Annotated in this window: 41 protein-coding genes (1 of these 41 cut by a window edge); 18 read left to right on the top strand and 23 right to left on the bottom strand. The window is 75.5% G+C overall.

What is annotated here, in order from left to right; genetic code table 11:
* Positions 1-518 precede the first annotated feature (518 nt).
* Both ACH4SE_RS03640 and ACH4SE_RS03635 read left to right on the top strand, forming a co-directional pair.
* Entirely contained in the window at positions 519-2744 is a 2226-nt protein-coding gene (locus ACH4SE_RS03640; RefSeq protein WP_398541598.1) for an MMPL family transporter, read from the top strand.
* Between the two features lie 8 nt (positions 2745-2752).
* Positions 2753-3691 carry an acyl-ACP desaturase gene (locus ACH4SE_RS03635; protein WP_398541597.1) on the top strand — a complete coding sequence of 313 codons (939 nt, stop codon included), beginning with the start codon at positions 2753-2755 and terminating at the stop codon, positions 3689-3691.
* A gap of 30 nt (positions 3692-3721) precedes the next feature.
* On the opposite strand, the gene ACH4SE_RS03630 is transcribed toward ACH4SE_RS03635, so the two are convergent.
* A complete protein-coding gene (locus tag ACH4SE_RS03630; RefSeq protein ID WP_398541596.1) occupies positions 3722-5272 on the bottom strand; it encodes an isocitrate lyase/phosphoenolpyruvate mutase family protein in 1551 nt (516 codons plus the stop codon).
* A gap of 895 nt (positions 5273-6167) precedes the next feature.
* On the opposite strand from ACH4SE_RS03630, the gene ACH4SE_RS03625 reads away from it, so the two are divergent.
* On the top strand, positions 6168-6776 hold the full coding sequence (locus ACH4SE_RS03625) for a DUF998 domain-containing protein (RefSeq protein WP_398541595.1): 609 nt from the start codon (positions 6168-6170) through the stop codon (positions 6774-6776).
* A gap of 200 nt (positions 6777-6976) precedes the next feature.
* On the opposite strand, the gene ACH4SE_RS03620 is transcribed toward ACH4SE_RS03625, so the two are convergent.
* From ACH4SE_RS03620 to ACH4SE_RS03605, 4 genes are all read right to left on the bottom strand, one after another.
* Positions 6977-7591: a hypothetical protein gene (locus tag ACH4SE_RS03620; RefSeq protein ID WP_398541594.1), complete on the bottom strand. Its 615-nt coding sequence runs from the start codon at positions 7589-7591 to the stop codon at positions 6977-6979.
* Entirely contained in the window at positions 7588-8157 is a 570-nt protein-coding gene (locus ACH4SE_RS03615; RefSeq protein WP_398541593.1) for an RNA polymerase sigma factor, read from the bottom strand. Before ACH4SE_RS03615 ends, ACH4SE_RS03620 begins: the two co-directional genes overlap by 4 nt.
* Before the next feature lie 201 nt (positions 8158-8358).
* On the bottom strand, positions 8359-8583 hold the full coding sequence (locus ACH4SE_RS03610) for a DUF4287 domain-containing protein (protein ID WP_398541592.1): 225 nt from the start codon (positions 8581-8583) through the stop codon (positions 8359-8361).
* Between the two features lie 86 nt (positions 8584-8669).
* Entirely contained in the window at positions 8670-10142 is a 1473-nt protein-coding gene (locus ACH4SE_RS03605; protein WP_398541591.1) for a hypothetical protein, read from the bottom strand.
* Positions 10143-10454: 312 nt separating this feature from the next.
* Between ACH4SE_RS03605 and ACH4SE_RS03600 the strand changes: the two genes are divergently transcribed.
* Both ACH4SE_RS03600 and ACH4SE_RS03595 read left to right on the top strand, forming a co-directional pair.
* The gene (locus ACH4SE_RS03600; RefSeq protein WP_398541590.1) at positions 10455-11483 is read left to right on the top strand and encodes an ATP-binding cassette domain-containing protein; all 1029 of its coding nucleotides are present in this window, start codon (positions 10455-10457) and stop codon (positions 11481-11483) included.
* Complete coding sequence (locus tag ACH4SE_RS03595) at positions 11480-12274, top strand: ABC transporter permease (RefSeq protein ID WP_398541589.1); 795 nt, start codon at positions 11480-11482, stop codon at positions 12272-12274. The genes ACH4SE_RS03600 and ACH4SE_RS03595 overlap by 4 nt, the downstream gene beginning before the upstream one ends.
* Here ACH4SE_RS03595 and ACH4SE_RS03590 read toward each other — a convergent pair.
* The 5 genes from ACH4SE_RS03590 to ACH4SE_RS03570 all read right to left on the bottom strand — a co-directional run bounded on the left by ACH4SE_RS03590 (position 12246) and on the right by ACH4SE_RS03570 (position 19161).
* Positions 12246-15401, bottom strand: a complete 3156-nt coding sequence (locus ACH4SE_RS03590; RefSeq protein WP_398541588.1) for an ATP-binding protein — start codon at positions 15399-15401, stop codon at positions 12246-12248. The genes ACH4SE_RS03595 and ACH4SE_RS03590 overlap by 29 nt on opposite strands.
* A 166-nt stretch (positions 15402-15567) precedes the next feature.
* A complete protein-coding gene (locus ACH4SE_RS03585; protein ID WP_398541587.1) occupies positions 15568-16005 on the bottom strand; it encodes a hypothetical protein in 438 nt (145 codons plus the stop codon).
* 47 nt (positions 16006-16052) lie between these two features.
* Entirely contained in the window at positions 16053-16487 is a 435-nt protein-coding gene (locus ACH4SE_RS03580) for a glutaredoxin domain-containing protein (protein ID WP_398541586.1), read from the bottom strand.
* Between the two features lie 157 nt (positions 16488-16644).
* On the bottom strand, positions 16645-17139 hold the full coding sequence (locus ACH4SE_RS03575) for a hypothetical protein (RefSeq protein WP_398541585.1): 495 nt from the start codon (positions 17137-17139) through the stop codon (positions 16645-16647).
* Between the two features lie 246 nt (positions 17140-17385).
* Positions 17386-19161: a cellulose binding domain-containing protein gene (locus ACH4SE_RS03570; RefSeq protein ID WP_398541584.1), complete on the bottom strand. Its 1776-nt coding sequence runs from the start codon at positions 19159-19161 to the stop codon at positions 17386-17388.
* Between the two features lie 488 nt (positions 19162-19649).
* On the opposite strand from ACH4SE_RS03570, the gene ACH4SE_RS03565 reads away from it, so the two are divergent.
* A complete protein-coding gene (locus ACH4SE_RS03565) occupies positions 19650-20264 on the top strand; it encodes a DUF4396 domain-containing protein (RefSeq protein WP_398541583.1) in 615 nt (204 codons plus the stop codon).
* Positions 20265-20289: 25 nt separating this feature from the next.
* Here ACH4SE_RS03565 and ACH4SE_RS03560 read toward each other — a convergent pair whose 3' ends face one another.
* The 3 genes from ACH4SE_RS03560 to ACH4SE_RS03550 all read right to left on the bottom strand — a co-directional run bounded on the left by ACH4SE_RS03560 (position 20290) and on the right by ACH4SE_RS03550 (position 25070).
* Positions 20290-21225: a DUF4232 domain-containing protein gene (locus ACH4SE_RS03560; RefSeq protein ID WP_398541582.1), complete on the bottom strand. Its 936-nt coding sequence runs from the start codon at positions 21223-21225 to the stop codon at positions 20290-20292.
* A 207-nt stretch (positions 21226-21432) separates the two neighbouring features.
* The gene (locus tag ACH4SE_RS03555) at positions 21433-21822 is read right to left on the bottom strand and encodes a nuclear transport factor 2 family protein (protein WP_398541581.1); all 390 of its coding nucleotides are present in this window, start codon (positions 21820-21822) and stop codon (positions 21433-21435) included.
* Positions 21823-21920: 98 nt separating this feature from the next.
* Positions 21921-25070: a glycoside hydrolase family 2 TIM barrel-domain containing protein gene (locus tag ACH4SE_RS03550; RefSeq protein WP_398541580.1), complete on the bottom strand. Its 3150-nt coding sequence runs from the start codon at positions 25068-25070 to the stop codon at positions 21921-21923.
* A gap of 277 nt (positions 25071-25347) precedes the next feature.
* On the opposite strand from ACH4SE_RS03550, the gene ACH4SE_RS03545 reads away from it, so the two are divergent.
* Complete coding sequence (locus ACH4SE_RS03545; RefSeq protein ID WP_398541579.1) at positions 25348-26376, top strand: alcohol dehydrogenase; 1029 nt, start codon at positions 25348-25350, stop codon at positions 26374-26376.
* Positions 26377-26479: 103 nt separating this feature from the next.
* Here the strand turns inward: ACH4SE_RS03545 and ACH4SE_RS03540 are convergent, their stop codons facing one another.
* Positions 26480-26887, bottom strand: coding sequence for a hypothetical protein (locus ACH4SE_RS03540; protein WP_398541578.1), 408 nt, complete (start codon positions 26885-26887; stop codon positions 26480-26482).
* Positions 26888-27135: 248 nt separating this feature from the next.
* Between ACH4SE_RS03540 and ACH4SE_RS03535 the strand changes: the two genes are divergently transcribed.
* Entirely contained in the window at positions 27136-27600 is a 465-nt protein-coding gene (locus ACH4SE_RS03535; protein ID WP_398541577.1) for a VOC family protein, read from the top strand.
* A gap of 15 nt (positions 27601-27615) precedes the next feature.
* Here ACH4SE_RS03535 and ACH4SE_RS03530 read toward each other — a convergent pair whose 3' ends face one another.
* The gene (locus ACH4SE_RS03530; RefSeq protein ID WP_398541576.1) at positions 27616-28290 is read right to left on the bottom strand and encodes a hypothetical protein; all 675 of its coding nucleotides are present in this window, start codon (positions 28288-28290) and stop codon (positions 27616-27618) included.
* 256 nt (positions 28291-28546) lie between these two features.
* Between ACH4SE_RS03530 and ACH4SE_RS03525 the strand changes: the two genes are divergently transcribed.
* Both ACH4SE_RS03525 and ACH4SE_RS03520 read left to right on the top strand, forming a co-directional pair.
* A complete protein-coding gene (locus tag ACH4SE_RS03525; RefSeq protein ID WP_398541575.1) occupies positions 28547-30670 on the top strand; it encodes a restriction endonuclease in 2124 nt (707 codons plus the stop codon).
* A gap of 161 nt (positions 30671-30831) precedes the next feature.
* Entirely contained in the window at positions 30832-34308 is a 3477-nt protein-coding gene (locus ACH4SE_RS03520) for a phosphodiester glycosidase family protein (protein WP_398541574.1), read from the top strand.
* A gap of 96 nt (positions 34309-34404) precedes the next feature.
* Here ACH4SE_RS03520 and ACH4SE_RS03515 read toward each other — a convergent pair whose 3' ends face one another.
* Positions 34405-34818, bottom strand: coding sequence for an ASCH domain-containing protein (locus ACH4SE_RS03515; RefSeq protein WP_398541573.1), 414 nt, complete (start codon positions 34816-34818; stop codon positions 34405-34407).
* Positions 34819-34983: 165 nt separating this feature from the next.
* Between ACH4SE_RS03515 and ACH4SE_RS03510 the strand changes: the two genes are divergently transcribed.
* From ACH4SE_RS03510 to hemC, 3 genes are all read left to right on the top strand, one after another.
* Positions 34984-35958, top strand: coding sequence for an alpha/beta fold hydrolase (locus ACH4SE_RS03510; RefSeq protein WP_398541572.1), 975 nt, complete (start codon positions 34984-34986; stop codon positions 35956-35958).
* Between the two features lie 16 nt (positions 35959-35974).
* Entirely contained in the window at positions 35975-36529 is a 555-nt protein-coding gene (locus tag ACH4SE_RS03505) for a DUF1707 domain-containing protein (protein WP_398541571.1), read from the top strand.
* Positions 36530-36643: 114 nt separating this feature from the next.
* A complete protein-coding gene (hemC, locus tag ACH4SE_RS03500; RefSeq protein WP_398541633.1) occupies positions 36644-37585 on the top strand; it encodes a hydroxymethylbilane synthase in 942 nt (313 codons plus the stop codon).
* A 226-nt stretch (positions 37586-37811) separates the two neighbouring features.
* Here hemC and ACH4SE_RS03495 read toward each other — a convergent pair whose 3' ends face one another.
* On the bottom strand, positions 37812-38216 hold the full coding sequence (locus tag ACH4SE_RS03495) for a hypothetical protein (RefSeq protein WP_398541570.1): 405 nt from the start codon (positions 38214-38216) through the stop codon (positions 37812-37814).
* A 266-nt stretch (positions 38217-38482) separates the two neighbouring features.
* Between ACH4SE_RS03495 and ACH4SE_RS03490 the strand changes: the two genes are divergently transcribed.
* From ACH4SE_RS03490 to ACH4SE_RS03480, 3 genes are all read left to right on the top strand, one after another.
* Positions 38483-39739: a helix-turn-helix domain-containing protein gene (locus ACH4SE_RS03490; RefSeq protein ID WP_398541569.1), complete on the top strand. Its 1257-nt coding sequence runs from the start codon at positions 38483-38485 to the stop codon at positions 39737-39739.
* A 179-nt stretch (positions 39740-39918) separates the two neighbouring features.
* Positions 39919-40350: an ATP-binding protein gene (locus ACH4SE_RS03485; protein ID WP_398541568.1), complete on the top strand. Its 432-nt coding sequence runs from the start codon at positions 39919-39921 to the stop codon at positions 40348-40350.
* A 171-nt stretch (positions 40351-40521) separates the two neighbouring features.
* A complete protein-coding gene (locus tag ACH4SE_RS03480; protein WP_398541567.1) occupies positions 40522-40653 on the top strand; it encodes a hypothetical protein in 132 nt (43 codons plus the stop codon).
* On the opposite strand, the gene ACH4SE_RS03475 is transcribed toward ACH4SE_RS03480, so the two are convergent.
* From ACH4SE_RS03475 to ACH4SE_RS03465, 3 genes are all read right to left on the bottom strand, one after another.
* A complete protein-coding gene (locus tag ACH4SE_RS03475; protein WP_398541566.1) occupies positions 40640-41488 on the bottom strand; it encodes a maleylpyruvate isomerase family mycothiol-dependent enzyme in 849 nt (282 codons plus the stop codon). The genes ACH4SE_RS03480 and ACH4SE_RS03475 overlap by 14 nt on opposite strands.
* Before the next feature lie 282 nt (positions 41489-41770).
* Positions 41771-42769, bottom strand: coding sequence for a zinc-dependent alcohol dehydrogenase family protein (locus ACH4SE_RS03470; RefSeq protein WP_398541565.1), 999 nt, complete (start codon positions 42767-42769; stop codon positions 41771-41773).
* Positions 42770-42879: 110 nt separating this feature from the next.
* Positions 42880-43992, bottom strand: coding sequence for an ATP-grasp domain-containing protein (locus ACH4SE_RS03465; RefSeq protein WP_398541564.1), 1113 nt, complete (start codon positions 43990-43992; stop codon positions 42880-42882).
* A 346-nt stretch (positions 43993-44338) separates the two neighbouring features.
* Here ACH4SE_RS03465 and ACH4SE_RS03460 point away from each other — a divergent pair, with 346 nt between their 5' ends.
* Complete coding sequence (locus tag ACH4SE_RS03460) at positions 44339-44770, top strand: peptidoglycan-binding protein (RefSeq protein ID WP_398541563.1); 432 nt, start codon at positions 44339-44341, stop codon at positions 44768-44770.
* A gap of 67 nt (positions 44771-44837) precedes the next feature.
* Here the strand turns inward: ACH4SE_RS03460 and ACH4SE_RS03455 are convergent, their stop codons facing one another.
* The 3 genes from ACH4SE_RS03455 to ACH4SE_RS03445 form a co-directional block, all read right to left on the bottom strand.
* The gene (locus tag ACH4SE_RS03455; protein ID WP_398541632.1) at positions 44838-45839 is read right to left on the bottom strand and encodes a LacI family DNA-binding transcriptional regulator; all 1002 of its coding nucleotides are present in this window, start codon (positions 45837-45839) and stop codon (positions 44838-44840) included.
* Positions 45840-45986: 147 nt separating this feature from the next.
* Positions 45987-46991 carry a PmoA family protein gene (locus tag ACH4SE_RS03450; RefSeq protein WP_398541562.1) on the bottom strand — a complete coding sequence of 335 codons (1005 nt, stop codon included), beginning with the start codon at positions 46989-46991 and terminating at the stop codon, positions 45987-45989.
* Positions 46988-48202: a Gfo/Idh/MocA family protein gene (locus ACH4SE_RS03445; RefSeq protein WP_398541561.1), complete on the bottom strand. Its 1215-nt coding sequence runs from the start codon at positions 48200-48202 to the stop codon at positions 46988-46990. The genes ACH4SE_RS03450 and ACH4SE_RS03445 overlap by 4 nt, the downstream gene beginning before the upstream one ends.
* A 217-nt stretch (positions 48203-48419) precedes the next feature.
* On the opposite strand from ACH4SE_RS03445, the gene ACH4SE_RS03440 reads away from it, so the two are divergent.
* On the top strand, positions 48420-48553 hold the start of the coding sequence (locus tag ACH4SE_RS03440) for a cupin domain-containing protein (protein ID WP_398541560.1). 598 nt of this gene lie beyond the right edge of the window; only the first 134 of its 732 coding nucleotides appear in the window; the start codon lies at positions 48420-48422; its stop codon lies off the right edge, out of view.

Raw genomic sequence — 48553 nt, 5'->3', positions numbered from 1 at the left:
ACGGCGGCGCACCCCCACGAGAAGGCCGTCAGCCGACGTCGAATCTGCACGGGTGGTGGGGGTGGGAACACCCCGCGCCGCCAGGCGCGGGCACCACGGCGGCGGGACAGCCGCGAGCCCACCCCGGGCGGGCACCGCCCGAGCGCGGCGCCGCCAGGCGCAGCACCCCCGGCGGCGGGACAGCCGCAAGCCCACCCCGGGCGGGCACCGCCCGAAGCGTCCCCCGCGGCGGGACAGCCGCCAGCCCCACCCCAAGCGGGCACAACCCGAAGTGCGTTCCCCGCGGCGGGACAGCCGCGAGCCCATCCCGGGCGGGCACCGGCCGAGGCGTGCCCCGCGGCGGGGCGGCCGCACGCCCCACCGCAGGGGGCACCGCCGGAGAAGGCCTCGCGGGCACCGCGTTGGCGGCCGGTCGGGTGACCGCGGGCGCCGACTCCGGTGGCGCCGCGACAAAGTGGGGGCCGCGCCGGTAGGAAGCGTCAAGTGCGTACGTTTCGCCACCTGATGGGTGGTTTCCGATGACCGAGGTCCACGCGGCGCCGGGCCGCGCAAGGCCCGACACCCCCCGCCGGACCCGGCGTGCTTCGCGCGGCCCGTGGTTCACGGTCGTCCTCGCCGCGCTGTTCGCGGCGATCGCCGCGGCCGGCTCGTACGGTCTGGGGGACCGCCTGTCGCTCGGGGGGTATGTCGCGGACAACGCCGAGGCGGGCGCGGCCGACGCGTGGCTGGACGCCCATTTCGGCGCGGGTGAGCCGCAGTTGGTGCTGTTGGCGCGGGTGGGGGGAGGGACGGTGGACGCGCCGGCGGCTGCCGCGGAGGTGCGGCGGATCGCCGCGGGGCTGGCGGCGGCGGGGGATGTGACGGCCGTGCGCGCGTACTGGAACTCCCCGGGGGAGGGGCTGCGTTCGCCGGACGGCAAGCTGGCGCTGATCACCGTGCGGCTGCGGGGGGACGACACGCGGGCGACGTACGCCTCGGAGCGGCTGGTGAGGGAGTTCGCCGGCCGGCACGGGCCGCTGACGCTGGATGCGGCGGGGCCGGGGCCGACGCGGACGGAGATCGTGGCGCAGACGCGGCGCGACGTGGAGCGCGCGGAGTTCCTGGGCGGGCCGCTCACGCTGCTGATCCTGGTGGCCGCGCTGGGCTCGCTGGTGGCGGGTCTGCTGCCGGTCGCGGTGGGGGGTGCGGCGGTGGCGGGGGCGCTGCTCGTGCTGCGCGTCTATGCCGCGTTCGCGCCGGTGTCGATCCTGACGATGAACCTCACGACGTCGCTCGGCTTCGGGCTGGCGGTGGACTACTGCCTGCTGATCGTGAGCCGTTACCGGGAGGAGTGCGTGCCGGGACGGGCGCGCGAGGAGGCGGTCGCGGCGGCGGTGCGGACGGCGGGGCGGGCGGTGGTGTTCTCCGCGCTGACGGTCGCGTCGTGCGCGGCGGCGCTGCTGCTCGTGCCGCTCTACTTCCTGTCGTCGATGGCGGTGGCGATCATCGCGGTGACGCTGCTGGCGGCGCTGTGCGCGGTCGTGCTGCTGCCCGCGCTGCTGCTGGTGACGGGGGGAGTCCTGGACCGCTTCGACCCCTTCGCGCCGCTGCGGCGCCGGCTCGGCAGCCCGTGGCACCGGGTCGCGCACGCGGTGATGCGGCGGCCACTGCTGTGGCTCGCGGTGGTGGGGGTGCTGCTCGGGGCGCTGGCGGCACCCGCGTTCGGGGCGCGGATGACGATCAGCGACGAGCGGGTGCTGGCCCCGGATTCGCCCGTGCAGAACGCGTCGCAGCGTGCGGACGCGGCTTTCGGCGCGCACGTGCTGCGGCCGATCCGCCTCGTCCTGCCGGGGGAGGCGGGCCGCGGGGCCGCGCGTTATCTCGCGGACGTCTCCGAACTGCCGGGTGTCGTGAGCGTGACGGGCCCCACGGGTGTGCTCGTGCACGGGCGGGTGGTGGACGGCGACGCCGCGGCCGTCCGCCGCCACACCGGACCGGGCGGCGCGTACGCGGAGGTGGTCACGGCGGGCGCGTACGACTCGGAGCAGGTGCAGGAGCTGGTCGGGACACTGCGGGCGGAGAGACCCGATCCGCGGGTCATGGTGGGCGGTCTCGCGGCGAGCGTGGCGGACACGAAGGAGGCGATCACCTCCCGGCTGCCGTGGGTGCTGGCGGCCGTCGCGCTGTGCCTGGCGTTCTTCCTCTTCGTGTTCACGGGCAGCGTGCTGGTGCCGCTGAAGGCACTGGCGATGTCCGCGCTGAGCCTGGCCGCGACGCTCGGCTTCCTGGTGTGGGTCTTCCAGGACGGTCATCTGCGGTCCGTGCTGGGCGGCTTCACGGTGGACGGGCGGCTGGAGATCTCCACGCCGGTGCTCGCGGGCGTCATCGTCTTCGTGCTGACCGTCGACTACGAGGTCTTCCTGCTGTCGCGCGTGCAGGAGGAGTACCGCGCGTCCGGCGACATGTGCGCGGCGGTGGCGCACGGATTGAGCCGCACCGGCGGCCTGCTGACGACCGCGGCGCTGGTGCTGTCCGCGCTGATGGCGATGATGGCCGCCTCCCGCGTCGAGGTGACCAAGCTCTTCGGCGTGGGCGTCGCCTTCGCTCTGGTGCTCGACGCGGTGGTGATCCGCGCGCTGCTCGTGCCGGCCGTCATGAAACTCGCCGGGCGCCTCAACTGGTGGGCGCCGCACGCCCTTTCCCGTGCGCACGCGCGCCTGGACGCCCGTGCGCGCGCCGCTGTCCCCCCGTATCTCACGAAGTGAGGCGTTCCATGCCGTCCGACATCGCGTCGCCGCACGTCGAGGTGCTCCGCGCGCTCGAACCGGTGGTCGAGGCCAACCTCAACCGCCATCTGGCCCTGGCCAAGGAGTGGTTCCCGCACGCGTACGTTCCCTGGTCCGAGGGCTCCGACTACGACGGGCCGCTCGGCGGCCGCCCCTGGCGGCCCGCTGATTCCGTGCTGCCGGGCGCGGCGCGCACCGCGCTGGTCGTCAACCTGCTCACGGAGGACAACCTCCCCAGCTACCACCGGCAGATCGCCACACTCTTCGGCCGCGACGGCGCATGGGGGACGTGGGTGGGCCGGTGGACGGCCGAGGAGGGGCGCCACGGCACCGCAATCCGGGACTACCTGCTCACCACCCGCGGCGTGGACCCCTGTGCGCTGGAACGTTCCCGCATGATCCACATGGCGCAGGGCTTCAGCTCCCCGCACGAGGACGACCCCGTGCACGCCGTCGCCTACGTGGCCCTCCAGGAGCTGGCCACCCGCATCTCGCACCGCAACACCGGCCGCATCAGCGGCGATCCGCGCTGCGAGGCCCTCCTCACGCGCATCGCCGCGGACGAGAACCTGCACATGGTCTTCTACCGCAACCTGCTCGGCGCACTGCTAGAGATCGCCCCCGCGGCGGCCGTGTGCGGACTGCGCGACGTCGTCACGGACTTCCGGATGCCCGGCCACGGCATCGAGAACTTCGCCCGGCAGGCCCGCGAGCTGGCGTACGCGGGGGTGTACGACCTGCGCATCCACCACGACGAGGTGCTGCTGCCGCTGCTGCGGTACACCGGTGTCCTGCACCTGACCGGCCTCACCGGCGAGGCCGCCCGCGCGCAGCAGGACCTCGGCGACCACCTGGCCCGGCTCGACGCCTCCGCCGCCCGCTTCGAGACCCGCCGCGCGGCCGTCCTGTCCGCGGCCCGCTCCTGAGGCGCCGCACCGCCCCCACGGCAATCGGCGTCACCCGCGGTCCGGCGCGGGAGCCGCCAGCGCCTGCACCTCGGCGTAGGAGAGGGCGCCGGCGGGCGGGAGGGAGTCGCGGACGGCGGTCGCCGCGGCCAGGACCGAGGCGAGGGCGGTGCGGTAGAGGAGGGAGCCGAGGCTGATCCTGCGCACGCCGAGGGCGGTCAGCTCGGGAAGGGCCGGACCGGTCGGCGTGTAGAGGACGTTGAGCGGCACGGTGAGGGTCCCCGTCAGAGCAGCGATCCCGGCGGGGTCCGCCAGTCCGGGGACGAACACGCCGTCCGCGCCCGCCTGTTCGTACTCCGCGAGGCGCGCGGCGGTCTCCTCCCGCCGGTGCCCGAGCCAGTGGGTGTCCGTACGGGCGTTCACGAACAGCTCCGGCGCCGCGGCCTTGACCGCGGAAACCTTCGCGGCGTGCAGCCCGACGGGGGCGAGAGTGCCGTCCGGGCGGCCGTCCTCAAGATTGACACCCGCGGCACCCGCCTCGTACAGCCGTACGGCCAGCTCGGCCACCTCCTGCGGGGAGTCGCTGAAGCCGCCCTCGACGTCCACGCTGAAAAGGAAGCCGCCCCGTCCGAGGCGACGCGCCAGCGCGAGGGTCTCCCCGGCCGTCGCCGCCGCCCCGTCCGGCAGGCCCGCGGCGGCCGCGACCCCCAGGCTCGTCGTACCGACCGCCGGGAAACCGTGCTTCACCAGCAGGGCCGCGGACGCGTGGTCCCAGGCATTGGGCAGGAGCAGCGGCGCCGCCCCGTCGTGCAGGCGCGCGAACGGAGTACGCGGGCGGCCCAGCAGTCCCTCCGCCAGGGCCAGCGCATGCGCCCGGCCCGGGCACACGCGCGGCGGGACACCGAACGTCAGAGGGACCGGATGGGTGCGGTGCGCCGACGCGAGGTCCGCGACGACGGTGTCGCCCGCCCCGATCACCCGCCCCGCGACCCGGGCCGGCCGCATCGCGACCCGCCGCAGCTCCACCACCGGCGGGGCCTCGCGGAGCACCCGGGCCAGCGGCACGGCCTCATCCGCCGCCGCGCCCTCCACAAGAGCGGACGTCGCCGCGCACGCCTGGACGAGCAGGCCGATGCGGTTCGCGGCGGCCTCCCTCGCCGCCTCGTCCGCCGGGGACGGCGCCAGACGGTCCACCAGGCGGGCCACCGCCTCGTCCGCGGCCGCCTCCGCCGCGGCGTCGGCGGCACCGAAATAGGGCCCGGACACCACGAGCACCTCCTCCGCGACCGCGTCCGGCTCCGGCATCCCCAGCACTCCCGCGAGCGTACGCACCACACGGTGCCGCAACTCCCCCTCCGGGGCCCGCGCCGCCGCCGAACGCAGCACAGCCGGCCGCACCCGGGCGAGCTCGGCCTCCACGAAAGCACGGCGCCGCGCGTGCGGCGCACCCGAACTGAACCGCGCGACAGTGGCGCGCAGCCACGCGACCCCCGCACCGGCGGCACCGTCGGCCCCCGGGGGCCGCACCGGGACCAGTGCCGGGTCCGCGAAGGCCGCGGTGATGTCCGCGGGGTGGGTGAGCACGTGCGTAGTGGGCGTCATAGGTCGACGCTAGGGGCTGGACGGTTCGGCGCCCCCCGAAGCGTCCGGCCCCCTCCCCCGCCCCCGCCCCCGCGGGCGGCGCCTTCCCCGCCGCGGGGCACGCGCTTCGGGGTGCGCCCGCCCGGGGTGCGTTTGCGGCTGCTCCGCCGCGGGGGCTTTGCGCTGCGGGGTGCGGCTTGGGGTTTGCGGCGCGATCTTCTGCCGGTGGGGGCTGGTCGCGCAGTTCCTCGCGCCCCTGGGGTCATCCGGCGGGGCATCGCGCACTCCGTGCGGTGGGTGGGGCCGGGTGCCACTCCGGGGGTACCTCCTCGGAATGCGCGTCTGACCTCTTCGGGGTTGCCTGGGCGGCGGGGTGCGCATTCCTGCGGGGGCACCCCCGGATCGTCCCCCTCCCGGTGTCTCGCCGGCGGCTGCCTGCCAGTGGGGGGCGAGGTCTTCAGAGACTGCGGTTCGCCCCTGACGGCGGCGCACCCCCACCAGAAGGCCGTCAGCCGACATCGAATCCCGCACGGGTGGTGGGGGTGGGAACACCCCGCGCCGCCAGGCGCGGGAAACTCCCGCGGCGGGAAATCCGCAAGCCCACCGCAAGCAGACACGGAAGCGGCGCCGCCAGGCGCGGGCACCCCCGCGGCGGGTCAACCGCAAACGCACCCCCGGCGGCACCGCCCGAAGCGCATCCCCCGCGGCGGGAAGCCGGAAGCCCCACCGCAAGCGGGCAGCGCCCGCCGCCGTGGTCAGGGGTGCGGGGAGCGGCGCGAGCAGCTCCCGCCGGGGGAAGGGCGAACCGCCCGTCGCGAGCGGCGTCCCCCGGGGCGGGGGGAACGGGGCGGAGCGACAGGCCCACCTCCGGCCGAAGGTCACCGCCGCCGCCGGGGGGGCGATTTACGGTGGTCCGATGGGACATGTGACGTGGTGGGCGGTGCTCTCGTCCGGATCCGCGCCCGTGCTGCTGCTCGGGGGATCGACGACGGCCGCGGTGGTGGAGGGGCCGGACTACAACCCCGTCAAACAGACGATCAGCGTCCTCGCGGCCGACAACCAGGAGGCCTACTGGGTCCTGACGGCGACGCTGCTCGCGCTGGGGCTGTGCCATCTGGCGACGGCGTGCGGGCTGCGGGCGGCCGCGCTCGCGGGGCGGGTGGCGCTGGGGGGCGGCGGGGTGGCGGCGATGCTGCTGGCGTTGTTCCCGGCGCCGGCGACGGGAGGTTCGCTGTCGCACGGCTCGGTCGTGACGATCGGCTTCGCGCTGCTGGCGCTGTGGCCGGTGCTGGCGGCGTGGCGGCGGCCGGCGGGCGGGCCGTGGGGGTTGCGGCCGGCGCCGTCGTGGGCGGTGACGGGGCTGATGCTGCTGGGGGCGGCGTGGTTCGTCGTGGAGAACCAGCGGCACGGCCCGGCGGGGGTGGCCGAGCGGGTGGTGACGGCGGCGACGGCGGTGTGGCCGGTCGTGGTGGTCGTCTCGTGCCTGCGCCACCGCCCGCGCACCGGGAGTACGCCGCAGGTGTGACCGTGCCGGGGCGGCTGCCCGTATGGCAGCGACCGGCCGGAACGTCTGCCTCACCGCGTCCGGCGGCTCCACGTCTCCTCGGGCGGGCATGGGCCGCAGGCCGCGTACGAGGTCCAGCACCCCTGACTCGGCATCCGTGGGGCGTGGGGCGCCCCCCTCCGGCGCCCCACGCCCTGGCCGGCCGGCAGCGGCGGGGGGCTCTACTCCTTGTGCAGCCGCTTGGGCGGCTGAGGGCAGGCGTCCCGGTGGAAGATGGCCACGCCGTAGACGAGCTTGCCCTTGTAGTAGACGTGCTCGATGTCCACGAGGTCCTTGCCCGGCCGCAGGTAGGCCACGCCGTCCCGCCCGGACACCGAGCCGAACAGCAGCACCCCTCCGCGGAAGTTGCTCGTGTCGGGAATCGACGAGAAGCGTTGGAAGGCCATGTCCGTGCGGCACATGATCACCGCGTGGAACGTCTCGCCGTCCGGTACCGGGAAGACGTCGATGCCCGCCGCCTTCAGCTGCTTGCGCAGTCCGGTCACCGTCTTCTTGCTCTGCGTCGGCTTCGCGGACGTGTCGTACGTGAACTTCACCAGGCCGTCGCGCTGCGGCTCGACACCGTAGGCGGTACCGGCCCCGCCGGGGAGGACGGCCAGGCTCGTGCCGACGAGCGCGGCGGCGGCCACGCCGATACCGACCCGGCGGGGGGTGACGGCGCGGCGCGGGGGGCGGGCGCGGTAGGTGTCGGCGGGCAGGTCCGCGCTGGGGCGAACGGCTTCGGCGCGCAGCGCGTCCCACAGCCGGTCCTCGAACGTGTCCGTCGTGTCGTTCATGCCGTGCTCCTGGAGAGGTCGGTGGACGCGGCCGGCGCGCCGGCCGCGGGGGTGGCGCCGTCCGGGGGCGGCCCCGCGGCCTCGCGCAGCCGGGCGCGGGCGCGGTGCAGGGTGACGCGGGCGGTCACCGAACTCATGCCGAGCGCGCGGCCGGCCTCGGCGACGGTGAGCTGGTCGACGGCGACGAGTTCCAGTACGGCCCGCTGCCGGGGCGGCAGTTCGGACATCGCCTCGATGGCGGTGCGGCCGGCGTTCTCGGCGGCGATGCGGTCCTCGACCCGCGCGATGTCGTCCGCGCCGAGGAGACGGCGTCCGGCGACGCGGGAGTTGAGGACGTCGGCACGGTGCTTGCGGCGGTACTCGGCGGAGACGACGTGCCGCGCGACGCCGTACAGCCACGCGCGCTCGTCGCGGGCGGCGCTGCGGTAGGCGTCGCCGGAGTCGACGACGGCCAGGAAGACGTCCGCGACGACGTCGGCGACGGTGTGCGGGTCGTCGAAGCGGCGGCCGACGAAGCGCGTCATGTCCTCGACGTGGCGCCGGTAGAAGGCCTCCAGTTGTGCCACATCGGTTGCGTCGCGTTCGCGTCGGCGCCTGCGTGGCCCGCCGGGGCCACTGCCGGCGGGATCGCCCCTCCGGCGTGTGGAGATCTCCACTCCGCCCTCCCCTCTCGACGCGGGCGGCTCTTCCGGCCCGCACACCTCTACGTGCGCGCCGGGCGGAAGAGCGTTACACAGCGGGGCTTTCCGCGGGAGGGCGGGGAGGGCTCAGCCGCGGCTGTCCGCCGCGAGGGTCGCTGCGACGAGGGCGTTGGCGTGGCCGTGGCCCAGGCCGTGCTCGGCCTTGAGCCAGGTGACCAGTTCCATGTGGCGGGTCAGCGGGGAGGAGCGGATGAGCTGCTGCCATTCGGCCACCGGGCGGCCGTACTTCTTCTCGATCGAGGGGAAGTAGCTCGCGGGGCCCTTGACGGCGGTGGTGGCGGCGGCGGTCATGTGCGTCTCCCTGCGGGGGTGTACGTCTCGGTCGCAGGGTGGACCGGGCGGCGGCGCCGAACTCATCGGCCGCCGCCGCCCGGGTTTCAGCCGGCCGCGGTGTAGAGGGGGGCTTCGGGGGCGGCCTGGGTCAGGACGGTGGAGCCGGTCCAGTTCAGGAAGGAGCCGCCGGGCAGGTAGTCGTCCTGGAGGAAGAAGGCGCGGGTCACGGCGGTGACGGTCAGGCTCGCACCGGTCTCGGTGACCGGCGTGCGCAGGGCGACGATCTCGGCGATGTCGGACTGCGTGGTGCCCGCGGGGAGTTCGACGGTCGTGGCGGCGGTGCCCTCGCGGGTGACGGACCAGGTCGGGTCGACGTGGTTTGAGCGGTAGAGCGTCGGGTCGCCCTTGAGGCGTACGCCGACGGACAGGCCGACCGCGCCCGCGTCGGCGGCGGGCGTCGCGGTGTGGGCGACGGCGAGGTAGAGGTACGTGCGCTGGTCGCCCAGCTCGGGGGTGGCGGGGCTGGAGGGCGATTCGATCTTGCCCTCGCGGGTCATCTCCTGGGCCATGACCGGGTAGAGCCACGGGTTGACGTCCATCATGTGCTCGCGCGGCTGGCCCGCGGGCAGTTCCTGGACGGGCGCGGGCGAGAAGCGCATCGGGTCGTCGACGGTGTCGCACAGGTTGTTGTTGGAGGTGCACGTCTCCAGCCGCGGCCGGTCGCCCTCGTACGTGCCGGCGAAGACCAGCGTCTGGTGGTTCGCGGCCTGGTAGACGCCGGTACCGGGCACCGGCCTGCCCTGGGCGTCCACCTCGACGTCGTAGGCCCACTCGATGTCCGTCGTACGGCCCCAGCGGGCCATCAGGGCGGGGGAGTTGGTGCCGCCGTCCTCGTTGGTCCAGATGACGGTGTACTGGAGGACCTTGTGGCCGGGCGTCTTCGCCGGCAGCACCTCGTGGTACTCGTACAGCGGCGCGTCCGTGGTGCTGCTCTGGAACCGGCTTCCCAGGCCGGGGAGGTTGCGGCCGTACAGGACGGGCGCGTTGCGCAGGATCAGGCCCATGTCGCTCGTCTCGCCGTAGACGGTGAGGCCGATGCCGCCGAGGACGGCGCGGGTCGCCGCCGCGGGCGAGCGGTCGGCGGCGAAGCGGAAGGTGAGGGTGTGGCGGCCGCGGGTGAGGTGGCCGAGGCTGAAGTCGCGGGTGATCGGCTGGTCGGACGGGATGACGATGTCGGTGGCGTACTGCCCGTCGACGTACGCCGACACGACCGCGGATTCGGCCCCCTTCGTGCCCCACGAGACGCCGGGTGCCCGTGAGGACAGCGTCACGACGGCCTCGCCGCTGCGGTCGGCGGTGACGTGCACGGTGTGCTCGGGGCCGCCGCGCCGCACGGTCACGGAGGGCAGGTGCGTTCCGTGCCCGGCCGAGGCGGTGGTGGACGCGGCCGCCGCGGGGGAGGCGGTCAGCCCGAGGGTGGAGGCGGCCGCCAGCAGCAGCGCCGCCCCTCCCACGCCTGCGGCGCCCGCGGTACGGCGGCGGGGGTGCGACGTGCGGGTGTCCCTCATGTCACGCATGGCAAGGATTCCTCTCGGCCGGTCTTCCTGAGCGCCCCCGACGATCCAGCAGGCGGGCGACGGGCGGGAGACGCCTTGGGCAACGTCGGCTGAACTCCCCCGCCGAAGCGGCTGGTTCGGGTGGTGTGTGCGGGACGGTCCCGGTCATGTCCTCCGGCGGCACCGGGCCCCGGCCCCGGCGGCGCACGGATGCCCGGCCCCCGGCGGGGGCGCGCCCCGCGGCCCCCGCGGTTTCAGGCCGGGACCGCGCACCGTGCGGGCTGAAACCGCGCTGCAACCGGCGTGAATGCGGCCCCCCGCAGTCTTGCCCGCATGACGACGACACCGACCACACCGAAGCCCCCGGCGGGCTCCGCGCCGGACATCGCGATCGAGGCCCGCGGGCTGCGCAAGGCCTACGGCGACAAGACCGTCCTGGACGGCATCGACCTGAGCGTCCCGGCCGGCACCGTCTTCTCGCTGCTCGGGCCGAACGGCGCCGGGAAGACCACCGCCGTCCAGATCCTCTCGACGCTGATCGGCGCGGACGGCGGCGAGGCCCGCGTCGCCGGGCACGACCTGGTGGCCGAGCCGCAGGCGGTGCGCGCGGCGATCGGCGTGACCGGGCAGTTCTCGGCGGTGGACAACCTCATCACCGGCGAGGAGAACATGCTGCTGATGGCCGATCTGCACCGCCTCGGCCGCACCGAGCGCCGCCGCGTCACCGCCGAGCTGCTGGAGCGCTTCGACCTCACCGAGGCCGCGCACAAGCCCGCCTCGACCTACTCCGGCGGTATGCGGCGGCGGCTCGACATCGCCATGACGCTGGTCGGCCGGCCGCGGGTGATCTTCCTCGACGAGCCGACGACGGGCCTGGACCCGCGGGCCCGCAACGCGATGTGGGGCGTCGTCCGCGAGCTGGTCGCGGGCGGCGTGACCGTCTTCCTCACCACCCAGTACCTGGAGGAGGCCGACGAACTCGCCGACCGCATCGCCCTGCTGAACGGCGGGCGGCTGGTCGCGCAGGGCACGGCGGCCGAGCTGAAGCGGCTCGTCCCGGGCGGCCACGTGCGGCTGCGGTTCACCGGCCCGGCCGCGTACGAGACCGCCGCCCGCGCGCTCACCGGCTCCGTCCGCGACGACGAGGCGCTCGCCCTCCAGATCCCGAGCGACGGCACGCAGCGCGAGCTGCGGGCGATCCTCGACTGGCTGGACGCCGTCGAGGTCACCGCCGACGAGCTGACCGTGCACACCCCGGACCTGGACGACGTGTTCTTCGCCCTGACCGGCCCCGCCGCGACCGTCCCCGCCCCTGCCCCTGCCCCCGCCCGTAACGACTCCGCCGAGGAGAACGCCCGATGAGCACCCTGTCCCTGGCCGTGCGCGACTCGTCCACGATGGTCCGCCGCAATCTGCTGCACGCCCGCCGCTACCCGTCCCTGACGCTCAACCTGCTGCTCACACCCGTGATGCTGCTGCTGATCTTCGTCTACATCTTCGGCGACGTGATGAGTTCGGGCCTGGGAGGGCACCCCGACCGGGCCCGCTACATCGCCTACGTCGTGCCCGGCATCCTCATGATGACCATCGGCGGCGCGTCGCTCGGCGTCGCGGTGTCGGTGTGCACCGACATGACCGAGGGCATCATCGCCCGCTTCCGCACCATGGCGATCTACCGCGGTTCCGTGCTCGTCGGGCACGTCGTGGGCGGGGTGCTCCAGGTGCTCATCAGCGTCGCGCTGGTCATCGGCGTGGGCTTCGCGATCGGCTTCCGCACCGACGCCTCGCCGCTGGAGTGGCTCGCCGCGATCGGCCTGACGCTGCTGGTGGGCCTGGCGCTCACCTGGCTCGCGGTCGGTATCGGCCTGTCCTCGCCGAATCCGGAGGGCGCGAGCAACGTCGGGCTGCCGCTGATGATCCTGCCGCTGCTGGGCAGCGCCTTCGTGCCCGTCGACTCGATGCCGGGGTGGTTCCGCTGGTTCGCGGACTACCAGCCCTTCACGCCCTTCATCGAGTCGCTGCGCGGCCTGCTGCTGGGCACCCCGATCGGGCACAACGGCTGGCTCGCGGTCGGCTGGGGCGTCGCCCTCACGGCGCTCGGCGCCCGGTGGTCGACGAGCCTGTTCAACCGCGACCCGTCGCGCGCCCGGTGACGGCGGCGAGCGCCGCGTCCCGCAACTCCTCCCGCCCCAGGGCGGCGTACTCCGCGACAGCGCCGGAGTACGCCGCCCCGTCGGCGTCCCGGGCCGCGGCCCGCGCGTCCTCCGACGCCGAGGACGGCTGCAACTCGCCCAGCACACCCATCCGTTCGGCCAGCGCCACCCAGCGCACCGCCGACGCGTCGCCGCCCGCCAGCGCGGCATGGCCCAGCGCCAGCAACAGCGTTCCGCAGACGGGCAGTTCGGCTGCCGGGACAGCCGGCCTGCCGTCGCGCGGGGTGAGCATCGCGACCAGCCGCGTGCGCAGCCGCGCCGCCAGCCCCGCGACCGGCTCCGCGCGACCGCAGCGGGCGTGCGCGCCCAGTGCCGCCGCCTGCATCTGAAGCGCCCAGGGGTCCAGGTACGGTTCGGCGCCGTCCGGTACCGCGCCGCCCGCTTCCAGCGCCGCCACCGACTCCCGCCACAGCCCGAGGCCCAGTTCCGTCAGCCCGCGTGCCAGCGCGATCCCGGCCCGCGCCGCCAGGTCGCCCGCGTCGGCGACGGCACCGGCCGTGTCGGCCGCCGCCCCCTGCCCGGCGGGCGGCTCCAGCCACTGCTCGGCCTCGTCGACGGCCCCGCGCTGGAGGCAGGCGAGCACCAGCGCCCCGCGCACGTTCATGCTGTCCGTACGGTCGCCGACCGCCTGCTGCTGGGCGAGCGTGGCCAGCAGGTGCTGGTACGCCTCCTCGCCGTGCCCCATCCGCAGCGACAGCTCGCCGATCCGGGCGTGGCCCAGCATCCGCAGCAGCGGGTGGTGCAGCGGCTCCAGGCACTCGAGCGCGCGCCGCGCGGCGGCCAGCGCCGCCACCGGCCCGTCCTCGTACTCCCACACGTAGCTCGCCACGCACTCGGCGACGCCTGCCAGCAGCGGCTGGTCGTCGCGCGCGCACAGCTCGCGCAGCGCCCCGTAGCCGGGCGCCCGCAGGTCCGGGATCACGCACAGCACCCGGGCCAGCGCCCGTACCAGGGTGTCCGGTTCGGCGGGCGGCAGGCGGCGCAGCGTGTGCAGGGGGCGCAGGGCGCGCGGGCCCAGGCCCATGAAGAGCGTCGCCGTGCAGATCGCCGCGGCCGTACGCGCCACCTCGACGTACTCCGGCTCGGGGTAGTAGTGCGACAGCGGCGGGCCGGTGTCGGCGGCGAGTGCCACCAGGCGGCCGTAGTTGGAGCCGGTGGACCAGATCGCGCCCAGCACCGCGGCCGCCGAGGCGGTCGAGGGGCCGTCGCCGCGGGCCAGCGCGTGCCGCAGCGCCAGGGCCAGGTTGTCCTGTTCGGCCCGCACGCGGTCCCACGCGTCGAACGGGTCGGTGCCGAACAGCACATCGTGCTCGCGCCGCCCGAAGTCCCGCGCCCACCCCAGGAGCCGGGAGGTCACCTCGGCGTCCTCCCCCGCGCCGGCGCGCCGGGCCGCGCAGAACTCCCGTACGGTCTCCAGCATCCGGAAGCGCACCCCGGCGACCGTGTCGGCGGCCGACAGCAGGGACTGGTCCGCGAGCTGCTCCAGCATGCCGAGCACGTCCGCGCGCGGCGGCAGGACGTGGGCGGCCGCCTCCTCGGTGAAACCGCCCGGGAAGACGGACAGCGCGCGCATCGCCGCCTGCGCGTCCTCCTCCAGCAGATTCCAGCTCCACTCCACGACCGCGTGCAGCGTGCGGTGCCGCTCCGGGGTGTCGCGGGCGGCGCCGCGCAGCAGGGCGAAACGATCCGGCAGCCGGTCCTGGAGGCGGCGCGCGATCTCGGTCACGGACAGTGCGCGCACCCGCGCGGCCGCCAGCTCCACCGCCAGCGGCAGGCCGTCCAACTGCGCGCACAGCTCCGCCACCTGCGCCGCGGGCAGCTCCACCCCGGGACGGGCGGCCCGCGCCCGCTGCGCGAACAGCTCGGCGGCGTGCGCGCGGTCCAGCTCCGGCAGCGCGTACACCGCCTCCGACGTGAGGCCCAGCGGTGCGCGGCTCGTCGTCAGCACGCGCAGGTCGCGCGAGAGCGCGACGAGCGTGCGGACCAGGTCCGCGACCCCGGCCACCACCTGCTCGCAGTTGTCCAGCACCAGCAGTGCCGGGCCCTGCCCCAGGCCCGCGGCGATCGCCGCCGCCGCGCCCTGGCCGCGCGGATCCGCCGCGCCCAGCGCGGCCGCGACCTCGGCCGCGACGTCCGGATCCGCCGACACACCCGCGAGCGGCACGAAGCACACCGTGCGCTGGTCCGCCTCCCGCGCGATCACCTGGGCCAGCCGCGTCTTGCCGAGCCCGCCCGGTCCCGCCACCGTCACCACCCGCGAGGTGTGCAGCAGCTCCGTCACCGCGGCGACGTCCGCCTCCCGGCCCACCAGCGGATTCGGCTCGTGCGGCACGCCCTTGCGGACCGCGGGCGCCTCCGCGCGCAGCAGTTCCGTGTGCACCGCCCGCAGGGCCGCGCCCGGGTCGGCGCCCAGCTCGTCCCGCAGGCGCCTGCGGTACGCGTCGTACCGCGCCAGTGCCGCCGCCGGGCCCGCCGTCACCGCCTCCGCGCGCAGCAGCTCCGCCAGCACCTCCTCGTCCCGGGGCGCCCGTCCGGCCACCTCCGCGAGCGGCTCCACGGCCTCCGCCCGGCGCCCGAGGTGCGCCAGGGCCAGCGCCCGGCGCCGCCGCAGGGCCTCGTGCGCGGCCGCGCGGTCCGCCCGCAGCGCGCCCACCGGGCCGTCCTCCCGGTCCCCGCCACCGTCCCACAGCGCGAGCCCCGCCTCCGCGGCAGCGAGCGCCCCGGCGTGGTCCCCGCGCAGCGCGCACTCCTGCGCCTGCGCCGCCCGCAGCAGCAGCGCCGAGGCGTCCACCTGCTCCTCGTCCAGCGTCAGCCGGTAGCCGGTCGGCGTCGTCGCCACCACGTCCGCCCCGAGCTGCGCCCGCAGCCGCGACACCAGCACCTGGACGGCCTTCCCCGGCCGGTCCGGCGCCTCCCCCTCGCCCCACAGCCCCTCGGCCAGCCGCCCCCCGCTGCACCCCGCCCGCTGGTCCTCCGCGAGCAGCGCAAGCAGCCCCCGCAGCCGGGGCGCCGTGATCTCCTGCCCCCGGAACGCCACACGGGCCAGCAACGTCAACTCGGTGCTCACAGCGTGCAGCGTAACCCTGCGGGCCCGCGGCGGAAGGGGGTGCTCCTGCCCCGCACGGCACCTCGGGGGCGCGGGGAAGGGGAGGTGCGGCCCCCGCGGTCCGGCGCGGGCCGGGGACCCGCCGCCCGGCCCGGCGCCGCACTCCGGGCAGGCCGGCGGTGAGGGCCTACGGGCCGGAGAGCCGCCGGTGCCACCACGGGCGGCGCCGGTGCCGCCGGCCCGGGGCCCGCGCCGCGGCGAAGGGGTCCGGCAGCGTCCGGCGTTCCAGCTCCGCGTCCAGCCGGGCCACCACCCGCTGCAGCTCCCGCCGGGCGCGCGGCGGGAGGGCGCGCAGGATGTCCTCGACGTCGTCGCGGGAGCCGGCGACGTCGCAGCACGGGCAGTCCTGGACCGGCAGGTAGAGCACACGGCCGGGCCGCCGCAGGAATCCCTCGTACGTCGCGAGCGCCCTGCTCAGGAAGCCGGGCCCGAAGCGGCCCGCCTCGACCCGCCGGACGGCGGCCTGCGCGCTTCTCCCCAGGCCTTCGACCCGGCTGTACGGGCGGGACACGGCCTCGCGTGCCCGCGGTGCGGCGCGTAGCGCGCCGGGCGGCCTACGCGGCATCGCCCTTTCGTGTCGTCATGCCCCGAACGGTACTCCGTCGCGGGGGCTCACGGGCCCGTCAACTGCTCCCGCACCCAGGCGGGACGGGGATTGGTGTGCGCCCGCCCCGCGACGACGACGGTCGGCACGGTCTCGTTCCCGCCGTTGACCTCGCGTACGGCCGCGGCGCCCGCCGGGTCCTGCCAGATGTTCACCCAGTACGCCCGCCGGGCGCGCCACCCGAGCCGGGCCCGCAGCCGCAGGCAGTACGTACACCCGGGCCGCCAGTACACGACCGCCCGCCCGTCCACCGCGCTGCGCCGCACCGCCTCCGCGGCCGTGACCGACCGGGGGAAGGCCACCGGCGAGTTGACCACCGCCAGCACCAGGAAGCCCACGATGAGGGCGGCCCCGGCACCGTGGTCCCCGCGGGCGAACGAGATCCCCCCGCAGACACCCCCGGCGACGAGCAGGACGAACGCCGTCACCCACACGCGCATCATGCCCCGCACGTTACCCCGCGCCCCGGCGAGCCGGGGCCCCGGCGGAGGTGCCGTTCCCGACGGGGGGAGGGGCCGGGCACCCGTACCCCGTCGGGTACGCCGCCCCCCGCGCGGGCCGCGCTGGATCCGGCTCACCGCCCGGGGTGCGGTACGGCCGCTACTTCTGGTCGCGGTTCCAGGGCTTGCGTTCGGCCGGGGCGCCGGGCGGGGGCTTCGGCTGGTCGTCCCGGCGGCGCCAGTTCGTGTCCGTGTCCGGGCGGCTCTTCGCGTCCTTGTTCGCGATCATCGTGGCGATCTCCGCCGGGAAGAGCTGGGCGAAGTGGCGTATGAAGACGTCGCGCAGGTCCAGGCCGAGGTCGTCGCGGTGGGCATCCGCGAGGGAGTCGAGGTTGCACTCGTTGCCGTCACCGCCGCCGCGCACGTACGCGCCGCCCATGAAGAAGCCCTGGGGCGTGCTGACCGTGCCCATCCGGCAGGGGTGGACGTCGATCAGGAGCGGCCAGCCGTCCACCGTGACGCGGACGGCCTTCTTGTTCGCGGACGCGCGCTCCTCCCAGGTGAACCGGGCCGCGTCGATGTTCCGTACGACCTTGAGCACGGCGTCCGCGGCCGCGGGTGCGGGCTGGTTGCCGGGGGGCGGGGTGGGCAGCATGGACTTCCTCTTCCCTGGGGGCGTGTGACCGGTACGGCAAGTCTCCGGACGCGGGGAGCCGCGTATTGCGCCTTGCCGCCAGGTGGCCTGAATACGCCGGGTTTTGTCCGGTACCGTCCGAGATGCTGAAATCCACCCGGAGGATGAGGTAATGGCCGGGCTTCCACCAGGACGTGCCGTCCGCCCCGCCGCCGGGGGGAGCCGGGGCGGGGCGGACGGGGGTCGCGGACGCTCCCCGGGGGCGGGTCAGCTCGTGGTGCAGCTGACGGTGGGGGTGGGGGCCGTCCCGTTGCCGGTGAAGCCGTAGGTGGTGGTGGCTCCGGCGCCCAGGGCGCCGTTGTAGGAGGCGTTGGTGACGGTCACGGCGCCGCTGGTGCCGGTGCTGGTGCCGTTCCAGACCTGGGTGAGCGTCGTCCCGGACGGGAGCGTGAAGGCCGTTTTCCATCCGGAGATGCCCGCGGTGCCGGTGTTCTTGACGGTGACCTCCGACTGGAAGCCGCCCTGCCAGGAGTTCACCGTCCTGTACGTGGCCGAGCAGCCCGAGCTGTTACCGCCGGTGGTCGAGCCGGTCGTGCCGGTCGAGGTCCCGGTGGACGTGCCGGTCGAGGTGCCGGTGGACGTGCCCGTGCTCGTACCCGTCGAACTGCCGGTGGACGTACCGGTGCTGGTGCCCGTCGACGTACCGGACGACGTGCCCGTGGAGGTACCGGACGACGTACCGGTGGAGGTACCGGACGACGTGCCCGCGCTCGTACCCGCCGTCGTACCGCCCGATGCGTCGCCGCTCAGGACCGGGGTCGTCCAGGTGCGCCACTGGGACAGGTTCGCGGACTTCAGCGACGAGACACGGAAGACCGCCGGGGCGCTGCCCGTACCGAGCAGGAACTTCTGGATGCTCGCCTGGAGCGGGGCCTTCCACTCGGGCCGCACCGCGCAGTGCGTGCCGTCCTGGACGTCGGACCAGTAGGAGATGTTGCTGCCGGCGCCGAGGGCCTTGTAGATCTCCGCGCCGCCGAGTGCGGCGAGGCTCCCGGACTTGGCGCCCAGCCAGTCGACGTGCGGGTTCTCCATGACGAACGCGCCCCGCGGGGCGATCATGCCGACGATCTCGTGCGTGTCGACGGGCAGCGCGTTCGGGTTGGACGTGAAGGAGCCGAAGGCGTCGCCGAGCCAGGGCTGTTCGGTGTAGGCGCTGTCCAGCGGCTGCGCGCCGCTGTCGGAGGGGATGCTGCGGAAGACGTCCGTGCCGCCCGAGCCGGACTCGATCGGCATCGTCAGCGCGATGCGCTGGTCGAACGCCCCCGCCACGAAGGCGCCCTTGCCGTAGCGCGAGCAGCCGGTGACGCCGGTCGCGTCGGCCCTCAGGACGGTGCCGCCGGACTGCTGGATGACGTCGATGATCCGGCTGACGCCCCACGACCAGGCCATCAGCAGGCCCGTGCTGCTGCCGGAGCCGTAGAGCGAGTAGAAGGCGCCCAGCTTGCTGCTGCGCGGGGTGCCCTCCTTGCCGACGACCGTGGGGTCGTAACTGATGACGGCGGCGCCGGACGCCTTGATCGTGGCGGTGTCGGCGCCCAGGCCGCCGAGCACGATGACGGCGGGGAAGGGGCCGGTGCCGCTCGGCAGGCTCACGCTCGCCGAGAAGCTCGCGCTCCTGCCCTGGTCGGAGACGTTGACGGTGATGCCGGTGCCGGACACCGTTCCGGTGACGCTCGCGGGCCTGCCGGGCTTGGTCCCGTAGACGGCCGTCTCCGCGCGCCGCTTGATCTCCTCGCGGCGGCAGCGCCAGTCGGCGACCGTGCCGACGCGGGTGCCGTCGAGGCGGGTGAACGGGTCGGGGAGCTGGGAGGTGGACGCCGGGTTGTTCGTCCCCACCGCGCAGTCGGCGCCGTCGTCCTCGACCGGTGAGGTGAGGGCGGCGGGCGCGGCGGCACGCGGAGCGGCCGCGGCACCCGCCTGCGGGACGGCGAGCGCGGCAGCGGCCAGGCCCGCGACGGCCGCGAAGGTCGCGACCGCCCACATTCTGGGCCGGTGTCGCCGGAACCGGGAACGGGACAAGCGCATGGGGGGACCTCCTGGGCTGGGCGGCGCGCGGCCGCCGGGTGGTGGGGGGGTGCGCCGCGTCCGGCCCGGCGGGCGGAGGTGGTGCGGGGGGCCGCGTCGGCGGCGGAGGCCAGGCCGATCTTGGGAGCGCTCCCATTGTTAGTTACGGCCCGGAAGGGTGGCAATACGCCGAACGCCGGGGCTTCAGGTTGGCCGTTTCTGCACATCTACCGGACGGTACGGCGCCGGGACGGGGGGCCCGGACGGCGGAAATCGGCCAGGGAAGTGCATCCGACCTGCACGAATGAACGGAGAGCACATTCCGGCCATGTGTCGGCAATCTTTCCGAATGTTTCCGGGCCCGGAAGCCTCCGACTGAGGCGAGCGGAACAGGAGGGAATACCCCCCAGGGGTATAGGGTTGAGGGCAGTGCACCCGCGATCGGCACGCTCACGAAGGAGCCAGGCATGGACCACTCCGGCCACCAGAACGCGCCCGCGCACCAGCAGCCCGGAGAGGGCGTCGAGGCTCCACCCGGACACGGCGCCCACGACACCCACGGCAGCGGCCACGGCGCTCACGGCAGCGGGCACGGCGGACACGACAGCGGCCACGGCGCTCACGACGCCCACGGCGGCGGGTGGAGCCGTACGACGTGGCGCACCGCCGCGCAGGCGACGCTCCACTGCCTCACCGGCTGCGCCATCGGCGAGATCCTCGGCATGGTGATCGGCACGGCGGCCGGGCTCTCCAACGGCCCGACCGTCGTGATCTCGATCGCCCTCGCCTTCGTCTTCGGCTACGCCCTGACGATGCGCGGCGTGCTGCGCGCGCAGGTGCCGGTGCGGCAGGCGGTGAGGATCGCGCTCGCCGCCGACACCGTCTCGATCGCCGTCATGGAGATCATCGACAACACCGTCATGGTGGGGGTGCCCGGCGCCCTCGACGCCGGGCTCGGCGACGGCCTGTTCTGGGGCTCGCTGGCCTTCTCACTGGTCGCCGCCTTCCTCCTCACGACCCCCGTCAACCGCTGGATGATCGGCCGCGGCAAGGGCCACGCCGTCGTCCACGCCTTCCACTGAGGCGGCTCGCACCGCCGGGCCCGACTCACTCGTCCGGGCGGGCGGCGGATGGGGTGCCCGGCGAAGAGGACCTCGCGTCCTTCGTCCAGGGCTCGACGCCGAGCTTGCCGGTCGTACCGAGGTCGAGTTCGGGGGTCAGCATGACCGGGCGTGCGCCGGGGCGGGGGACGACGCGGACGTAGGGGGCCGCCACGGCGGTGCCGCTCGTGACGGTGTTGCGCCAGACCAGGCCGGAGTGGGCGCTCTCGCCCGGGGCGAGGGTGATGCGGCGGGGCGGGGCGTCGAAGTCGGGGAGGGTGGTGATGCCGCCGGCGCCGTGGAGGACGGCGACGCCGGCGGGGGCCTTCCAGTCCTCGTCGAGGGGAGTGACGGCGGGGTAGCCGTCGAGGGTGTAGGGCACGGTGGAGCAGTTGGTGAGGTGGAGGCCGACGACACGCAGGCCCATCGCCGCGTCGCCGCGGTCGGCGGTGACGCGGACACCGGAGGAGGGGCAGCGCCCGGCCGCGGCGGAGGTCTCGGCCGCGGGGACACGGCGCACCTGGGCCAGGCGGACCCTGGTGACCGCCGTACCGGCGCTCGTGCCGGAGCTCTCCCCGTAGACGGCCGCCTGGACCTTCGTGCCCGGCGCGACGTCCGGCACCGTGCCCCGCAGGGTGGCCAGCACCTCCCCGGCGGCGTTGCGGAGTTCGACACCGACGGTGTACGTACGGGCCTGCGGGCCGTCGTTGGAGACCTCGTAGTGCACCTGGACGTTCCGCGAGAAGCCGCCGCATCCCGGGCCGCCGCCGCCCGTCACGCCGGTGATCCGCACGCCCTGCCCGGCCGCCGTGTCCTTCGCCGGGTCGGGGACCACGCAGGAGGAGGCGGTGCGGGCGCCGGGGTCATCCGCCGTCCGTGTGCCGCAGCCCGCGAGCAGCAGCAGGCCGGCGGCGAGCACGGCCGGGGGCAGAGAGGTTCGCATCGTCCCACCCAACCGGCGCGCGGGCCCCAACGCCTGTGACGGGGACCACATTTACTGCGACGGTCCTGTCACCGGCGGCCCGCGTCACGGCCGCCGGCCCCCTCACGCCGCCGTGCGGCGCCGATGGTCACCGGCGGCCCCGGCCGCCCTGCGACGGGGAGGCGTCCGCGGCCTGCCGCCGGCCGCGAACACCCACGCCCGCGGGCGTCAACCGCCCTGTGCCACGCCCGCGTGCGCGGCCAGCACCCGCCAGCGGCCGCCCTCGCGCACCCAGGTGCGGGTGTAGCGCAGCCGGGCGGCGAAGGGCTCGCCGGCAGCGGTGCCGCGCAGCACGGCCAGCAGGTAGGTGACGCCGGTCGTGCCCGCCACGGTGACGTGCAGCTCCTCCTCGTCGAAGGCCTCGACGACGAGGGTGCGGGAGCGGTGGGCGGCCAGGTCGTCGGCCTTGGTGAGCACGCCGCCGTCCGGGCCGGTGTAGCGGACGCGGTCGTCGAGCAGGCCGTCCAACGCGTCGGCGTCGCCCGCCAGGACCGCTGCCCGCAGCCGCCGTTCGGCCTCGCGCAGTTCCGCTTCGGGGCCCGCCACCTGGTCCGTCATCGCCGACTCCTCCTGTGCTCAAGGCTGTTGCCGACCCCCCACGCTAGTCCGGCCGTGCGCCCGGGCCCCCATGACCCGGGCGCACGGCGGAAGGGCGCTCAGCCGGTGACGGTCAGCTCGGTGATGCGCTGCGCCCCGTTCGCGCTGCCGGGCGCGGCCGAGACGAGGTCGAGGCGGATGCGGGCGGTGTGGACGGCGGTGAAGCTCACCGTCGTCGGGGCGCCGGAGGCGGTCGCCCAGGTCACGGCGGGGTCCTTCACCGGTACGAAGCGGTCGCCGTCCCAGGCGGAGACGGTCAGCCGCGCGGGCAGGGAGTGCGTGGCGTCGATCGTGAAGGAGACGGCGACCGCCGCGACGGTACGCGGCTCGGCCCAGGTCACGGACACCCAGTCGGCGGCGCGGGCGCCGCTGAAGGCGGGGAGCAGGGCGGTCGCGGCCTTGCGGAAGGCGTTGGACCAGCCGGTGGCGGGATTGCCGTCGAGCATCGCGGCGGGCAGCGTGTCGGGGGCGCCGGAGTAACTGGCGTCCGCCAGCGGGTATCCGGGTGTCTCGACGGGGCCGGGGGCGAACCGGGCCGGCGGGGTGGTGACGACGGCGGAGGCGTGGTCGAGGTGGACGGCGACGGAGCCGGGCCGCAGGCCGCTCGCGGTCGCGGTGACGGTGAGGCGGCCCGCGGAGGTGCCCGCGCGGACGATGGCGAGCGCCTTGCCGTGGAAGGCGGTGCGGGTGGTGGCCTGGTAGCGCTCGGCGCTCTCCTGGCGGCCGTTGTCGAGCCCGGCGAGGGAGCCGCCGGTCACGGCGAAGGTGAGCAGGTCCTCGGCGCCGGGCACGACGACGCCGCGGGCGTCGATCACCTCGGCGGTGACGTAGAGCAGTGAACGCCCGTCGCCGGGCAGGGACCTGCGGTCGGCGGTGAGCCGTACGGAGTGCGCGGGGCCCGCCGTCCGCAGCACGTCGGTGGCGACGGTCCTCCCGCCGCGCCGCGCGACGGCCTTCAGCTCACCCGGCGCGAAGGGCACCTGCCACGTCAGGTGCAGCTTGCCGGCGCTGCCGTTGGGGCTGGTGTAACTGCCGGGGTAGGGGCCGCCGGTGACCGTGCGGTCGTCGCCGGTCGGCTCGGTCGTCTCCAGGTAGGTGCGGCCGTCCACCGTCTTCTTGGTGTCGAAGCGGCGCTCGCCGAGCGAGCGGCCGTTGAGGAACAGCTCGACGGTGTCGGCGTTGGAGTACGCCCACACCTCGACGTTCTCGCCGGGCGCGTGGTCCGTCCAGTCCATCGGCACCAGGTGCACCATCGGCTCGCGCGACCACTGGCTGCGGAAGAGGTGGTACATGTCCTTGGGGAAGCCCGCGGTGTCGACGGCGCCGAAGAAGGACGCCTTGACCGGGAAGACGGAGTAGGGCGTGGGCTCGCCGATGTAGTCCATGCCCGCCCACAGGAACTGCCCGGCGAAGAACCGCCGGTCGCGGTCCTTCTTCAGCCCGTACTCGCCGCTGATCGTCCACGAGGCGAGGTTGTTGTCGTAGCTGGAGGTGGCGCGCCTGCCCGGCGTGTAGTTCTCGCCGGTGTTGAGGTGCTCGGGCTCCTGGTAGGTGCCGCGGGTCGCGGTCTCGGAGGAGGACTCGGACTCGAAGAGGAACAGGTGCGGGTAGCGGGCGTGCAGCGCGTCCACGGAGGCCGCGGTGTTGTAGTTGAGGCCGAGCCCGTCGAGCTTGGCGAGCATGAGGTCGGCGGCGGATCCGGCCGCGGGCAGGCTGCGGTACTTGTCGGAGCCGATGACGACGGGGCGGGTCGGGTCCAGCGAGCGCACGACGTCGATGAGGCGCTGCGCCATGTCGAGCCCTGCGGTGCTGGTGGAGTCGGGGATCTCGTTGCCGATCGACCACATGACGACGGCGGGCGAGTTGCGGGCCGCGCGGACCATCTCGGCGATGTCGGCGGAGCTGTTGGCGTCGAAGAAGCGGTGGTAGTCGTAGGTGGTCTTGCCCGTGCGCCAGCAGTCGAAGGCCTCGACCATCATGACGATGCCCAGTTCCTCGCAGACGTCGATCATCTCCGGCGAGGGCGGGTTGTGGGAGGTGCGGAAGGCGTTGACGCCCATGGACTTCATGAGGGTCATCTGCCGCAGCAGCGCGTCCCGGCTGACGGCCGAGCCGAGGGCGCCCTGGTCGTGGTGCAGGTCGACGCCCTGGAGCTTGGCGTACTCCCCGTTGAGGCTGAAGCCGCGGTCCGGGTCGAGGGTGGCGTGCCGGAAACCGAAGACGGTGGGGAGGGCGTCCACGACGGCGCCGCCGACCCGGAGTTCGGCCTCCAGGGTGTAGCGGTGCGGGGCGTCGAAGGACCACAGCTGCGGCGCCCGCACCGCGAGCTCCACGGCAGCGGTGACCGGTTCGGCCGTCGGCAGGTCGAGCGGCGCGCTCGCGGTGGCCACCGCGCGGCCGTCCGGGTCGCGGACGGTGGCGACGACGGTCGCGGTGCGGGCCGCGCCGGACTCGTTGACGGCCGTGACCTCGGCCCGCACCGTCGCGGCCTCCCCGGCGGCGAGCGCGTCGGCGAGGCCGGGCGTCGTCACGTATGTGCCGTGGCGGGCGATGTGCACGGGGTCGGTCACCACGAGGCGCGCGTGCCGGTAGATGCCGCTGCCCGAGTACCAGCGGCTGCTGGGGAGCTGGTTGCGGACCTGCACGGCGAGCACGTTGGGAGTGCGGCCGTCGGTGTGCAGCAGTTCGGTGACGTCGAAGGCGAATCCGGTGTAGCCGTACGGGTGGCCGCCCACCCGCGTGCCGTTGACGTGGACGGAGCTGTCCATGTAGACGCCGTCGAACTCCACGCAGATGCGGCGCCCGGCCAGCGTCTTCGGCAGCGTGAAGGTCCTGCGGTACCAGCCGAGGCCCCCGGGCAGGAATCCGGTCCCGCCCGAGGTGCTGTCGCCGGTCGTCGGCGTCAGCTCGATGCTCCAGTCGTGCGGGATCGCGACCGCGCGCCACCGGGAGTCGTCGTAGCCGGGCTCGGCCGCGCCCTCGTAGGCGCCCGTGGGGTCGTCGGCGCCCGCGGGGTTGACGAGGACGAAGCGCCAGCCGTCGGACAGGTCGAGGCTGCGCCCGGCCGGGTCGAAGGCGGGTGCGCGGCCGTGTGTGCCGCTCTCCTCACCGGGGGTGCTCGCCTGTGCGGTTCCGGCGAGGGCGGGCAGCGCGGGGGCGGCGGCCCCCACCGCTCCGGTGACCAGGAACGACCTGCGGTTGACCGGCACTGTGACCACTCCTCGGGAGGCGTACGGGCAGCGGGTGCGGGCATGGCGCACCCACCAGAACTGATCAGCAACAAACAGAATCCACCAGGCCCCCACGGATTCTTGCAGCCTCGCTCCCGCCCGGGTCAAGAGCCGTGCGCGACCTTCCGCCGGTGTCGCCGCAGGCTGTGAGCCGCCCGTGAGGGACGGCGCGCGCCGCTCGGGTCGTCGCGCGGGGCGCGGTGCGGCGTGCTGTGATGGAGGAAGGACTGCTTGCCCGAGAGGTGCGGAGGTACGCATGGCCACCTATCGCGTAGCCCAGGTGCCCGCCGCCGGCGCGGCGCTGGCGATCGCCGAGCGCGAGGCGGCGCCGCCCGCGCGGGGGCAGGTCCGTGTCACCGTCGAGGCGTGCGGCATCTGCCACAGCGACGCCGGGTTCGTCGAGGGCGGCTACCCGGGACTGTCCTACCCGCTGGTGCCCGGCCACGAGATCGCCGGGCGGATCGCCGAACTGGGCGAGGGGGTCGCCGAGCGCGGCTTCGCGGCGGGCGACCGGGTGGCGGTCGGCTGGTTCGGCGGCTCCTGCGGCCACTGCACGCCCTGCCGCCGGGGCGACTTCATCGTCTGCGAGAACCTGAAGGTGCCCGGCTGGGCCTACGACGGCGGCTTCGCCGAATCCGTCACCGTCCCCGCCGACGCGCTCGCCCGTATCCCGGACGGGCTCTCCTCCGCCGACGCGGCGCCGCTCGGCTGCGCGGGCGTGACGACCTACAACGGGCTGCGCCGCAGCTCCGCGCACCCCGGTGACCTGGTCGCCGTCCTCGGTATCGGCGGCCTCGGCCACCTCGGCGTGCGGTACGCCGCCGCGATGGGCTTCGAGACGGTCGCCATCGCCCGCGGGCCGGAGAAGGCGGACTTCGCGAAGAAACTGGGCGCCCACCACTACATCGACAGCGCCGCGACCCCCGCCGCCGACGCCCTGCGGGCACTGGGCGGCGCGAAGGTGGTGCTGGCCACCGTCGGCAACTCCGAGGCCATCACCTCCACGGTGGACGGGCTCGGCCCGCGCGGCGAGCTGGTCGTCATCGGCGCGACCCCCCAGCCGCTCGGCATCGCCCCACTGCAGCTGATCATGCAGGCCCGGGTCGTCCGCGGCCACCCGTCCGGCACGTCGCAGGACGTCGAGGACACGATGGCCTTCAGTGCGCTGCACGGCATCACCCCGATGACGGAGACCGCCCCGCTCGCCGACGCGGACGCCGCCTACCACCGGATGCTGTCGGGCAAGGCCCGCTTCCGCATGGTGCTCCTGCCGCAGGAGGGCTGAAGCGCCCGCGGGCGCGCGCAGAGCCCGCGGACCCGACGCCGGGGTCCGGCGGCGGGTTCGCGGGCGGTGACACGCCGGGCGGCAGCCGGGCTGCGCCCCACCGTCAGGCGGCGTCGAGAGCCGCGGTGATCTTGCGGCTCATGTCGGCCAGGACCGGGACCGGCGCTCCCTTGTGCGCCAGCGACGCGGCCTCGACCGCGGTGACGACGGCGCTGCGGAAGCCCTCCGCCTCGGCCGCGTCCTGCTTCTTCAGCAGGCGCATGCTCTCGGTCAGGGCGGGCAGGACACGGTCGGCCATCTCGGCCACCGACCTGCCGTCCAGGCCGCCGATCTTCGACTTCGCCGCCAGGACGTGGCCGATGGCGCCGGTCGCCGAGGCGAGCGCGATCGAGCCGTGGGTGGCGGCCTTGTGCGGCTTGCCGGTGGCGCCCGCGGCCGCCATGAGGGAGACGGCGCCGTAGGCGGCGGTGCGCAGGGTCTGCTCGTCCTGGGCGGAGAGGGTGAGTGCCATGGTGGTGATCTCCTCGGGTTCCGGTGCCGGGTCCCCTTGCCGGGCCCCGCGCTTCCTTGTGCCACGAAGCTTGCGCAACCCGGGTTTCACCCCGGTCGCACCGTGCTTTCACCGCCGGCAGGACGGTGAAAGCGGCGGAAACCGCCCGCCGTCGGCGCCCGGGGACCTCGCGCCCGGCGCGCCTGCCGCCTCCCCGGGCGGGGAGCGGCCACCGTGGCCGTACCCACCTCATGTGAAGGAGGCCCGCCATGGCGGTGCAGCGGATGGACAACGTGCTGATCGTCGTCGAGGACCTCGACGCCGTCATCGCGTTCTTCACCGAGATCGGCCTCGAACTGGAAGGGCGCTTCCCGCTGAACGGCACCTGGGCCGAACGCGTCATCGGCCTGCGCGACGTACGGCAGGAGGTCGCGATGCTGCGCGTCCCGGGCGGCCACGGCCGGGTGGAGCTCGCGCAGTTCGAGCGGCCGAGGGCCGTCCGGCCCGAGCCGTACGAGGCGCCGTCCAACACGCTCGGCATCCGGCGCGTGATGTTCGCCGTCGACGACATCGAGGACACCGTGCGGCGGCTGCGGGCGCAGGGCGCCGAACTCGTCGACGAGATCGTGCGGTTCGAGGACGTCTACCTGCTCGGTTACGTCCGCGGGCCGGAGAACATCGTCGTCGGGCTCGCCGAGGAGCTGAACTCCCCGGCGGGCGACGGGGAGCAGTAGCCCGCGCGGCGCGCCTCAGCCCGCGGCGCCGGCCAGGCGGCGCATCACCGCCATCAGTTCGCCGGGCGGGGCGATGCTCGACACCCGGCCGGCCTCGTCGAAGTGCGTGATCGAGGTCAGGGCGCCGGCGCGCCACCAGAAGACCCGGGGGGACAGGCGGCCGGGGCCGTCCTCGTAGGCGCCCTGGCCGAACTGCGCCAGGGCGTTGACGGCCTCGGCCACATGGGGCCCGTCGAGCGGGTGGAAGACGAGGTTGTGCCGGTTCGGGACGACCAGCAGCACGCCCTCGTCCGGGATCGCGGGACCGCCCGCGGCCCGTACCGCCTCCTCCAGGACGAGCAGCTTGCTGGCCGCGAACACCGACTCCGGGTGGCCGAGGATGTGCAGGACCGCCCCGCCGGGGAGGGCGACGGTGTCGTAGCCGACGGGCTCGCGGAGCAGGTTGGCGCGCGCGGCGGCCAGCAGGGTGTCCCACTCGACGAGGGCCACCTCCCGGTCGCTGAGCACGCGGACCTCGTCCGGGGTGTCGAGGGCGATGCCCGCCAGCAGGTCCGGGGCCAGCGGCCGCAGGTAGCCGAACCGGTCCCGCGCCTGCGCGGGTATCGATTCCTCGGCGACCAGCCGCAGGTACACACCGTGCAGGGGGTCCTGGGCGGTGCCGCGGCCGGTTCGGGCCGACACGTCGCTCATGTGCTGTTCCTCGGGGTGAGCTGCCGCGGCGGGTCGCCGGGCACGTCCGGTGGGAGCGCCGACCGCCGGGTGGCGGGCGGAACCTGGCCGTCCATCAGATCACGCCGGCCCGGCGCCCCGGCCACCGGTCCCGGTGCCGCCCGGACGTGGGCAGCGGCGGCGGGGCACCCCTAGAATCGGACATATGTGCCGCCGCCCGGGGGCGAGCCCGTGGGGGGCCGCGGGGCGGGCGGGGTTCGGGGAGGGCAGTCACCGTATGAGTCGTCGCTCCGCCAGCGGTCCGCTGGCCGCGTGGGCCGAGGCGCAGCGGCGCCAGCAGCGGCAGCAGGAGGCGCAGGTGCGCGCGCAGGCGCAGGCGCAGCGGCAGCGGGCCCAGCAGCAGCGGGCGTACGAAAGGGAGGTGGCCCGGCGGGACCGGGAGCGCCAGGCGGCCTACCGGCAGGGCCAGGAGGCCGAGGCGCAGCGGCTGACGGACGAACTCGACGCCCGGGTCGCGGCGCTGGAGGGGCTGCTCGCCGCGGGGTGCCGGGCGCCCGCGTTCGGGACCGCCGCGCTCGCCCGGCCCGAGCGCCTGCAGCCGTTCGACCCGGGGCCGCTCGGCCGGCCCGTGCCGATGCCCGACCCGGCGCGCTACCACCCGCCGCAGAACACCGCGTGGGGGCGCGGCGCCCGGCGGCGCGCCGAGGACGAGGCGCAGGCCCGCTACGCCCACGACCTGCGCGCCGCCCAGCACGCGGAGGCCCAGCGGCAGGCCCAGCTCGCCGCCTACCGGCGGCAGTACGACGACTGGGCGGCGACCGCGCTCGCCGCGGTGCGCCGCCACAACGCGGAGGTCGCGGCCTCCCTCGCCGCGCTGCGCGGCGGCGACCCGCAGGCCGCCGTCGAGTACTTCTCCGCCGCCCTCTACGCCTCCACCGCCTGGCCGCAGGACCTGCCGCGCTCGGTGAGCGCCGCGTACGACCCGGCGCAGCGGCAGCTCGTGCTGACCTGGGAACTCCCGGCGTACGACGTCGTGCCGGAGACGAAGGGGGTGCGCTACGTGCCGTCCGCCGACCGGCTGAAGGAGACGCCCCGCCCGGTCACCCAGCGCCGCGCCCTCTACCGCGACCTGCTGGCGCAGTGCATGCTGCTCGTCCTGCGCGACCTCTTCGCGGCCGACGAGCCCGGCGCCCTCGACTCGGTCGCACTCACCGGCTACGTGGACGGTCACGACCCGGTCACCGGGCGCCGCTCGCAGCTGCACCTGGCCTCCGTCACCGCGACCCGTACGGACTTCGGGCGGCTCGCGCTCGCCCGGGTCAGCGCGGTCGACTGCCTGGTGGACGGCCTGCGCGGGCAACTGTCCTCCCGGCCGGACCAGTTGGCGGCGATACGCCCGGGCAGGCTGCCCGAGGACGTCGGCGGCGCGGCGGGCGGCTCCGCCGTCGTCCGGCACGGCGGCGACGACGAGCCCGACCTCTTCACGATGGACCCGCTCGACTTCGAGCAGCTCGTCGCCGAGCTCTTCCGGGCGATGGGCATGCAGGCCGTCACGACCGTGCGCTCCGGCGACGGCGGCGTGGACGTCGACGCCCTCGACCCGGCCCCGATCACCGGCGGTTCGATCGTCGTGCAGGTCAAGCGCTACCGCCACACCGTGCCGCCCACCGCCGTCCGCGACCTGTACGGCACCGTGCAGCACGCGGGCGCCAACAAGGGCGTGCTGGTGACGACGTCGCGTTTCGGCCCGACCGCGCACACCTTCGCGCACGGCAAGCCGCTCGAACTCGTCTCCGGTGAGCAGCTGGTGGAGCTGCTGCACGCGCACGGCCTGCGCGGCCGGCTCGGCCCGCCGCCCTCGGGCGCGGCCGCGCCCGCGCGCGTACCGCGGGCCGACGACGACGAACCCGCCGACGACCACAACGTGCTGGCCCTCACCTGGAACGGGGACGTGCCGCTCGACGTGTGCGCGCTGGTGTGCGCGGGCACCGCCGCGCTGAGCGACGACCACCTCGTCTTCTACAACAACGCCCGCACGCCCGACGGCACCGTCCGCGCGATCCCGGCCCCGCCGCCGGACAAGGCCGCGCTGCGGGTCGCCTTCGACGCGCTGCCCGCCCGCGCGGACCGGCTCGTGCTGGCGGCCGCCCTCGACCCGACCGCCGTCACCGCGCACACCGACCTGACCGCCTTCCGGTCGGCGAGGCTGCGGCTGCTCGACGCCGGCCGCGCCGAACTCGGCTCGCTCGCCGTGTCGGAGGGCCGTCCGGGCGAGACGGCGCTCGTCCTCGGCTCCTTCCGCCGCCGCGCGTCCGGCGACTGGGACTTCGTCCCCGGCGGAAAGGGCTACCCGGGCGGCCTGGAGGCGCTCATCCACGACTACGGCATCGACACGGAGTAGCCGGCACCGCCGGACGTCCCGTGCGCCCCTGACGTGCGCACACGTCCCGCCGGGCGCCATGACGGAACCGTGGCGCCGTCAGGTGTTCACCTGGACTTCCGGTCGCGGGCACGTCCGACCGCCTAGCGTCAGCAGCCATGGACACGGATGCGAGCACGGGCATGAGGACGCAGAGGGGCACCGCCGCCGCGGCGGGCGCGCAGGTCACGCGGCGCGGGCTGATCGCCGGGGCGGTCGCGGCGGGCCTCGTCGCGGGCGGGGTCGCCACGGGCGCGGCCCCGGCGTACGCGGCGGAGGGCGCCGGGCAGGGGCAGGACGGGGCGGCCGGCACGGGAACGGCGAAGGCCGGGCGCTTCCGGCCGCCGGTGTACGACCTGGCGGTGGACGGCGAGTCGATCGTCGCGGGCCGGGTCGACCGGCCGGTCGCACCCGGCATCGTGCTGACGTCCTTCGACCTGTTCGGGCGCACGGGCTGGCTGCGCGCGCACGTGCTGAACGCCGACCTCGGCACGGCGTCGGTGTCCGTGGACCTCGTCGCGGACCAGGTCAGCCAGGCGCGGCCGCTCAAGGGCGCGGCGGAAGGGCAGCACGCGGTCGCCGCCGTCAACGGCGACTACTTCGACATCACCGAGACCTACGCGGCCGAGGGCCCGGAGATCAAGGGCGGGCAGCTGCGCAAGGGCACGAGCACCGCGCGGACGGTCGTGGCCGTCGGCGCCGACCGCGTCGCGCGCCTCGCCGACCTCGTGATCACCGGCACGGTCACGGTCGCGGGCACCGCGCGCCCGCTCGCCGCGCTCAACTCCCCCGTGATTCCGGCCGACTCGCTGGCCGTCTACACCCCGCTGTGGGGCCCCGCCGACCGCACGCTGCTCCAGGACCCCGGCCCGTACACCGAAGTCGTCGTGACCGGCGGCGTGGTGACCGCGGTGAACGCGCAGCTGACGTCGGCCCCCGTGCCCGCGGGCGGCCTGGTGGTGCTGGGCCGCGGCGCGGCGGCGGCGCAGCTCGCCTCCGTGCGTCCCGGGGACGCGGTGAGCGTGGACTTCGCGCCGAAGAGCGACGCGCCCGGTGCGCTGACCATGGCGCTGGGCAGCGGTGCGGTGCTGGTCGAGGCGGGCAGGGCAGTGGACTTCCCGCCGAGCACGGGCAACGACGCGCCCAAGCCGCGTACGGCCGTGGGCTGGCCGCAGGGCGGGCACCGGCTGCTGCTGGTCGCCGTGGACGGCTCGGCGAACTTCTCCGCCGGGCTCGGCTTCGACGACATGGCCGTGCTGATGGCGCGGCTCGGCGCGTACGAGGCCTTCATGCTGGACGGCGGCGGCTCCACGGAGATCGTCGCGCGGCGCCCCGGCGACAGCGGCGTGAGCGTCGTCAACACGCCCTCGGACGGCGGCGAGCGGCCCGTCCCGAACGGGGTCGGGCTCTTCTCCCGCCCCGGCTCGGGGCAGTTGCGCGGCCTGGACGTGCGGCCGCAGGCCGGCCGGGTCGTGCCGGGCCTGACGGTGGACGTCGCCGTCGCCGGCTACGACGAGGCCTGGGGCCCGGCGGGAACGGGCGGCCACGAGGTCGGCTGGTCGGCGCGGCCCGGCTCGCTCGGCTCCGTCAGCGACGGCGTCTTCCGCGCCCGGCGCCCCGGCGCGGGCGTGCTGCGTGCCCACGCGGGCGCGGCGGACGGCGAGGCGGAGCTGCGCGTCCTCGGCGACCTGCACCGGCTGGCCTTCACCCGGCGCGCCCTCACCATCGACCCCGGCGCGACCGCCACCGTCGCCCTGACCGGCTACGACGCGGACGGCTTCGACGCACCCGTGGCCCCGCGCGACGTCACGCTCGACTACGACAAGGCCGTCCTCACGGTCACCGCGACGGCCGCGGGCCTGAGCGTCACCGGCGCCCCGGACGGCGGCGGCAAGACGGCCACGCTCACCGCGACCGTGCAGGGCGTCACCGCCAGGCTGCCGGTCACCGTGGGCCTGGTGGACGTCCCGCTCGGCGAGTTCGAGGCCGCGGGCCAGTGGACGGCGCTGGCCGCGCGGGGTACGGCGTCGGTCGCGGTGGTCGCCGCCGAGGACCGGCCGGGGGCCGCGGCCGGGAACCACGCGCTCCGGCTGACGTACGACTTCACCGGGCAGTCCAGCACCTCGGCGGCCTACGCGGTGGCCGCGCCCGGGCCGATCACGCTGCCGCCGGGCACCAAGAAGCTCGCGCTGTGGGTCAACGGCGACGGCAAGGGCCACTGGCTGCGCGCGATGCTGTCCTCGCAGGGCACCACCAACGTGCCCTTCACCTTCGCGACCGCCGTCGACTGGACGGGCTGGCGGCGCGTCGTCGGCGACCTCCCGGACGGCTTCTCCGACCCCGTCACGCTCGCCCGGATCTACATCGCCGAGACCGCGCAGACCAACAAGAACGCGGGCGTGCTGCTCCTCGACGGCCTGGCCGCGCAGGTCGGGCAGGAACCGGACGCCGCCGAACCGCCGCTGCCCGACCCGTACGTGGTCGAGCAGGGCGAACTGCCCGCCCGCCGCTGGACCTTCGCGGTACTGTCGGACCTGCACATCAGCGCCGCCGCCGGGCTGGACTCCTTCTCGGGGCGGCAGGCCGTCGAGGCGCTGGGCCAGGCCGTGGCGAGCGGACCGGACTTCATCCTGGTCAACGGCGACTTCGTCGACAACAACACGCAGGCGGACTTCGACCTCGCGCTCGGTCTGCTGCGCGACCACGTCCCCGCGGGCCTGCCGGTCCACTGGACCCCCGGCAACCACGAGGCGGGCCTGTCGGCCACCGGCGGCCTGGACACCTTCCTGTCCGCGACCGGCCGCCCCAACAAGCAGGTGCTGGACCACAAGGGCGTGCGCTTCATCCTGCTGGACTCGCACACCGGCGACATGCGCACCTCCGACTGGGACCAGGTGCCGCTGCTCCAGGCCGAGTTGGCGAAGGCGGCGGAGGACCGCTCGGTCACCGGCGTCGTCGTGTCCTTCCACCACCCGCTCAGCGACCCGTCCGGCGCGGGCGCCTCCCAGCTGTCCGACCAGCTGGAGGCGGGGCTGCTCCAGCAGTGGCTGGCGGACTTCCGCGAGCAGTCCGGCAAGCCCGTCGCGCTCTTCACCGGCCACGCGCACACCGCGTCCGTCACCCGCACCGACGGCGTGCTCGACATCACCACCCCGGCGGTCGGCAAGACCCCGTACAGCTCACCCGGCCAGGGCGGCTTCTTCGGCTGGATGCACGTCGCCGTCGATCCGCACCCGGCGCGCATCCGGGCCGGTGAGCCGAGCCCGGACACCCGCGAGTGGCTCGTCGCGGAGTCCCGTCCGCTCATCGACGGGATCGAGCTCACCGCCCCGGCACAACTGGCCCGCGGGGCGTCCGCGGACGTCAACGCGACGGGGGTCACCAGCGAGTTCGGCCTGCGCTTCCCGCTGCGCTTCCCGGCGAGCGTCACGTGGTCCGGCAGCCGCGGCCTGGCCGTGGCCCGCACCTCCGCCGAGGCCGCGGCCGCCCGCCGCAGCCCCGGCACCCTCGCGGTGCTCGACCTGGCGGCGGGCACCCTCACCGCGGTCGGCCGGGGCGAGGTCACGCTCACGGTGGCGGCGGGCGGGCTGACGTCCTCGGCGGAGGTCACGCTGGGCTGACCACCGGCGACGCCGCCCCGCCCCGCCGCCCGGTGAGCACACCGGGCGGCGGGGCGTTCGGCACGAAGTGGCCGGGACCTGCCGCCGGGCCCCCCGCTACTCCGGGACGACCCGGAAGCGCTCGGCCACCACGAGCGTGCCGCCGTCGACGACCGGGGTGCGGCCCAGGAAGTCGCGGACGCCCTCGCTGGTGAAGAAGTCCACGTGCGCCGCCCGCCACTGCGCCGCGTCGGCGTAGCCGCGGCCCTCGGCGTGCGCGAAGTCGTCCCCCACTTCGGCCATCGGCAGCACGGACACCTCCACCAGCTCGATCGTGACGGCGTGCCGGCCGTCCGAGTCGACGACGGAGTAGCGCTGCCCGGCCGCCGGCAGCGGCTCACCGGCGTGCTCGTAGATCTCCTTCAGTCCGGTGAGAGCCGTCTTCTCGCCGCTGCGGATCGCGGCCACCCCGCGGTCGCGCTCCGGGCCGGGGAAGGCCAGTTCGAGCACCGGCAGTTCGTGATCGCTCATACGGCGAGCGTACGAAGGGGTGTCCGGCGGCCACAAGGCGGTTCCGCGGGCGGCGTAAGGCCCGCCGGGGACGGCTCCCGGGAGTTTGCCGTACCGGCAAATGATCTTGGCCCCGGGCGCCGGGTTCCCCATGATCGGAGCAGAGCCCCTTCGGAGGAGGACACCGTGCAGCACGAGATCACCCACCGGCTCGTACCGTCGCCCGCGGGGCGGGTGCACGTGGCCGAGCAGGGCGAAGGCCCGCTCGTGCTGCTCGTGCACGGCTTCCCGGAGTCCTGGTACTCGTGGCGCGCCCAGCTGCCCGCGCTCGCCGCCGCCGGTTACCGCGCGGCCGCCGTCGACGTCCGCGGCTACGGGCGGTCGTCGCGGCCCGCGGACGCGGCGGCCTACCGGATGACGGAGCTGGCGGCGGACGCCGTCGCCGTCGTACGGGCGCTCGGCGGGGAGCCCGCGGTGGTCGTCGGGCACGACTGGGGCGCCAACATCGCGGCCGGCGCGGCGCTGCTGCACCCGGACGTCTTCCGCGCGGTGGGCCTGCTGAGCGTGCCCTACGCGCCGCGCGGCGGGCCGCGGCCGTCCGAGCTCTTCGCGGCCATGGGCGGCGAGGAGGAGTTCTACGTCAGCTACTTCCAGCAGCCCGGCCGCGCCGAGGCCGAGATCGAGCCCGACGTGCGCGGCTGGCTCGCGGGCCTCTACGCGGCCCTGTCCGGCGACACGATGCCCGAACCCGGCGCCCCCGACCCGCACTTCGTGCGCCCCGGCGGCACCATGCGCGAGCGCTTCCCGCACGGCCGGACGCCCGCCTGGCTGAGCGAGGAGGAACTCGACTACTACGCGGGCGAATTCGAGCGCTCGGGGATGACCGGGGCGCTCAACCGCTACCGGAACATGGACCGCGACTGGGAGGACATGGCACCCTTCGACGGCGCCCCCGTCCGGCAGCCGTCCCTCTTCGCCGGCGGCGCCCTCGACGCCTCAACCACCTGGATGTCCGCGGCGATCGAGGCCTTCCCCGCCACCCTGCCCGGCCTCGTCTCCAGCCATGTGCTCGACGGCTGCGGCCACTGGATCCAGCAGGAGCGCCCCGCCGAGGTCAACACCCTCCTGACCGCCTGGCTCGCCGCCCTCCCGCCCGTATGAGCACTATCGTGGGACGGTGACCACCCCGCCCGCCGAACCGCCCACGCCGCCCCTCACCGACGACGACCGCGAGTCCGCCGTCCGGCGCCTGCGCGACGCGTACGCGGCCGGGCACGTCCCGCACGAGGAGATGGACGAGCGGCTCGGCCGGGCCCTCACCGCACGGACGCCCGCCGACCTCGCGACCGCCGTCGCCTCCCTCCCGGCGGAGCCCGCCGCCCCGGAGGAGCCCGCCGTGACCATCGCCGCCGCCACCGGCCGCATCCGCCGCGGCGGCGCGTGGCGGCTCCCCCGCAGGCTGAAGGTCGAGTCCGCGTTCGGCAAGGTCCGGCTCGACCTGTCCCGCGCGGTCTTCCCGCACCCCGTCCTGGACCTCGAACTCGCCCTCGGCACGGGCAGCGCGCGCATCACCGTGCCGCGCGACGCGGTCGTGGAGGTCGGCGGCCTCACGACCACCTGGAAGGACCTGCGCTACCGCCCCCGCCCCACCACCTCGCCCACGGCCCCGACCATCCGGCTGTCCGGCGTCGTCGGCTTCGGCCGCGTCAAGATCCGCCACGCCCGCCGCTGAGCGCGCCTCCCCCGCGGGTCCCGACCCGCTGTCTGCATGAGCAGGCCCGAGCCGGTCCTAGGCTCGTTCCGGACCGCTGGTGTGCGGTGTGCGGATGTGACGGAGGTGGCCGAGGTGGCCCGGTATCTCGTCGGCTCGCGGGCGAGCAAGCTCGCCCGGGCGCAGGTGCGGCAGTACCTCGCGCCGCTGCGCGAGCGCTTCCCCGGCGCGGAGTTCACGCACCGGGTGATCCTGGAGGGCGGCGACCGCGACCGCCGGTCGGGACTCGCGGACGTCTCCGCGGGAAGCGGCGGTTCGGCGTTCAGCAGCGCCCAGGAGGCGGCGCTGGCGGGCGGCGAGGTCGACGTGGTCGTCCACTCCCTGAAGGACCTGCCCACGGCCGTACCGCCGGGACTGGTGCTCATGCCGCCGCCCGGCCGGGAGGACGTGCGCGACGCGCTGTGCGGGGCGACCCTCGCGGGGCTGCGCAAGGGCGCCCGCGTCGGTACGGGGGCGGCCCGGCGCGCCGCCCAGCTGCGCGCGGTGCGGCCGGACGTCGAGATCGTCCCGATCCGCGGCAACGTACCGCCGCGGCTGCGCAAAATCGCGTCGGAGGGCCTGGACGCGGTCGTCCTCGCCGCCGCGGGCCTGCACCGCCTCGGCCTCGACGACGCCATCGGGGAACTGCTGCCCCTCGACCTCTTCCCGCCCAGCCCCGGGCAGGGAGCTCTCGGCATCCAGGTCCGCACCGACGAGGCCTCCGCGCCGCTGCGCGCCCTCCTCGCCACCACGGCCGACCCCGCCGCCGACGCGGCCGTACGGGCCGAACGCGCGCTGCTCGCCGAGCTGCACGGCGGATGCAGCGTCCCCGTCGGGGCGTACGCCTCGCTCCTCCCGGACGGCGAACTCACCCTCCTCGCCCAGGTCAGCTCCCTGGACGGCACGACCCAGCTCACCGCCCGCCGCACCAACGCCGCCGACTCCCCCGAGGCCCTCGGCCGCGCCGTGGCGGCGGACCTCCTCTCCCAGGGCGCCCAGGCGGTCCTGGACGCGGCACGGGCGTCCTCCCGGCCCTAGGGCGTGTCCGCAAAGTCCCGCCTGGCACACGGCGCCTGGCACGCACGCTCGCTACGTTGTCGGGCTCGTCCGAGTAGGCCCACTACGAGGACGACCCTCCGCCTTGCGATCGCACGCACCAGACACCGTCTGCCCCGCCCTCCGGGCGGACGACAGGACTTTGCGGACACGCCCTAGCCGGGGCGTGCCCGCAGAGCGGCGTCGTCCGCCCGCCGGGCGGGCCCGGCTACCACCAGGCCGAGCAGCGCGCGTGGGCGTCGTTGGCGGCCTGGACGCACACCCGCGTCAGGGCCGGGCTGTTGTCGGACAGGTAGGCCGTCGAGTACGAGAAGTTGGCGCCCAGCCAGATGCGGTTCCGGAGGCCGTAGTAACTGCTGGTGTTCCCGTCGGGCGTCCAGTCCATCCAGCCGGAGCACTGCTCCATGCCCTGGTTGTCCACCCAGTTGCGGACCTCCCAGCCGGTGCTGAGGTAGCGGGAGTACATCGTGCCGTGGCAGCTCGCGCTCCAGACGTCCACCCGCGCCGTGTCCGCCGACGCCACCCCGCCGGTGCCCAGCACCAGCGCTCCGGCGCCCACCATCGTGCACGCCACCACGGCGGCTCTGCGCAGCGCGTTTCTTGTCCTCGTCATGTCCCCGCTCCTCCGTTCCGGGCATCCGGCCGATCACCGGCGCCGGACCCGATCGTCCAGGGGGACGCCAACATGGCGCCAACGAGCACCAACGCCGGTGCGCCGGACGCGGTTGGCATCGCGGGGCGGGGGCGGCGCAACGACGTGCAGGTCGACGGGCCGGGCGCACAGCTCGGACCGTGGTGCGGGCGAAACGCGGTGCGCTCCCGCGGAGGCGGCCGGGCGCCGTACGCTGGCTGTGACTTCGCCGCAAGGAGGGCAGGGCCATGGTCCCTTCGGACGACGGTACGCCGGACCCGTACGCGGATCCGCTGGTCTTCGGGCAACGGCTGCAGATACTGCGGACGCGCAAGGGCATCACCCGGGAGCAACTGGGCGGGCTCGTCGGCCGGTCGGGGTCGTGGGTGAAGGGCGTGGAGAGCGGACGGCTCAAGACGCCGAAGCTCGACGTCATCCTGCGGATCGCCGAGGTGCTCCGGGTCCGGGATCTGGCCGAGCTGACCGGCAGCCGGTCCATGAACGTCGCCATGTTCGCCGGTCCCGGGCATCCGCGGCTCGCCGCGGTCCGGGCGGCGGTGGACGCCTACCCGGTCGGTTCCGACGAGGCGGCGCCGCCGGTGGCGCATCTGCGCGCGCGGCTCGACCATGCGTGGGCGGCCCGGCACAGCGCGCCCAACCACCGTGAGGTGCTGGGGGCCCTGCTGCCGGAGCTGATCCGTGACGCGCAGGCCGCGGTACGGCAGTCCGACGGGGCGGTGGGGCGCCGCGCGGCGCAGGCGCTGCTCAGCGAGACGTACTCGCTGTGCCAGTTCTTCGTCGCCTACCAGCCGGACGCGGCACTGCTGTGGCGGGTCGCAGAACGCGGGCTGGTCGCCGCACAGGAGAGCGAGGACCCGCGTGCCATCGGCACGGCGGCGTGGCTCGCCGGTCAGGCGCACCGGGACAGCGGTCCCGCCCACTTCGACGCGGCGGACGCCGTGAACCTGCGGAGCCTGGAGTACCTGACCCCACTGCTTCCGGACGCGTCGGACGACGTGCTGGCCATCGCGGGTGCGCTGACCTTCGAGGCCGGATACACGTCCGCTCGCCGCGGGGACACGGGCACGGCGTGGCGCTACTGGGACCGGGCCCGGGCCATGGCGGAACGGCTACCCGCCGGTTACTACGACCCCGTCACGTCCTTTTCGCGGGCCATCATGGGCGCGCACGCCGTCACGGTGGCGGTCGAACTCCACGCAGGTGGCGAGTCCGTACGCCAGGCGGCGGCAGCGGAGTCCGCCGTCATCCCCTCCCGCCCTCGCCGCGCCCGGCACCGCATCGAGGAAGCCCGCGGCTACCACCTCGACGGCCAGCCGGACGTGGCCCTCGCGACGCTGGACAAGGCGCACGAGGCTGCTCCGGAGACCATCAGGTACAACGGCTACGCGAAGCGGATCGTGCTGGAGGAGACGGAGTCGCGGGATCCCGCGCGGCGCAGGCGGGCCGCCCGGCTCGCGGTGAAACTGGGCGTCCTCGCAGCGTGACCGAGGGGACACAATCTGTGCCCCTCCCCTGCGGCGCCCGCTCGTAGCGTCGTTGACCGAAAGGACCCCCGCGGCCGTGCGACCGGCCCGGGGGCGTGGTCAACGCCGTTGAGGAGCGCCGACATGCACGAGCCTAGCCGTCCCGGACACGCCTTCCGGGGGCCCGCGTGGTGAGCCCCGTGACGCACGCCGAACCCGGCGGGCAGAACGGTCTCGTGGCCGAGAAGCTGTGGCCACCCGCCCCGCAGACCGTGGGCCGGGCACGCCGGTTCCTCGTTCGCCAGCTCAGCCTCTGGGACCTGAAGCAGCTCACCGACACCGCGGAGCTGATCGTGTCCGAGCTGGTCACCAACGCGATCACGCACACGTACCCGCCGTACGGCCATCTGATCGCGACGCGGCTGGAGCGGCTGGACTCCGGCATCCGCATCGAGGTGCACGATGCGGGTACCGCCCTGCCGGAGCGCAGGCGGGCAGGCGAGGACGAGGAGTCGGGCCGTGGCCTGTGCCTGGTGGACTCCCTCACGGGCGGCCAGTGGGGGGTGAGTTGCCGGAGCGGACCCGGGAAGGCGGTCTGGGCGCTGTGCACGGAGCCCGGCGCGGGCGCGTGACCGGGCAGCCGGGGACGGGGGTGCGGATCGTCTCCGCCGTGGAGGCCTCGCGGCGGGGGGGACGTCCCGCCGGACTGGGCCGACGCGCTGCCCGGCTACCGGCCCTGCGAGGCCGGTACGCTGCCGGCCGGATTCCGCGCGGGCTACTGCTTCGAGGTGCCGCTCATCGACATGCCGGCGAAGACCCGGGCGGGCGGCCGGACCGTCGTCCACACCCACGGCCACGGCGGCGCGGGCGTGGCCCTTTCCTGGGGGTGCGCCGCCCAGGTCGCGGACCGGGTCGCCGCCCTCACGGCGCCGTGAACAGTCCCGGGAAGCGCGGGGCCAGCCACGGGCGCCGGCCCGTGGGGACGATGCCGCCGCGCGCGGCGGCGGCAACGGGCGTCCGGCGGCCCAGGGCGAGCAGGACGAACGTCACCGGCTCCGCGGTGATCGTGACGTCGGGGCGGCGCGGCGGCTCGTCGGTGACCTCCACCGTGCCGGACGTGAAGGTCACCGCGAAGGGCGGGGCCGCGGCGCCGCGCAGCCGCAGGCGGTAGCAGGCGGTGTGGCCGGATGCGGTGCGCGGGTTGACCACACGCGGCATGGCCGTGCGGAGGAACGGGACGGTCAGCGCGGCGTTCGCCGGGGTGAGCATGTGGGGGCGGCGCAGGGCCACCGCGATGTCGTAGCCGTGGCCGAGGATGTGCGTGAGCAGGTACGAGCCGAAGGTCGCGAGGTCCATCGGGCCCATGGGCGTCTCGGCGGGGGCGGACGCGGGGCGGGCGGCGGCCGCGGTGGTGAAGGCGCGGGCGGAGGTGGCGATCTCCTCGGCGAGTACGTCGAGGTCGCGCTCGGGGTAGGCGGCGAGGGAGGCGGTGTTGGCGGCCGCGAGCCCGCCGGGCGTGCCGTCGCCGTACGTCCCGTGGGCCTCCCCCGCCGCGAGCCCGGCCATCAGCCGGTTCGCGAGCGCGAGATGCGCCGCCGCCTCCCCGACCGTCCACTCCGAGCGGGGTATGCGCACGCCGGGCCCGGACGCGGCCCGCAGCAGCCCGGCGATACGGTCGGCCGCGTCGTGGACGGCGGCGGCCGTGACGTCGGGGGCCGGGGGGCCGGAGGTGGCGGCGCCCGGTGCGGGGGAGTCGGGGACGGGGCTCATGGGCGAGAAGCCTGCGCCCGCCCGTGCCCGCTGTCCAGGGGCGGGGCCGAATCCGTGCAGGCCGGTGCGTTCCCTCCGCCGGGACGGGAGTCGAGCCCCCCGCACCCGCCACGCGGAGGGGGCCCCGAGCTCGTACCCCCACCCGGACCCGGGTGCGGGCGGCCCGCCCGCACCCGCCGCCCGGCGGAAGCCACCGGACCCGCGCCCGCCGGACCCGCCGCCGGGGCGCGGGCCCGGCCCCCGCCCGGACGGAAGGCCCTCCACCCGCCCGCGCCGCGCGCGTCAGTGCTCGACGGTCAGCACCGTCTTCCCCACCCGGTCGTCCGCGTCGAGGTGCCGGTGCGCCTCGACGACCTCGCCCAGTTCGAAGGTGCGGTCGACGACCGCGCGGAAGGCGCCCGCGCGCAGGCCCGCGCCGATGAACGCGGCGGCTCGGCGCAGGCGTTCGGGGTGGTGGGTGGTCTCGAAGACGAGGAAGGTGCGCAACGCGGCCGCGGGCATGCCGAGTTCGAGGCCGGGGTACGGGGTGGGCTCTCCGCTGAGGCCGCCGTAGACGATGTGGGTGCCGTCGGGGGCGACGAGACCGAGGAGTTCGCGGACACCGGGGCCCGCCACCGCGTCGAGGACGACCTCGACGCCGCGCCCTCCGGTGGCCGCGCGGACCGCCGCGGGGACGTCGTCGGTGGAGGTGACGACGACCTCGGCGGCGCCCTCGCGCAGCAGCGCGTCCTTCTTCGCCGGGCCGCGGGTCAGCGCGATCGCGCGGGCGCCGATGCGTTCGGCGACGTGGATGGCGGCCAGGCCCACGCTGCTGGAGGCCGCGTTGACGAGGACGGTGTCGCCCGGCTGCAGCCCACCGACCTGCACCATCGCCCCGTACGCCGTGAGGTACGGCATCCAGACCGCCGCGCCCTCGACCGCGCCGAGGCCCTCGGGGCGGGGCAGGACGGCCGCGGCGGGGACGACGGCGCGCTCGGCGTAGACGGCGTGGTCGTTCTGCGAGAAGGCCGGGACGACGCTCACCGGCTGCCCGGCCTCGAGCCCTTCGACGCCCGGGCCGACGCTCTCGACGACGCCCGCGGCCTCCGCGCCGAGCCCGGCGGGGAACGAGCGGACGGGCTCGATGTACCGGCCCGCGCGGAAGAGGGCCTCCGCGCGGTTGAGGCCGATCGCGTCGATCCGCACCAGCACCTCGCCGGGCCCCGGTTCGCCGGGGTCGGCGTCCTCGACCCGCAGCACCTCGGGGCCGCCGTATGCGTGGAAGAGCACCGTCCTGGTCATCGCGTCCGTCCTCGGGTCGTCAGCTCGTCAGGCGGTCCGCGTGGTCGCGGCGCCGCCCTCGAAGCCGTCAACTCCCCCGGGACGGCGCGGCCTTCCCGGTGTGCCGGGATTCACCCGGTCGCGGGCGCCGCCGCCTCCTCGTGGAAGGCCACCGCCGCCTGCGCGGGCACCCGCGGGGTGCCGCCGATCGACGTGAGGCCGCCGTCCAGGCCGGTGAGCGCCGGGGCCGCGGGGCCGACCTGCACCGCGGACTCCGTCACCGAGACGCGGCCGCCGAGCCGCGGCTCGGGCAGCACGCCCGGCTCTCCCCGTACGAGCAGGCGCACGGCCGCCCAGGGCAGGTTGAGGCCGGTGAAGGCGGTCTGGAAGATCCCGGCGGAGGGCCGCGGGTTGACCTCCAGCAGCACGGGCCGCCCGGCGCGGTGCCGCAGCTGGACGTTCGAGAGGTAGGCGAGGCCGAAGTGGCCGACGACGGCCCGCGCGATGCCGATCGCCTCCGGGTCGTCGAGCAGCAGCCGGTAACGGCCCTGCTTGGTGCGGGGGACGACGGCGAGCGGTGTCCCGCCGGGCGCGGACAGGCAGTCCACGCTCACCTCAGGGCCGTCCAGGTAGGGCATGACGAGGAATTCCGGCACGCTCTCCCCCGCCTCGGCGGCCCGCTCCAGCGCCTCCGCGACGGCCCGTACGGACACCGCCGGCACGGGCGCCGCGAGCAGGTCGCGGATCCGCAGCGGACGGTCGTCCAGCACCCGGAAGCCGAACGCCGAGAACTCCCCGGCGGGTTTGAGGCACACCCGCTCGCCGTCCGCCGTCAGTTCCCCGACGGCGGCGCGGAACCCGGCGGCGTCGCGCACCGCCCGCCACGGCGGTACGGGCACCCCGGCCGCGCGGGCGGCCTCGTACGTACGGGTCTTGCTCGTGAGCGTGGCCACCGCGGCGGGCGGTGAGCACATCAGCCGGGTGCCGAGCGCGGCGAAGTCGGCGGCGCGGCCGGCGAGGGCGGGGAGCCGGCGCGGCGGCACGAGGACGTCGATCGCGTGCCGCCGGCAGAAGTCGAGGGCGAAGGCGGCGTATTCGGCGTCGCCCACGTGCCGCGGTTCCACCTCGGACACGTCGCACGCGGCGAGCGCGGGGGCGTCGGCGTCGACGTTCGTCCCGTGGACGCGGACGGCGACCCCGTCCGGGTTGTCCCGCAGCATCCGCATCACCTGGGTGGAGGCCACGCCTGCGCTGCTGAGCCAGATCCGAAGTGCGATGGCGCGCTCCTCACGGTGGGGCCGGTACATCGGCTGCGGGGTGGGGTGAGCGGATCGTAGCCCCGTTCGATGACGGCCAGGTTTCGCGTGAGCGGACACGTGCGGCCGCAATGCGGCCGTCGCGATGCGGAGCCGGCGCGTCCGGCGGCGGCCGCGGCCCTTGCGGCGCAAGCGGCGGTCCTTGCGGCGGCAGCGGCAGCGCGCGGCAGGTGTGTTGGAGCGGTGTTGGCCGGGCGTTGGAAAGCCCTGGTTCGCTGCTGCTGTTGCCCGGCGGTCGCCGGGCAACAGCAGCAGTACGAAGGGGGACACGCACGTGTTCAGCAAGATCCTGGCCCGCGCCGCCGTGGCCGCCACGGCCGCGGGCCTGGCCCTGACCGTCGGCATGGGCACCGCCCAGGCGAGCACCACGTCGCCGTACGTCGGTTACGGGTACGAGAACAACCCGCACGCCGTGTGGTGCGTGCAGCACCTGGCGAACGACATCGCCGACGTCTTCGGCCGCCCGAAGATCAGCGAGGACGGCGTCTTCGGACCGGCCACCTACAACCAGGTGCGCTGGGTGCAGGCGGAGCTCGGCCCGGTCGTGTCCGGCGGGCTGACGGTGGACGGCGTCGTCGGCCCGAGCACCGGCTACGTCCTGCTCACGAACGGCGACGACTACTACGGCAACACCGGCTACTGCCTCGGCTACGTCCCCACCTGGACGAACGACATGCCGCCCATCGGGCACGTCGTCCTGGACTGACCCGGAGGACGGTGCGACAGCCGAGCCGTACGGCCGGGGCCCTCCGCCCCGGCCGTACGGCTCGTTTTCATGCGTCCGCGGCCGGCGGCGGCTCCGCCGTGCTGCCCCGCACCACCAGGTTCGTCGCCAGCTCCACCCGGCGCATACCGGGCTGCACCCCGCGGCCGAGGTCGATGACCAGGCGGGCCGCGGCCTCCGCCATGTCGACCAGCGGCTGGCGGACGGTCGTCAGCGGCGGCCCCATCCACGCGGACACCGGCAGGTCGTCGAAGCCGACGACGCTCACGTCCTCCGGGATGCGCAGGCCCAGCTCGCGGGCGGCCTGGTACACGCCCATCGCCTGCACGTCGTTGCCCGCGAAGAGCGCGGTGGGCCGCTCGCCGGCGGGAGCGGACAGCAGCTCGCGCGCGATGTGGTGGCCGGCCTCCGTCTGGAAGGTGCCGTGCCGGACGAGGGCGTCGTCGCACGCGACGCCGCCGGTCTCCAGCGCCGCGCGGTAGCCGTCGATGCGGGCGCGGCTGCACAGCACGCTCTCCGGGCCGCCGATGACGCCGATGCGGCGGTGGCCGAGGTCGAGCAGGTGGCGGGTGGCGGTGTAGCCGCCCTGCCAGTTGGTGGTGCCGATGGAGGGGACGTCGTCGGCGGGGTAGCCCGCCGGGTCCATGACGACGAAGGGCACGTCGCGGCTGACGAGCAGTTCCCGCTGCCCGGCGGTGAGGTCGGACATGACGAGGATGACGCCCGCCGGATCGCGGGTGAGGACCCCGTCGACCCACGGCAGGCCCATCTCCTCGCGGCCGGACGACTCCGACAGCACGACCGTGAGGCCCTCCTGCCGCGCGACGTTCTCCACGCCGCGGATGATCTCGGTCGCCCACATGCTGATCAGCTCGTGGAAGACGATCTCCAGCAGGCCGGACGGGCGCGGCCGCGCGGCGCCGCGCTTGCGCCGGTAGCCGTGGTCGCGCAGCAGCGCCTCGACCTTGTCGCGCGTGGCCGGGGCCACGTGCGCACGGCCGTTGAGGACCTTCGAGACGGTCGGCGCCGACACTCCCGCCTGCCGGGCGATCTCCGCGAGCGTCGCGGGTGCGGCGGGCGCGCGGGCGGAAGGGGCGGCGGGCTCACCGGCGGGCGCGGGTCCGCCGCCGCGCCTCGGCTCGCCGGCTGTGTCCGCTTTCCGCCGGGTGCGCGGGGTCTGACCTGTCACGTTGCCATGCTACGGAGTTTCCCTGTGCTCTTCCGCCAGCAGGGCTGCGCCCGCGAGCGCCAGGGCCCGCGTCCCGGCCGGCCCGCGGTCGCCGTCGGCGACGACCACCGCGTAGGCCCTGACCAGCGTCTCGCCGTCGTCGACGGTGACCTCGCGGTCGAAGAAGGGCGCCGGGCAGACCGCCGCGAAGGGCGTGGAACGCACGAACCACCGCACGTCCGCGCCGCCCGGCTCGTTGCCGGGCGCGTCGACGAAGGCGAGGGTGGAGGAGCGGCCGTGCCCGTCGTGCGTGCCGGTGAAGCCGAGCCAGGGGGCGCGCACCCCCATCAGCTCGTCGCCGCCGCTGCCGCCGGGGGTGTGCACGGTGCCGCCGGTGAAGTCGCGCGGGCCGCGCCAGAAGAGGCCGCCGTAACCGGCGTTGGGGCGGCCCTCGGTGGTGGGGCTGCCGATGACGCTACGGGCGCCGTGCACGTTGGTGACCGCGGTGCGGAAGACCAGCGCCCAGGCGTCCTCGCCGGGGAGCAGGGCCGCCACGAGGCGCCGCTCCTCGGTGAAGCGGTGCTCTCCGCCCTGGGCGTGCCAGTGCAGTTCCTCGGTGACGCGCAGCCGGCCGTCGCGGAGGGCGAGTTCGGGGAAGCCGACGTGGTCCATGGAGCCGTTGTTCCCGTACTGCCGGTAGCCGCTGCCGCGCCGGTAGGTCACACCGCCCCAGAAGTTGTCGTCGTCGACGTTGGGGAGGGAGAGGGCGAGGCCCTTGTGCCAGATGTGGTCGTGCGGGCGGTAGATGCTGACGGTGTCGCCGCCGAGTGTGCGGAGGGGGTGGACGTACGGGCGCGGGGACTCCAGTTGGGCGTCCCACGGGCCGTAGACGTAGCGGGCGAGCGGGCGGCCGCGGTGGGTGAGCCGCAGTGACGTGCCGACCTCGTGCGTGAGGCCGAGCCCGCCGGGCACGGGCTCGGTACCGGGGCCGCCCTCCGGCTCGGCGGGCGGTTCGGGCGTACGGGCGTCGGTCACCGGGACGTCTCCTCGGGGCTCACGGCTGCGGTCGGGGCGGGTGATGCGGGCTCGGGCGGCCAGGGCGCGCCGGGGCCCTGCATACGGCGGTGGTACGGGTCGGCCGCGCCGATTTCGCCGCGCGCGACGGGCCTGCCCCCGAAGGCGGAGGCGTACGTGGCCGCGGCGAATTCCAGCGTGCGGCGCGCCTCGGCGAGCGTCACGGGCGGCGCGGCGCCCGCCGCCACCGCGTCCAGTACGGCCGCGAACTGCGCGGAATGCCCGGACGGCTGCCCGCTCGGGCCCGCCTCCCACGCCGCGGCCACCGCGTCCTCGTGGCCGGGCGCGGGGTGCACCCGCCAGTCCGCGTCCCCGTAGCCGTACAGGTGCTCCAGTTCGACGGTGGCGTGCTCGAAGTCGAAGCGGAGGTAGCTCGTCTCGCGCGGCGACAGCAGGGAGTTGACGACGGTCGCGACGGTGCCGCCCTCGAAGGTGGCGATCGCGCACGAGACGTCCTCCGCGGCGGTGGGCCGCGCCAGCCGCGCGGCGACGGCCGTGACCTCGCGCCACTCGCCCAGCACCGCGAGCAGCAGGTCGAACTGGTGGATGCCGTGGCCCATCGTCGGGCCGCCGCCCTCGGTCTCCCAGCGGCCGCGCCACGGCGCCGCGAAGTAGGCGTCCGGGCGGTACCACAGCGTGTGGCAGACGGCGACGAGCGGGCGGCCCAGTGCCCCCGACGCCATCGCGCCCCGCAGCCGGGCGGCCCCGGAGCCGAAGCGGTGCTGGAAGACGGTCGCGAAGAAGGCGCCGCCCGCGCGCTCGGCGGCGGCGATCTCGTCGAGGTCGGCGAGGCTCAGCGTCGGCGGCTTCTCGCACAGCACCGGCACCCCCGCGGCCAGGCACACGAGCGCCTGCTCCCGGTGCAGACCGGGCGGCGTGCACAGGTGGACGAGATCCGGCCGGGCCTGCGCGAGCAGCTCGTCCAGGCCGGTGAAGCGGCCGGGCACGCGCCACTGCTCGCAGAAAGCGTCCAGCCGCTCGCGGTCGAGGTCCGCGGCCGCCACGATCTCGGCCCGGCCGCCGAGCGCGGCCAGGCTCTGGGCGTGGATCCCGGCGATCGAGCCGGTCCCGACGACGGCGACACGGACCGGGGCGCCGCTCCCGCCGGTGCTCCCGGCTCCGCCGCCCCCGCCGCCGGGGCCGCCGCTACCGTCCGCGCTGCTGCCGGGCACACGTCCTCCTGCGGGTCCGCCCCGCCGCCGGGGCCGGTCTTTCGGAAAGCTTTCCGAACGATATACGGTCCGGTGCGGGGCCACCAGCCCCGGCCCTGCCCCTCCGACCAGCATGAACGCCCGGCCGCCCCCGCGGAAGGGCGGAATCCGGAAACCGGCCCTGCGCAGCGCCCGGACGAGGGAGCGCCCGCCCGGCCGCCGACGAAGGGACGCCCGCATGACGAGCCGGACACCGCCGCTGCCCGGAGGCGTGGGCCTGTCGCGCCTGCGCGTCTACCCGTGGGAGACCGCCGACGGTCTGCACGGCGGCTCCCCGCACCTCCACCTGACCTGCACCGAGGCGTACTACGT

It is taken from the genome of Streptomyces sp. NPDC020983, assembly GCF_044333485.1.
Lineage (GTDB): Bacteria > Actinomycetota > Actinomycetes > Streptomycetales > Streptomycetaceae > Actinacidiphila.
This window is presented reverse-complemented; position numbering and strand designations above follow the sequence as displayed.

Excerpts from the sequence above, each read along its gene's own strand:
- ACH4SE_RS03640 (WP_398541598.1), top strand. The coding sequence starts at position 519 with ATGACCGAGGTCCACGCGGCGCCGGGCCGCGCAAGGCCCGACACCCCC.
- ACH4SE_RS03635 (WP_398541597.1), top strand. The coding sequence starts at position 2,753 with ATGCCGTCCGACATCGCGTCGCCGCACGTCGAGGTGCTCCGCGCGCTC.
- ACH4SE_RS03630 (WP_398541596.1), bottom strand. The coding sequence starts at position 5,272 with ATGACGCCCACTACGCACGTGCTCACCCACCCCGCGGACATCACCGCG.
- ACH4SE_RS03625 (WP_398541595.1), top strand. The coding sequence starts at position 6,168 with ATGGGACATGTGACGTGGTGGGCGGTGCTCTCGTCCGGATCCGCGCCC.
- ACH4SE_RS03620 (WP_398541594.1), bottom strand. The coding sequence starts at position 7,591 with ATGAACGACACGACGGACACGTTCGAGGACCGGCTGTGGGACGCGCTG.
- ACH4SE_RS03610 (WP_398541592.1), bottom strand. The coding sequence starts at position 8,583 with ATGACCGCCGCCGCCACCACCGCCGTCAAGGGCCCCGCGAGCTACTTC.
- ACH4SE_RS03605 (WP_398541591.1), bottom strand. The coding sequence starts at position 10,142 with ATGCGTGACATGAGGGACACCCGCACGTCGCACCCCCGCCGCCGTACC.
- ACH4SE_RS03600 (WP_398541590.1), top strand. The coding sequence starts at position 10,455 with ATGACGACGACACCGACCACACCGAAGCCCCCGGCGGGCTCCGCGCCG.
- ACH4SE_RS03595 (WP_398541589.1), top strand. The coding sequence starts at position 11,480 with ATGAGCACCCTGTCCCTGGCCGTGCGCGACTCGTCCACGATGGTCCGC.
- ACH4SE_RS03585 (WP_398541587.1), bottom strand. The coding sequence starts at position 16,005 with ATGCCGCGTAGGCCGCCCGGCGCGCTACGCGCCGCACCGCGGGCACGC.
- ACH4SE_RS03580 (WP_398541586.1), bottom strand. The coding sequence starts at position 16,487 with ATGATGCGCGTGTGGGTGACGGCGTTCGTCCTGCTCGTCGCCGGGGGT.
- ACH4SE_RS03575 (WP_398541585.1), bottom strand. The coding sequence starts at position 17,139 with ATGCTGCCCACCCCGCCCCCCGGCAACCAGCCCGCACCCGCGGCCGCG.
- ACH4SE_RS03570 (WP_398541584.1), bottom strand. The coding sequence starts at position 19,161 with ATGTGGGCGGTCGCGACCTTCGCGGCCGTCGCGGGCCTGGCCGCTGCC.
- ACH4SE_RS03565 (WP_398541583.1), top strand. The coding sequence starts at position 19,650 with ATGGACCACTCCGGCCACCAGAACGCGCCCGCGCACCAGCAGCCCGGA.
- ACH4SE_RS03560 (WP_398541582.1), bottom strand. The coding sequence starts at position 21,225 with ATGCGAACCTCTCTGCCCCCGGCCGTGCTCGCCGCCGGCCTGCTGCTG.
- ACH4SE_RS03555 (WP_398541581.1), bottom strand. The coding sequence starts at position 21,822 with ATGACGGACCAGGTGGCGGGCCCCGAAGCGGAACTGCGCGAGGCCGAA.
- ACH4SE_RS03545 (WP_398541579.1), top strand. The coding sequence starts at position 25,348 with ATGGCCACCTATCGCGTAGCCCAGGTGCCCGCCGCCGGCGCGGCGCTG.
- ACH4SE_RS03540 (WP_398541578.1), bottom strand. The coding sequence starts at position 26,887 with ATGGCACTCACCCTCTCCGCCCAGGACGAGCAGACCCTGCGCACCGCC.
- ACH4SE_RS03535 (WP_398541577.1), top strand. The coding sequence starts at position 27,136 with ATGGCGGTGCAGCGGATGGACAACGTGCTGATCGTCGTCGAGGACCTC.
- ACH4SE_RS03530 (WP_398541576.1), bottom strand. The coding sequence starts at position 28,290 with ATGAGCGACGTGTCGGCCCGAACCGGCCGCGGCACCGCCCAGGACCCC.
- ACH4SE_RS03525 (WP_398541575.1), top strand. The coding sequence starts at position 28,547 with ATGAGTCGTCGCTCCGCCAGCGGTCCGCTGGCCGCGTGGGCCGAGGCG.
- ACH4SE_RS03520 (WP_398541574.1), top strand. The coding sequence starts at position 30,832 with ATGAGGACGCAGAGGGGCACCGCCGCCGCGGCGGGCGCGCAGGTCACG.
- ACH4SE_RS03515 (WP_398541573.1), bottom strand. The coding sequence starts at position 34,818 with ATGAGCGATCACGAACTGCCGGTGCTCGAACTGGCCTTCCCCGGCCCG.
- ACH4SE_RS03495 (WP_398541570.1), bottom strand. The coding sequence starts at position 38,216 with ATGACGAGGACAAGAAACGCGCTGCGCAGAGCCGCCGTGGTGGCGTGC.
- ACH4SE_RS03490 (WP_398541569.1), top strand. The coding sequence starts at position 38,483 with ATGGTCCCTTCGGACGACGGTACGCCGGACCCGTACGCGGATCCGCTG.
- ACH4SE_RS03480 (WP_398541567.1), top strand. The coding sequence starts at position 40,522 with ATGCCGGCGAAGACCCGGGCGGGCGGCCGGACCGTCGTCCACACCCAC.
- ACH4SE_RS03475 (WP_398541566.1), bottom strand. The coding sequence starts at position 41,488 with ATGAGCCCCGTCCCCGACTCCCCCGCACCGGGCGCCGCCACCTCCGGC.
- ACH4SE_RS03470 (WP_398541565.1), bottom strand. The coding sequence starts at position 42,769 with ATGACCAGGACGGTGCTCTTCCACGCATACGGCGGCCCCGAGGTGCTG.